This is a genomic window from Burkholderia sp. BCC1988, assembly GCF_905339895.1.
GTDB lineage: Bacteria > Pseudomonadota > Gammaproteobacteria > Burkholderiales > Burkholderiaceae > Burkholderia.
The window spans coordinates 56,260-113,930 of record NZ_CAJPHA010000024.1 but is presented as its reverse complement, the minus strand read 5'-3'; the positions used below and the strand labels follow the sequence as shown (position 1 = coordinate 113,930).

Annotated in this window: 50 protein-coding genes and 1 tRNA gene (2 of these 51 only partly in view); 27 read left to right on the top strand and 24 right to left on the bottom strand. The window is 66.9% G+C overall.

The window, feature by feature from the left end; genetic code table 11:
* From U4012_RS29265 to hslU, 4 genes are all read left to right on the top strand, one after another.
* On the top strand, positions 1 to 826 hold the 3' portion of the coding sequence (locus tag U4012_RS29265; protein WP_321802763.1) for a GTP-binding protein. Its footprint begins 248 nt before the window's first position; only the last 826 of its 1,074 coding nucleotides appear in the window; its start codon lies beyond the left edge, outside the window; it ends in the stop codon at positions 824 to 826.
* 492 nt (positions 827 to 1,318) lie between these two features.
* Positions 1,319 to 1,735, top strand: a complete 417-nt coding sequence (dksA, locus tag U4012_RS29260) for an RNA polymerase-binding protein DksA (RefSeq protein ID WP_006477498.1) — start codon at positions 1,319 to 1,321, stop codon at positions 1,733 to 1,735.
* Positions 1,736 to 1,973: 238 nt separating this feature from the next.
* Positions 1,974 to 2,510 carry an ATP-dependent protease subunit HslV gene (hslV, locus tag U4012_RS29255; protein ID WP_006760749.1) on the top strand — a complete coding sequence of 179 codons (537 nt, stop codon included), beginning with the start codon at positions 1,974 to 1,976 and terminating at the stop codon, positions 2,508 to 2,510.
* Between the two features lie 10 nt (positions 2,511 to 2,520).
* Positions 2,521 to 3,864, top strand: a complete 1,344-nt coding sequence (gene hslU / locus U4012_RS29250) for an ATP-dependent protease ATPase subunit HslU (RefSeq protein WP_044847842.1) — start codon at positions 2,521 to 2,523, stop codon at positions 3,862 to 3,864.
* A gap of 86 nt (positions 3,865 to 3,950) precedes the next feature.
* Here hslU and U4012_RS29245 read toward each other — a convergent pair whose 3' ends face one another.
* The 3 genes from U4012_RS29245 to U4012_RS29235 form a co-directional block, all read right to left on the bottom strand.
* Positions 3,951 to 4,493 (bottom strand): response regulator transcription factor, encoded by a 543-nt coding sequence (locus tag U4012_RS29245; RefSeq protein ID WP_044847841.1) that lies wholly within the window; start codon positions 4,491 to 4,493, stop codon positions 3,951 to 3,953.
* Positions 4,494 to 4,506: 13 nt separating this feature from the next.
* On the bottom strand, positions 4,507 to 5,913 hold the full coding sequence (locus U4012_RS29240) for an ATP-binding protein (protein ID WP_321802757.1): 1,407 nt from the start codon (positions 5,911 to 5,913) through the stop codon (positions 4,507 to 4,509).
* Positions 5,914 to 6,026: 113 nt separating this feature from the next.
* Complete coding sequence (locus tag U4012_RS29235; RefSeq protein ID WP_321802755.1) at positions 6,027 to 6,251, bottom strand: cysteine-rich CWC family protein; 225 nt, start codon at positions 6,249 to 6,251, stop codon at positions 6,027 to 6,029.
* A gap of 355 nt (positions 6,252 to 6,606) precedes the next feature.
* Between U4012_RS29235 and argB the strand changes: the two genes are divergently transcribed.
* The 13 genes from argB (at position 6,607) to U4012_RS29170 (ending at position 23,663) form a co-directional block, all read left to right on the top strand.
* Positions 6,607 to 7,506: an acetylglutamate kinase gene (gene argB / locus U4012_RS29230; RefSeq protein ID WP_006490510.1), complete on the top strand. Its 900-nt coding sequence runs from the start codon at positions 6,607 to 6,609 to the stop codon at positions 7,504 to 7,506.
* Positions 7,503 to 8,294, top strand: a complete 792-nt coding sequence (locus U4012_RS29225) for an HAD-IA family hydrolase (protein ID WP_321802752.1) — start codon at positions 7,503 to 7,505, stop codon at positions 8,292 to 8,294. Before argB ends, U4012_RS29225 begins: the two co-directional genes overlap by 4 nt.
* A complete protein-coding gene (slmA, locus tag U4012_RS29220) occupies positions 8,261 to 8,923 on the top strand; it encodes a nucleoid occlusion factor SlmA (protein WP_321802750.1) in 663 nt (220 codons plus the stop codon). The genes U4012_RS29225 and slmA overlap by 34 nt, the downstream gene beginning before the upstream one ends.
* Before the next feature lie 602 nt (positions 8,924 to 9,525).
* The gene (locus U4012_RS29215; RefSeq protein ID WP_321802748.1) at positions 9,526 to 10,068 is read left to right on the top strand and encodes a fimbrial protein; all 543 of its coding nucleotides are present in this window, start codon (positions 9,526 to 9,528) and stop codon (positions 10,066 to 10,068) included.
* 100 nt (positions 10,069 to 10,168) lie between these two features.
* Positions 10,169 to 10,933 (top strand): molecular chaperone, encoded by a 765-nt coding sequence (locus tag U4012_RS29210; protein ID WP_321802746.1) that lies wholly within the window; start codon positions 10,169 to 10,171, stop codon positions 10,931 to 10,933.
* A gap of 115 nt (positions 10,934 to 11,048) precedes the next feature.
* Positions 11,049 to 13,778, top strand: a complete 2,730-nt coding sequence (locus tag U4012_RS29205) for a fimbria/pilus outer membrane usher protein (protein ID WP_321802744.1) — start codon at positions 11,049 to 11,051, stop codon at positions 13,776 to 13,778.
* Positions 13,775 to 14,821, top strand: coding sequence for a fimbrial protein (locus U4012_RS29200; RefSeq protein WP_321802742.1), 1,047 nt, complete (start codon positions 13,775 to 13,777; stop codon positions 14,819 to 14,821). The genes U4012_RS29205 and U4012_RS29200 overlap by 4 nt, the downstream gene beginning before the upstream one ends.
* 250 nt (positions 14,822 to 15,071) lie before the next feature.
* On the top strand, positions 15,072 to 15,614 hold the full coding sequence (locus U4012_RS29195) for a fimbrial protein (RefSeq protein WP_321802739.1): 543 nt from the start codon (positions 15,072 to 15,074) through the stop codon (positions 15,612 to 15,614).
* Positions 15,615 to 16,095: 481 nt separating this feature from the next.
* Entirely contained in the window at positions 16,096 to 18,993 is a 2,898-nt protein-coding gene (locus U4012_RS29190) for an autotransporter outer membrane beta-barrel domain-containing protein (RefSeq protein ID WP_321802737.1), read from the top strand.
* Positions 18,994 to 19,338: 345 nt separating this feature from the next.
* A complete protein-coding gene (metX, locus tag U4012_RS29185) occupies positions 19,339 to 20,484 on the top strand; it encodes a homoserine O-succinyltransferase MetX (RefSeq protein ID WP_321802735.1) in 1,146 nt (381 codons plus the stop codon).
* Positions 20,481 to 21,089, top strand: coding sequence for a methionine biosynthesis protein MetW (gene metW, locus U4012_RS29180; RefSeq protein WP_044847830.1), 609 nt, complete (start codon positions 20,481 to 20,483; stop codon positions 21,087 to 21,089). Before metX ends, metW begins: the two co-directional genes overlap by 4 nt.
* A gap of 119 nt (positions 21,090 to 21,208) precedes the next feature.
* The gene (locus tag U4012_RS29175) at positions 21,209 to 22,630 is read left to right on the top strand and encodes an AmpG family muropeptide MFS transporter (protein ID WP_124486695.1); all 1,422 of its coding nucleotides are present in this window, start codon (positions 21,209 to 21,211) and stop codon (positions 22,628 to 22,630) included.
* A complete protein-coding gene (locus U4012_RS29170) occupies positions 22,620 to 23,663 on the top strand; it encodes a M48 family metallopeptidase (RefSeq protein ID WP_321802732.1) in 1,044 nt (347 codons plus the stop codon). Before U4012_RS29175 ends, U4012_RS29170 begins: the two co-directional genes overlap by 11 nt.
* 67 nt (positions 23,664 to 23,730) lie before the next feature.
* Here the strand turns inward: U4012_RS29170 and U4012_RS29165 are convergent, their stop codons facing one another.
* Positions 23,731 to 24,675 carry an AraC family transcriptional regulator gene (locus U4012_RS29165; RefSeq protein WP_044847827.1) on the bottom strand — a complete coding sequence of 315 codons (945 nt, stop codon included), beginning with the start codon at positions 24,673 to 24,675 and terminating at the stop codon, positions 23,731 to 23,733.
* Between the two features lie 228 nt (positions 24,676 to 24,903).
* Between U4012_RS29165 and U4012_RS29160 the strand changes: the two genes are divergently transcribed.
* Entirely contained in the window at positions 24,904 to 25,956 is a 1,053-nt protein-coding gene (locus U4012_RS29160) for an NAD(P)-dependent alcohol dehydrogenase (protein ID WP_124520555.1), read from the top strand.
* Between the two features lie 106 nt (positions 25,957 to 26,062).
* On the opposite strand, the gene U4012_RS29155 is transcribed toward U4012_RS29160, so the two are convergent.
* The 5 genes from U4012_RS29155 to gatC all read right to left on the bottom strand — a co-directional run bounded on the left by U4012_RS29155 (position 26,063) and on the right by gatC (position 31,190).
* The gene (locus U4012_RS29155; protein ID WP_044847825.1) at positions 26,063 to 26,836 is read right to left on the bottom strand and encodes an exodeoxyribonuclease III; all 774 of its coding nucleotides are present in this window, start codon (positions 26,834 to 26,836) and stop codon (positions 26,063 to 26,065) included.
* A 49-nt stretch (positions 26,837 to 26,885) separates the two neighbouring features.
* Positions 26,886 to 27,725: a polyphosphate kinase 2 family protein gene (locus U4012_RS29150; protein ID WP_321802729.1), complete on the bottom strand. Its 840-nt coding sequence runs from the start codon at positions 27,723 to 27,725 to the stop codon at positions 26,886 to 26,888.
* A gap of 126 nt (positions 27,726 to 27,851) precedes the next feature.
* Positions 27,852 to 29,327 (bottom strand): Asp-tRNA(Asn)/Glu-tRNA(Gln) amidotransferase subunit GatB, encoded by a 1,476-nt coding sequence (gene gatB / locus U4012_RS29145; protein WP_321802727.1) that lies wholly within the window; start codon positions 29,325 to 29,327, stop codon positions 27,852 to 27,854.
* Positions 29,328 to 29,330: 3 nt separating this feature from the next.
* Entirely contained in the window at positions 29,331 to 30,821 is a 1,491-nt protein-coding gene (gatA, locus tag U4012_RS29140) for an Asp-tRNA(Asn)/Glu-tRNA(Gln) amidotransferase subunit GatA (protein WP_321802725.1), read from the bottom strand.
* A gap of 69 nt (positions 30,822 to 30,890) precedes the next feature.
* Complete coding sequence (gene gatC, locus U4012_RS29135) at positions 30,891 to 31,190, bottom strand: Asp-tRNA(Asn)/Glu-tRNA(Gln) amidotransferase subunit GatC (protein ID WP_006407213.1); 300 nt, start codon at positions 31,188 to 31,190, stop codon at positions 30,891 to 30,893.
* A gap of 368 nt (positions 31,191 to 31,558) precedes the next feature.
* Between gatC and U4012_RS29130 the strand changes: the two genes are divergently transcribed.
* The 5 genes from U4012_RS29130 (at position 31,559) to rodA (ending at position 37,879) form a co-directional block, all read left to right on the top strand.
* On the top strand, positions 31,559 to 32,602 hold the full coding sequence (locus U4012_RS29130) for a rod shape-determining protein (protein ID WP_004189550.1): 1,044 nt from the start codon (positions 31,559 to 31,561) through the stop codon (positions 32,600 to 32,602).
* 139 nt (positions 32,603 to 32,741) lie between these two features.
* Positions 32,742 to 33,815, top strand: a complete 1,074-nt coding sequence (mreC, locus tag U4012_RS29125; RefSeq protein WP_321802723.1) for a rod shape-determining protein MreC — start codon at positions 32,742 to 32,744, stop codon at positions 33,813 to 33,815.
* The gene (gene mreD, locus U4012_RS29120; protein WP_009687274.1) at positions 33,812 to 34,324 is read left to right on the top strand and encodes a rod shape-determining protein MreD; all 513 of its coding nucleotides are present in this window, start codon (positions 33,812 to 33,814) and stop codon (positions 34,322 to 34,324) included. Before mreC ends, mreD begins: the two co-directional genes overlap by 4 nt.
* Before the next feature lie 109 nt (positions 34,325 to 34,433).
* Positions 34,434 to 36,719, top strand: coding sequence for a penicillin-binding protein 2 (gene mrdA / locus U4012_RS29115; RefSeq protein WP_321802721.1), 2,286 nt, complete (start codon positions 34,434 to 34,436; stop codon positions 36,717 to 36,719).
* Positions 36,720 to 36,730: 11 nt separating this feature from the next.
* Positions 36,731 to 37,879 carry a rod shape-determining protein RodA gene (gene rodA / locus U4012_RS29110; RefSeq protein WP_044847360.1) on the top strand — a complete coding sequence of 383 codons (1,149 nt, stop codon included), beginning with the start codon at positions 36,731 to 36,733 and terminating at the stop codon, positions 37,877 to 37,879.
* A 110-nt stretch (positions 37,880 to 37,989) separates the two neighbouring features.
* Here rodA and U4012_RS29105 read toward each other — a convergent pair whose 3' ends face one another.
* The 14 genes from U4012_RS29105 to def form a co-directional block, all read right to left on the bottom strand.
* Positions 37,990 to 38,766, bottom strand: coding sequence for a tetratricopeptide repeat protein (locus U4012_RS29105; protein WP_321802718.1), 777 nt, complete (start codon positions 38,764 to 38,766; stop codon positions 37,990 to 37,992).
* Positions 38,763 to 39,548: an HpcH/HpaI aldolase family protein gene (locus U4012_RS29100; protein ID WP_044847358.1), complete on the bottom strand. Its 786-nt coding sequence runs from the start codon at positions 39,546 to 39,548 to the stop codon at positions 38,763 to 38,765. Before U4012_RS29100 ends, U4012_RS29105 begins: the two co-directional genes overlap by 4 nt.
* A gap of 306 nt (positions 39,549 to 39,854) precedes the next feature.
* Positions 39,855 to 40,307, bottom strand: a complete 453-nt coding sequence (gene queD / locus U4012_RS29095; protein WP_044847357.1) for a 6-carboxytetrahydropterin synthase QueD — start codon at positions 40,305 to 40,307, stop codon at positions 39,855 to 39,857.
* Positions 40,308 to 40,325: 18 nt separating this feature from the next.
* On the bottom strand, positions 40,326 to 40,958 hold the full coding sequence (gene queE / locus U4012_RS29090) for a 7-carboxy-7-deazaguanine synthase (protein ID WP_321802715.1): 633 nt from the start codon (positions 40,956 to 40,958) through the stop codon (positions 40,326 to 40,328).
* A 75-nt stretch (positions 40,959 to 41,033) separates the two neighbouring features.
* Positions 41,034 to 41,768, bottom strand: a complete 735-nt coding sequence (queC, locus tag U4012_RS29085; protein ID WP_321802712.1) for a 7-cyano-7-deazaguanine synthase QueC — start codon at positions 41,766 to 41,768, stop codon at positions 41,034 to 41,036.
* Between the two features lie 350 nt (positions 41,769 to 42,118).
* A tRNA-Phe gene (locus U4012_RS29080) sits at positions 42,119 to 42,194 on the bottom strand.
* A 60-nt stretch (positions 42,195 to 42,254) separates the two neighbouring features.
* Positions 42,255 to 42,956: a response regulator transcription factor EsaR gene (esaR, locus tag U4012_RS29075; RefSeq protein WP_321802710.1), complete on the bottom strand. Its 702-nt coding sequence runs from the start codon at positions 42,954 to 42,956 to the stop codon at positions 42,255 to 42,257.
* Positions 42,957 to 45,371, bottom strand: coding sequence for a sensor histidine kinase EsaS (esaS, locus tag U4012_RS29070; RefSeq protein WP_044847353.1), 2,415 nt, complete (start codon positions 45,369 to 45,371; stop codon positions 42,957 to 42,959).
* Positions 45,361 to 45,951 (bottom strand): DUF4390 domain-containing protein, encoded by a 591-nt coding sequence (locus U4012_RS29065; RefSeq protein WP_257773952.1) that lies wholly within the window; start codon positions 45,949 to 45,951, stop codon positions 45,361 to 45,363. The genes esaS and U4012_RS29065 overlap by 11 nt, the downstream gene beginning before the upstream one ends.
* Positions 45,948 to 47,336, bottom strand: a complete 1,389-nt coding sequence (rsmB, locus tag U4012_RS29060; RefSeq protein WP_124486705.1) for a 16S rRNA (cytosine(967)-C(5))-methyltransferase RsmB — start codon at positions 47,334 to 47,336, stop codon at positions 45,948 to 45,950. Before rsmB ends, U4012_RS29065 begins: the two co-directional genes overlap by 4 nt.
* 232 nt (positions 47,337 to 47,568) lie before the next feature.
* The gene (gene htpX, locus U4012_RS29055; RefSeq protein WP_006485774.1) at positions 47,569 to 48,426 is read right to left on the bottom strand and encodes a zinc metalloprotease HtpX; all 858 of its coding nucleotides are present in this window, start codon (positions 48,424 to 48,426) and stop codon (positions 47,569 to 47,571) included.
* Between the two features lie 99 nt (positions 48,427 to 48,525).
* Entirely contained in the window at positions 48,526 to 49,167 is a 642-nt protein-coding gene (locus tag U4012_RS29050; protein WP_321802705.1) for a LysE family translocator, read from the bottom strand.
* A 112-nt stretch (positions 49,168 to 49,279) separates the two neighbouring features.
* A complete protein-coding gene (gene fmt / locus U4012_RS29045; protein ID WP_044847350.1) occupies positions 49,280 to 50,272 on the bottom strand; it encodes a methionyl-tRNA formyltransferase in 993 nt (330 codons plus the stop codon).
* Between the two features lie 34 nt (positions 50,273 to 50,306).
* Positions 50,307 to 50,810 carry a peptide deformylase gene (gene def, locus U4012_RS29040; RefSeq protein WP_057924826.1) on the bottom strand — a complete coding sequence of 168 codons (504 nt, stop codon included), beginning with the start codon at positions 50,808 to 50,810 and terminating at the stop codon, positions 50,307 to 50,309.
* Between the two features lie 185 nt (positions 50,811 to 50,995).
* Here def and dprA point away from each other — a divergent pair, with 185 nt between their 5' ends.
* The 3 genes from dprA to U4012_RS29025 all read left to right on the top strand — a co-directional run bounded on the left by dprA (position 50,996) and on the right by U4012_RS29025 (position 55,536).
* Entirely contained in the window at positions 50,996 to 52,318 is a 1,323-nt protein-coding gene (gene dprA, locus U4012_RS29035) for a DNA-processing protein DprA (RefSeq protein ID WP_321802701.1), read from the top strand.
* A 36-nt stretch (positions 52,319 to 52,354) separates the two neighbouring features.
* Complete coding sequence (locus tag U4012_RS29030) at positions 52,355 to 52,735, top strand: thioredoxin family protein (RefSeq protein WP_044847347.1); 381 nt, start codon at positions 52,355 to 52,357, stop codon at positions 52,733 to 52,735.
* A gap of 203 nt (positions 52,736 to 52,938) precedes the next feature.
* Positions 52,939 to 55,536: a DNA topoisomerase III gene (locus tag U4012_RS29025; protein WP_044847346.1), complete on the top strand. Its 2,598-nt coding sequence runs from the start codon at positions 52,939 to 52,941 to the stop codon at positions 55,534 to 55,536.
* Between the two features lie 134 nt (positions 55,537 to 55,670).
* On the opposite strand, the gene U4012_RS29020 is transcribed toward U4012_RS29025, so the two are convergent.
* A complete protein-coding gene (locus U4012_RS29020) occupies positions 55,671 to 56,720 on the bottom strand; it encodes a LysR family transcriptional regulator (RefSeq protein ID WP_044847345.1) in 1,050 nt (349 codons plus the stop codon).
* 428 nt (positions 56,721 to 57,148) lie between these two features.
* On the opposite strand from U4012_RS29020, the gene U4012_RS29015 reads away from it, so the two are divergent.
* A protein-coding gene (locus tag U4012_RS29015; protein WP_044847344.1) for a D-2-hydroxyacid dehydrogenase family protein crosses the window boundary here: on the top strand, positions 57,149 to 57,671 show its 5' portion. 491 nt of this gene lie beyond the right edge of the window; only the first 523 of its 1,014 coding nucleotides appear in the window; its start codon is at positions 57,149 to 57,151; the stop codon falls past the right edge of the window.

Genomic DNA, 57,671 nt, shown 5'->3' with positions numbered 1-57,671 from the left:
GAAGCGCGAAGGCAAGCTCGACTTCGACCGCATCGTGATCGAGACGACCGGCCTCGCGAACCCGGGCCCCGTCGCACAGACCTTCTTCATCGACAGCGAGATCGCCGACGATTTCCTGCTCGACGCCGTCATCACGCTGGTCGACGCGAAGCATGCGAACGCGCAGCTCGACGAACACGAAGTGGTGCAGCGCCAGGTCGGCTTCGCCGATCGCCTGTTCATCACGAAGTCGGACCTCGTCGACGACCAGGCCGTCGCGGCGCTCAAGCACCGCCTGATGCACATGAACCCGAAGGCGACGATCAGGGTCGTGAATTTTGGCGAAGCCGACATCAAGGAAATCTTCGACCTGCGCGGCTTCAACCTGAACGCGAAGCTCGAGATCGACCCGGACTTCCTCGCCGAGGACGACCACGCGCACCATCACCACGATCACGACCATGATCACGATCACGCGGATTGCGACCACGATCACGGTCAATGCGCGCACGATCACGACCACGGCCATCACCATCACGCGCACCACGACGACAAGATCAAGTCGTTCGTGTACCGCAACGACCGTCCGTTCGACCCGAACAAGCTGGAAGACTTCCTCGGCGGCATCCTGCAGATCTACGGGGAACGGATGTTGCGCTACAAGGGCGTGCTGTACATGAAGGGCGTCGACCGCAAGGTCGTGTTCCAGGGCGTGCACCAGATGATGGGCAGCGACCTCGCCGCGAAGTGGCTGCCGGTCGAGAAGAAGACCAACAAGATGGTGTTCATCGGCGTCGACCTGCCGCAGGATCTGATCACCGACGGCCTCGACGCCTGCCTCGCCTGAGCGGTCGGCCCGGCGTCGCAGGCCTTTCGTGCGGCCGCCTTCGCGGGCGGCCGCGGGGCTTGCGGGGTGCCGTTTCCGGGCAGGGTTTCGCCGTCATCGCTTTTTCGCGATTTGCGCGTTATATTTTCTAGATATTGGCGCAGCCGACGGGGATCGACCCGATACGGCGCCCGCTTGCGATTCAGTTACAATACGTGCCCGCTGGAGTACGGCAATAACAGGCCCGGTTCTTGCAGAACCATTACCCGGGCATCGCAACCGCGCCGGATCGCCCATCCGCCACCCGGCCGCGGCCGATGCGATCTGCCGCGCAGTACCGGTTCGCCGCGCGCGCAAATCCGCGCCAGGCCTGTCCTGGTATTTGAGAACCGGTTTTCCAGAGGCTTTCGGCCCCGCGACGGCAAATCGCAAATGATTGCAAGCGGCAGTTGCGGGTAATCCCAAAGTGCAGGCACTATCTCCTGATTTGCCGCACATTGAAGAAGCAAGCAGATGACGAAGAAACTCTTGACCGAAGCCGAAATCCTGAAGATGAGCGACAAGGATTACATGAATGAGGATCAGCTCGCCTTCTTCAAAAATCGGCTCGAACAGTTGCAGGCGGACATCCTCAAGAACGCAGGCCAGACGACCGAGAACCTGCGCGAGACGGTGATCGTCCCCGATCCCGCCGACCGCGCGACGATCGAGGAAGAGCACGCGCTCGAGCTGCGCACGCGCGATCGCGAGCGCAAGCTCCTCAAGAAGGTTCAGCAGTCGCTCGCCCGCATCGATTCCGGCGACTACGGCTGGTGCGAGGAAACCGGCGAACCGATCGGCATCCCGCGCCTGCTCGCGCGTCCGACGGCCACGCTGTCGCTCGAGGCGCAAGAGCGCCGCGAGCTGCGCCAGAAGCTGTTCGGCGACTGATCGAGCGGCGTTCCGCTCCGACACGCTGCTTCCCGAAAGCGCGCGGCCTGCCGCGCGCTTTTTGTTTTTCCGGCACCGGTTCCCGGGCCGCCGGCCGATTTGCGTCCCCCTCTTGATATCCCGGCGCCCGCCCTAAAATGAAACGGACGCGCGCCGGGCCGCTCCCCGGCGCACTGCGGATTCACGCGGCGGCGCGTCGCGCCGCCCGACTCTTCCCCGTTTTTCTCAAGGAACGCAGATGGAGCAATTTCACGGCACGACCATCGTTTCGGTCCGGCGCGGCGACAAGGTCGCGCTCGGCGGCGACGGCCAGGTAACCCTCGGCAACATCGTCATGAAGGGTGGCGCGCGGAAAGTGCGGCGGATCTACAACAACCAGGTACTGGTCGGATTCGCGGGCGGCACCGCCGATGCGTTCTCGCTGCTCGATCGCTTCGAGGCGAAGCTCGAGAAGCACCAGGGCAACCTGACCCGCGCGGCCGTCGAGCTCGCGAAGGACTGGCGCACCGACCGGATGCTGCGCCGCCTCGAGGCGATGCTGATCACGGCCGACGCGACCACCACGCTCGTGATCACCGGCAACGGCGACGTGCTCGACCCGGAAGGCGGCATCTGCGCGATCGGTTCGGGCGGCGCCTATGCGCAGGCCGCGGCCCGCGCGCTCGCGGAGAACACCGAGCTGTCGCCGCGCGAGATCGTCGAGAAGTCGCTCGAGATCGCCGGCGACATGTGCATCTACACGAACCACAACCGCATCATCGAAACGATCGAGTAAGGACCGCCCCATGAGCACCATGACCCCTGCCGAGATCGTCTCGGAACTCGACAAGCACATCATCGGCCAGGCCAAGGCGAAGAAGGCCGTCGCGGTCGCGCTGCGCAACCGCTGGCGCCGCCAGCAGGTCGCCGACCCGCTGCGCCAGGAAATCACGCCGAAGAACATCCTGATGATCGGGCCGACGGGCGTCGGCAAGACCGAAATCGCACGACGCCTCGCGAAGCTCGCCGACGCGCCGTTCATCAAGATCGAAGCGACCAAGTTCACCGAAGTCGGCTACGTCGGCCGCGACGTCGACAGCATCGTGCGCGACCTGATCGAGATCTCGGTGAAGCAGACGCGCGAATCCGAGATGCGCAAGGTGCGCAGCAAGGCCACCGACCAGGCGGAAGACCGCATCCTCGACATCCTGCTGCCGCAGCCGCGCGCGGTGGGCTTCGGCGGCAATGCCGACCACGCGAACGACGACAACAACGCGACGCGCCAGACCTTCCGCAAGCGCCTGCGCGAAGGCCAGCTCGACGACAAGGAAGTCGAGCTCGACCTCGAGCAGCCGTCGGCCGGCATGGACATCATGGCGCCGCCGGGGATGGAAGAGATGACCGAGCAGATCCGCTCGATGTTCTCGAACCTCGGCAGCGGCAAGAAGCAGCGCCGCAAGGTGAAGATCAAGGAAGCGCTGAAGCTGCTGACCGACGAGGAAGCGGCGAAGATGCTCAACGACGAGGAAGTGAAGACGAAGGCCGTGCAGAACGTCGAGCAGAACGGCATCGTGTTCCTCGACGAGATCGACAAGATCACGTCGCGCAACAACGAAGGCAGCGGCGGCGAAGTGTCGCGCCAGGGCGTGCAGCGCGACCTGCTGCCGCTCGTCGAGGGCACGACGGTCAACACGAAGTACGGGATGGTGAAGACCGATCACATCCTGTTCATCGCGAGCGGCGCATTCCACCTCGCGAAGCCGAGCGACCTGATTCCCGAACTGCAGGGCCGCTTCCCGATCCGCGTCGAGCTCGATTCGCTGTCGGTGAAGGATTTCGAGGCAATCCTCGTCGCGACCGATGCCAGCCTCGTCAAACAGTACCAGGCGCTGCTCGCCACTGAAGACGTGCAGCTCGAGTTCGCCGAAGACGGCATTCGCCGCCTGGCCGAGATCGCGTACGCGGTCAACGAGAAGACCGAGAACATCGGTGCGCGCCGGCTCTACACGGTGATCGAGAAGCTGCTCGAGGAAGTGTCGTTCTCGGCCGGCAACCACGCCGGCGAGCGCGTGACGATCGACGCGCAGTATGTCGACCGTGCGCTCGGCGAAGTGTCGCAGGACGAAGACCTGTCGCGCTACGTGCTGTAACGCGCGCGGCGGCGAATGCGAAACGGGCGGCTCCTTCGGGGCCGCCCGTTTTCGTTGGGGGCGGCCGGCCGCTGCCGCCGCGCCGCTTACTGCCGCACCGGCTTCTTCGCGAGCTTGCGCTGCAGCGTGCGACGGTGCATGTTCAGCGCGCGCGCGGTTGCCGAAATGTTGTTGTTGTTCTCCGCGAGCACGCGCTGGATGTGCTCCCATTCGAGCCGGTCGACCGACAGCACGACCGGATTCTCGAGCGCCTCGTCGGCCTGCACTTCGCTCGCGTTGGTCTGCAGCGCGGCCAGGATCGACTCGATGTTCGCCGGCTTCGCGAGATAGTTGTCGGCGCCTTCCTTCACGGCCTGCACGGCGGTCGCGATGCTCGCGTAGCCGGTCAGCACGAGAATCCGCGCGTCGGGCTGCAGGTCGCACAGCGGCGCGATCAGGCTCAGCCCCGAATCGTCGCCGAGGTGCAGGTCGACGGTGATGAACTGGAACTTGCCGCCGGCCGCGAGCCGCAGCGCCGCCTCCTTGTCGTGCGCCTGCTGGACCGCGTAGCCGCGGCGCTCGAGGCCGCGCGCGAGCGTGCCCGCGAACACCTCGTTGTCGTCGATCACCAGGAAATTGTTCTCGCTCATGTGGTTTCTCCGTCTACGTGTTGGTTGAGGCGGCCGGCGCCGTGACGCGCGCCACCGGCAGGCGCAGCACCGCGCGGGTGCCGCGGCCGGGGACGCCAGCCGGGCGGCCGTCCGGCGCGGCTGCCGCTCGTTCGCTCGCGCGCTGGCCCGACGCAGCAGCGGCGTGACCGTTCGCACCGCCACCCGCGCGCCCGTTGCCGCCCGCCGCGCGCGGCGTGACATCGGACAGCTCGACCTCGCCGCCGAGGCGCGCAGCCGCGCTGAACGCAAGATACAGGCCGACCCCGTGCCCGCCCTGCGTGCTGTCGACCGGCATCGCGCCGAGCGATTCGCGCAATGCGGCCGGAATGCCGGGGCCGTCGTCGCATACTTCGAATTCGATCTGGTCGCCCGCCCGGTCGTTGTGCGCGAGCTTCGCGGCCAGCGTCACGCGGTGCGGGCTCGCCCGCGCGGCATTGTCGAGCAGGATCGTCAGGATCTGGCCGGCCGCGACCGTGTCGTCGAGCGCGACGCCAGACGGGCGCGCACCCAGCAGCTCGAACTGCACGTGCGGATGCCGCAGGCGCCAGTGCTCGACGAACGTGTCGAGCCAGTCATCCACCGGCTGGCGGCTCGCCGGCGCGCTCGCGCGACTGCGCAGCCGCGCGAGCGCCGACGTGCAGAGCGTCATCTGTTCTTCCAGCACCTTCAGGTCGCCCTCGTAGCGCGCGAGCCCCGGATCGGCGCGTGCCGCGTCGCGCAGTTCCTCCGCGAGCATCGCGATGGTCGACAGCGGCGTGCCCATCTCGTGCGCGACGGTGGCCGCCTGCACGCCGAGCGCGACCGCCCGCTCGTCGCGCAGCAGGTGCGCCTGCGCCTCGCCGAGCGCCGCATCGCGCTGGCGCAGCGCGTTCGACATGCGCGCGACGAACCATGCGATCAGCCCGACGCTGACCATGAAGTTCGCCCACATCCCGGTGCGGTAGTAGTCGAACAGGTTCGCCGGGTTATCCATGTTGAGCGGCACCGAATCGAAGCCGAGCGCCGCATAGCACGCGACCGCGAACGCCGCGAGCCAGATCATCAGGTGCCACGGCAGCACGGCCGCCGCGATCGCGAGCGACGGCAGGTACAGCGACACGAACGGGTTGGTCGTGCCGCCCGACAGGAACAGCAGCGCCGACAATGCGCCGAGGTCGACCCACAGCTGGCCGAGCAGCTCGAAATTGGTCTCGGGCCGCGCGCGCAGCACGCGCACCCAGGTCAGCGCGTTGAAAACGATTTCGAGCGCGATGACCATCAGCATCGCCGGCAGCGGCAGATGCACGCCGAAATAGGTCTGCACGACGCCGATCGTCACGAGCTGGCCGATGATCGCGAGATTGCGCAGCCAGAACAGGTGACTGAGGTTGACGCGCCCGGTGGTGGTGATTCGTTGCATCCGAGCAGTTTACCCGTTTAGCGCCCGGCGCCTCTACCGGGGGCCGGATCGGTGAGGACGAACGGAGCACCGGGCGAGCCGGCGTTGCATCGGGTTGCACGGGCCGGCAACCGTCAGCCGGCCGCACCGGCCATGCGTTGCGCGATCTCGTCGGCGAGGCACTCCGGACAGCGGCAACGCGTACCGGCTGCCGGCGGCGCGCCGCCGGGCAGGGCCGGCATCGACGCACACCAGCACTCGAACGGCTGCGTGCCGGCGCCGCAGTCGAAGCCGCGCCCGCAGTGCGGGCAACGCGCTCGGCGCGGGGTCGAACGGGTGGCGGCGGCGGAATCGGTCATGGCTCAAGCGTGAAAGCGGGCATGCACGTCGCCCTACGCGACAAGCATAGCGCGGCACACGGATTTTGCACGTCTGCCGTCCGGCCGATGCGTGCCGCCGACACCGCCGCACGCGCCGGGCGTCGCCCGGCTCGCGCCGCTGGCGCGGAGCCCGCCGCGGGGGCCGGCTCAGAGCCCGGCTCAGAGCCCGGCGCAGGGTTCGGCCGCAGGGTCCGGCGCCATGGCCGGCGGGCCGCCGCGCGTGGCGCCGGGCCCGCGCGATCGGCCGTCCGGCCAGCCCAAAAACCCGATGCTGCGCTGCGCCACTCCTGTACAATTCGCCCTGTTTCAACCGTTCCCAGCCAGAGCCGCCGCCATGTCCGAGCCCATCGACCTCTCGCAGATCGCCCCCACGCTGAAAGCAGAAATCCTCGCCGAGGCGCTGCCGTACATCCGCCGCTACCACGGCAAGACCGTGGTGATCAAATACGGCGGCAACGCGATGACGGAAGAGCGGCTCAAGCAGGGTTTCGCGCGCGACGTGATCCTGCTGAAACTGGTCGGCATCAATCCGGTGATCGTCCACGGCGGCGGTCCGCAGATCGATCATGCGCTGAAGAAGATCGGCAAGGCCGGCACCTTCATCCAGGGCATGCGCGTCACCGACGAAGAAACGATGGAAGTCGTCGAATGGGTGCTGGGCGGCGAAGTCCAGCAGGACATCGTGATGCTGATCAACCACTTCGGCGGCCATGCGGTGGGCCTGACGGGCAAGGACGGCGGCCTGATCCATGCTCGCAAGCTGCTGATGCCGGACCGCGACAATCCGGGCCAGTACATCGACATCGGCCAGGTCGGCGAAGTCGAGGCGATCAACCCGGCGGTCGTGAAGGCGCTGCAGGACGACGCGTTCATCCCGGTGATCTCGCCGATCGGCTTCGGCGAGGACGGCCTCTCGTACAACATCAACGCCGATCTGGTCGCGGGCAAGCTCGCCACGGTGCTGAACGCCGAGAAGCTGCTGATGATGACCAACATCCCTGGCGTGATGGACAAGGACGGCAACCTGCTGACCGACCTGTCGGCGCGCGAGATCGACGCGCTGTTCGAGGACGGCACGATCTCGGGCGGCATGCTGCCGAAGATCTCGTCGGCGCTCGACGCGGCGAAGAGCGGCGTGAAGTCGGTGCACATCGTCGACGGCCGCATCGAGCACTCGGTGCTGCTGGAAATCCTGACCGAGCAGCCGTTCGGCACGATGATCCGCTCGCATTGAGCGCGCGCCGCAAAACCACCTGTCCCGACCTGCCGGCGTCGCTGCGACGCCGGCGCATCTCCCGCAGCCGGCCGCGCGCCGGCTCGCCTGTCTGGCTGTTCGATCTCGACAACACGCTTCATCACGCATCGCACGCGATCTTCCCGGAGATCAACCGCGCGATGACGCAATACATCATCGACGCGCTCCACGTCGGGCGCGTCGAAGCCGATCGCCTGCGCACCGGCTACACGCAGCGCTACGGCGCCGCGCTCCTCGGCCTTGCGCGCCATCATCCGATCGATCCGAACGACTTCCTGCGGGTCGTGCACACGTTTTCCGACCTGCCCGCGATGCTGCGCGCCGAGCGCGGCCTCGCGCGCATCATCGCCGCGCTGCCGGGCCGCAAGTTCGTGCTGACCAACGCGCCCGAGAACTACGCGCGCGCGGTGCTGCGCGAGCTGCGCATCGAACGGCTGTTCGAGCGCGTGATCGCGATCGAGCACATGCGAGACCGGCGTGCGTGGCGCGCAAAGCCCGATCACACGATGCTGCGCCGCACGCTGCGCGCCGCGCACGCGCGGCTCGCCGACGCGATCCTCGTCGAGGATACCCGCAGCCACCTGAAGCGCTACAAGCGCCTCGGCATCGGCACCGTATGGATCACGGGCCACCTGCCGGGTCATCTGCCGAACATCGGCCGGCCGCATTATGTCGATCAGCGCATTCGTTCGTTAAAATCGCTGCGACTGGGCACACGATCGGGGCGACAAAAATGCAGCCGACTTACCCGCAGGACCAAGCCGTAACGGAGGACCAGGCCACGCCGTCCCGCCCGCGCCCGAAGCCGGGCGAGCGGCGCGTGATGATCCTGCAGACGCTCGCCGCGATGCTGGAGGCGCCGAAGCCCGAAAAAATCACGACGGCCTCGCTCGCGGCCCGGCTCGACGTGTCGGAAGCCGCGCTGTACCGGCACTTCTCCAGCAAGGCGAAGATGTACGAAGGGCTGATCGAGTTCATCGAGCAGGCGCTGTTCGGCCTCGTCAACCAGATCGTCGCGAGGGAGCCGAACGGCGTGCTGCAGGCACGCACGATCGCGCTGACGATGCTCAATTTCGCCGCGAAGAACCCCGGCATGACGCGCGTGCTGACCGGCGAGGCGCTGGTCGGCGAGGACGAGCGGCTCACCGAGCGCGTGAACCAGCTCGTCGACCGAATCGAGGCGACCGTCAAGCAGTGCCTGCGGGTCGCGCGCACCGAATCCCAGGCGCCCGACGGCGCGGCGCCGTTCGTGCTGCCGGCCGATTACGATCCCGCCGCGCGCGCAAGCCTGCTCGTCAGCTATGTGATCGGCCGGTGGCATCGCTTTGCAAAAGGCGGGTTCCAGAAGCCGCCCGGGGAACAGGCCGATGCGCATTTGCGGTTGATTCTGCAGTGATGCCCGGCGCGCACGCGCAAATCGACGCACGATCCGGCACATCCACGTAACGGCCGCCCACCACTGAATCAAGCGCCATTTCCGGTTTGAGCGGCCCGATGCAGGCCACGCCCATCCATGCGCACTTTGCCCGGGCGTCGTCAGCCTTTGTGACGATCGACACGGCTGACGAACGAACCGATGCAGCCACGCACTTGAATGGGCGCCATTAATTATCAGGATTCCTCTTTATTAACCTGCATCTGTGGCGCCCGCTCAAGGCCACATCCCGCCAGCATTCGCCGCCAACTCGCCCGGGCGTTCGCAACGCCCCCCCTCAACCCCACTGAATGCCCCCTGCCCCGCTCCGACTGCACCCGCGCCCAGCGACGATGTGCACCGAGCCCGTATGTCTGACGATTTTTAAAAGAACTTAGTACTTGACCTAATAAATCCACAAGCAGATTAGTAATCGTCCAATTCTTTCAACTCCCTTAAAAATCAACAATATTCCCGTTTCCTGTCGCCGCTTCAGTTCCGTTTCAACGACGTCGACAGGCAGCGTTCAGGAAACGTCGGTGCGTCGTCCTACGACGCAGGACTCCTTACTAATGGGTACTTTCATGTCCAAAAAAGCACTTCCCATCCTGATGGCGACAGCGGGCCTCCTGGCTGTTGCTTCGTCGGCCCAGGCAGCCGACGGCACGATCACGATCACCGGCGAGATCACCGCTCAGACCTGCAACATCTCCGGCGACGGCGGTGGCAAGGACTTCACGGTCACGCTGCCCAACGTGTCGACTTCGGCACTGTCCGCGCCAGGCTCGACGGCCGGCCGCAAGCCGTTCCGCATCGCACTGTCGAACTGCTCGCCGAACTCGGGCAATGCATCGGTGTACTTCGAGCCGGGCACGACCGTCAACGCGCAGACGGGCCAGCTGTTCAACGCAACGGGTGATGCGAAGAACGTCGAGGTCGGCCTGCTGAACAAGGACGGCTCGAACATCAAGCTCGGTGCGGCGCAAGCGCAGCAAAACTCGCAGGTCGTTCCGATCTCCGGCGGCGCGGCAACCCTCGACTACTACGCGCAGTACGTCGCAACCGGCGGTTCCGCCACGGCCGGCTCGGTCGGCACGTCGGTCATGTACTCGGTCTCGTATCAGTAATCCGGTCTCGCGACCGGCGGCCCGTGCGCATCCATGGCAGCGCACGGGCCGCGCCCGACCGACGGGACGCGATCTGTCTATCTACAAGGAGAATTCGGTGATGGTGATGCCAATCAACTGGCGCTCGAGCGTCGGTGCCGCAGCGCTGGTCGCATCGATGTCCGGCATGGGCGCGGCGGACGCGAGCGTGGTCATCAGCGGGACACGCGTGGTCTATCTGGAGAACGAGCGCGAAGTCACGGTCAAGTTGACCAACAATGGCGACAGACCGTCACTCGTGCAGGCCTGGGTGGACGACGGCAACGCGAATGCGCTGCCTGACGATTCGAAAGTGCCGTTCACGCTCACCCCGCCGTTGTTCCGCCTCGATCCGAACAAAGGCCAGAGCCTGCGGCTGATCTACACGAAGGAACCGCTCGCGCAGGACAAGGAAACGCTGTACTGGCTCAACGTCCTCGACGTTCCGCCACAGGCCACCGACGATCCGGACGCCCCCAACTTGCTGCAGCTCGCGTTCCGTTCGCGCATCAAGCTGTTCTTCCGTCCTGCCGCACTGCAAGGCGTGGCCGACGAGTCCGCGGAGAAGGTGACCTGGAACTTCGCGCCGAAGGCCGACGGTGGCTATGCATTGCAGGCGAAGAACCCGACGCCCTACCACGTGACGTTCACCAGGCTGACCGTCAAGTCCGGCGGCGCAACGTGGAGCAACGACAAGGGCGGCATGGTCAAGCCAGGCGCCACCGAGCAGTTCGACGTCGGCAACGTGCCGTCGCTGCCTGGCGGAGCGATCGAGGTCGACTACACGTTCCTCAACGACTACGGCGGCGGCGTCGAAGGCAACTACGCGCCAAGGAAAGCACACTGACGCCCCTCGCCCGTCCCTGACTCAACCCGTCGCTGGCACGCCGACGCAGCAATCGCATCGGCGCAGGTAATCCGTCGTTCGCATCATGCAGATGCGGCATTAATACATCTCATTCATGCGAACAAATTATCGGCACCGAACACTCGACGCGCCACCGCGTTTCCCGCTCAAACCGGGCTATCTGCTCGTCACGGCGGCGCTCAGCAGCTGGGCTGCCGACACGCTCGCCGCACCGGCGGACGGTCTCGAAGTTGCGCAGGTTCAGTTCAACGACACGCTGATGATGAAGCCGCGCGGGCAGCGGCTCGACCTCGATCGTTTCTCGAAGGGCAATCCGGTGCCGGCGGGCGACTATCTGGTCGATCTCTACGTCAACGGCACGTGGAACGGCCGTTCGACGGTACGCTTCAGCGCGGCCCAAGGCGCGGACAACGCGACGCCATGCTTCGATCGCGCGCTCGTGACCCGGCTGGGCCTGGACGATCAGGCGCTGACCGACACCGGACGCGCCGAACTGGCCCGCGTGCTGGCAGGAGCATGCACGGACGTCGACAAGCTGGTCGCCGACGCGACGGTCGAATTCGACATGTCGGAACTGCGCCTGAACGTGAGCGTTCCGCAGGCGGCGCTGCTGCGCAATCCGCGCGGCTACGTGAGCCCGGAGCTGTGGGACGACGGCGTACCGAGTGCGACGCTCAAGTACAACGCGAACGCGTACCGCAACGCGTCGTCGGGTTACGCAACCACGCAGGCGTACTTGGGGCTGAATGCGGGCGTGAACGTCGGGAACTGGCATTTCCGGCACAACGGCTCCTATACGTCGCAATCGCAGGGCGAGAACCGCTATCAAGCGCTGAACACGTACGTTCAGCGCGACCTGCCGGCCTGGCGCAGCCAGTTGAAGATCGGCGAGACGTACACCGACGGCACGCTGTTCAACAGCGTGGGCATGCGAGGCGTCACGCTCGAGACCGACGATCGCATGCTGCCCGATTCGATGCGCGGCTATGCACCGGTGATTCGCGGCGTCGCGACCAGCAACGCGCACGTCACCGTCGCGCAGAACGGCGCCGTGCTGTACGAAACGAACGTCGCGCCGGGGCCGTTCGAAATCAACGACCTGTACGCGACGGGCTACGGCGGCAACCTGCTCGTCACCGTCACCGAGGCCGACGGCAAGAAACGCAGCTTCACGGTGCCCTATTCGGCCGTCGTGCAATCGCTGCGCCCTGGCGTCTCCCGCTTCGGCATCGCACTCGGCCAATTGCGCGAGCCGCAACTCGATCGTCATCCGAATTTTGCTCAGGCCACCTATCAGCGCGGCATCAGCAACCTGATGACGGGTTACGTCGGCGCGATCGTCGCTGAAAACTATCTGGCCGGGCTGGTCGGCGCGGCGTTCAACACGCCGGTCGGCGCGCTCGCCGTCGACGTCACGCACGCCAGTGCGCGCATCGCGAGCGTGTCGGCGACGAGTGGGCAAAGCGTGCGCGTGAGCTACAGCAAGTCCGTCGAGGCGACCGGCACGAACATCGCAGTCGCCGCGTATCGCTACTCGTCCCGCGGCTACTGGGAGCTGCGCGACGCGATGTACGCTCGCGAACAGGCGGCAGCAGGCGCAGATCCGAACAACGCCTACCGGCAACGCAACCAGGTTCAATTGACGCTGAACCAGACGCTCGGCGAAGGGCGCGGCAGCCTGTTCGCCGTGGGCTCGACTTCCAGTTACTGGAATCGCAAGGGCACGACGACGCAGTTCCAGCTCGGCTACAACAACAGCCTGCGGATCGGCGGCGTCAACCTGAGTTACAACCTATCCGTTTCGCGGCAGCGCGACGGCTACACGGGCCGCCTGAACAACCAGGTGTACGCCAACGTGACGGTTCCGCTCGGCCGGCGGTCGTACGCGCCGACACTGTCCTCGAGCATCGCGCACGACAGCAATGGCGGTGCGACCGGGCAAATGTCGCTGACCGGTTCCGTCGGGCAGTCCAATGCGTTCTCGTATGGGGTCAACGTCAACACCGGTGGGCGCACGACTTCGGGCGGCGGCAACGCGCAGTATCGCAGCCCGTTTGCGACGCTCTCGGGCAGCGCGAGCGGTGGCAACGGCTACTCGAGCGTGTCCGTCGGCGTGTCGGGTGCTGTCGTCGGCCATGCGGGCGGCCTCACGCTCGCCAACGACCTCGGAGAAACGGCTGCGATCGTCGAGGCGAAGGATGCCGTCGGCGCGCGCGTCACGAACGGCACGGACATCCGGATCAACCGGCGCGGCTATGCGGTGCTCCCGTACCTGACGCCGTACCAGATGAACACCATCGAGCTCGATCCCAAAGGCATTCCTCTCGATGTCGAAATGATCTCGACCAGCGAACGGATCGCGCCGCGCGCGAATTCGGTCGTGAAGGTTCGCTTCGCGACGGTCAGCGGGCGAGCGGCGTTGTTGACAGTGCGCCAGCCGAACGGGGCGCCGCTGCCATTCGGGACCAGCGTTACTGACAGCGAAGGCAAGCATGTCGGGACCGTGGGGCAAGGCGGACACCTGTTCGTCCGAGGCGCGGAAGAAACCGGCATGCTCACGGCGAAATGGGGCAATCGATCCACGGACAGCTGCGCATTCACCTATCAGTTACCGATCAAGGACGTGAAGGGTGTCGCTTATGCGCGTACCGATGCGGTCTGTGACTACAGCGTGCCGAAGGCCCACACGCCCGTCGATACGATCGAGCCGAGTGCGTTGCCGCATACCGGTGCAGAGACTCGCCTGATCGAACGCAAGGGCGTCGCGAGCAGCGTCCGCAGCAACGCAAGCGCCGATGCTCTGAATGGAGAGAAATTTAAATGAAATTCCATGTTAACAATCGAGCGATCGACGCACTTAAATTCATTATCTTTATATTTATTTCATGGATAGGCGTCAATCATCATGCGCACGGACAAATATGCAACTTTCCGGGCAACAATAATGCATCCAGCTTTCCGCATTTCACTTTCAATAATCCGTCACTTCCATTCGACGCACCGGACGGAGCAGTGCTTGCAACAGCGATAATCGAACAGCCATTCGAATGCCAGGCTGCGCCGGGCGACATTGGAGGTTACAGCCTCGAATACACTCCCATGCTGCATGCAACACAGTTCCCCGACGTTGGCAGATATGGCGGATCGGGCAATATGCACTGGTACGTTGGTTATCGGGTAACCAATATGACCACCGGAAAGGTATTCAATACATCTGGTCTTCAGGAGTGGGCCCCGCCAATTACGTCCACCAAACCAGTTACGGGTTCGTTCCGAGCAAAGATAGAACTGGTAAAAATAAGTGACAACCTATACAACGTAAAAGAATGGCCCTATGGACCACTACAAATTGGCCATTTCAGGATCAAAAAACGAGCGCAGCCCGACGTATACAACTACCGATATTTAACGCTTGGATCAAAACGCGAAAATATTAAACCCATGCCAGAGAGTTGCACCATCGTGAATTCTTCGGTGGACGTGCGATTGCCGCCGGTCAGTTCGGGCAAGCTGAGTTATGTGGGCGCTTCCGCAGGTGAGACGGGTTTCAACATCGGACTGAATTGCAGGTCCGGCTCGAATGTATACGTGACCTTGACGGATCTGACCGACCCAGGCAACACAGGTGACCAGTTGACGCTGACCCAGGATTCGACGGCGAAAGGCGTGAAGTTGCGCATATCGCGAAATGGGCAGCCGGTTCGCTATGGTCCCGATTCGCGTCTTCCCGGCAATCCGAACCAGTGGTATGTCGGCCCGTCGGTTTCAACGTCGAATATTCCGCTGACCGCGCAATACATCGCCGACGGTCCGGTATCCGGTGGAACCGTGAAGGGAGTCGCCACGTTCACCATGAGCTATCAGTGATCGCGCGGGTCCCTTGTTATCCCGAATTCCAGGGTAGCGATGCGTGTTCGAGACGAAGTCGCGCAACGCAAGATTTCCCCGGCAAGCCGCCGACAGGCGGCTGAAACAGGCTTCTGGTTAGCAATCCGAAGGGGCTGAATCAGGAGGCCATCGAAGGAAGAAGTCGCGAGTCACGGAAGGTACCGCGAAGTCGGCGGCAGGGACTCGACGACGGAATCCGCTTTTCTACTCACGTACTAAAGGAATTGACATGAAACTCGCATTCTCCAGCATCGCCGTTCTCACCGTCGCTGCCGCGGCAGCAATGCCTGCCGTATCGCACGCCGCGGACGGCACGATCACGATCAACGGCAAGATCGGCACGCAGACCTGCACGATCGACGGCAATGGAACCAGCGGCAAGGACCTCACTGTCGCGCTGCCGAAGGTGTCCACGTCGTCGCTCGCGTCAGGTGGTGCGACGGCCGGGCGCACGCCGTTCAAGATCGGCCTGAAGAACTGCTCGCCGTCGACGGGGAACGTCTACACGCACTTCGAGCCGGGCACCACGGTCAACTCGACGACTGGCCAGCTGCTCAATGCATCGGGCACCGCAAAGAACGTCGAAGTCGGTCTGCTCAACGGCGATGCCACCAACATCGGCGTCGGCAAGGCCGATGAAAACTCGAAGGCGGTCGCGCTGGCGAACGGCTCCGCGGAACTCCCGTACTATGCACAGTACGTCGCAACCGGTGGCCCCGCAGGTCAGGGGACGGTGAATACGTCTGTGATGTACTCGATCATGTACCAGTAAGAAACGGCGATCCGGCGCGCGTCCCGCGTGCGCCGGTTCGTTCCCGGGGCGCGACAGGATGCGCGCCCCCGCCTTCCGATGGCTGTCGTATACACACAGTCGCTCGGCGGCCGTCCATTCGCGCCCGGACAACTTCGGCACTCGCGCGGCCAGCACAGCACACCATTCGTTTCGCATCGCCCCCGCCAATCGGCTGGAAACATGCACGCCCGATCGCGTGCATCCGTCCAGTACGCCATCCGCTCTCGTCGAATACCCCGCAGGCAATCACGACCGATCGAATAGCGCGCGTCGAAAGATCCGCACATTTCGCGCGTGCTCCGTGCCGCCGCCCGCCAGGCAGGCAACCGCAAAAATTCGAACTCGTCCAATTTCAAAATAGCCTTAACAAGATCATCTTCATCTACTTGAGATAAATTAAGGTGATCAGGTGAACCGCAGTCATTTCACTTTTTTTCACGCGCGCATCGGCCGGCGTGTCTTGCATTCCGCGCTGCTTGCCGGCGCGGCAATGCCGTGGGCGTCGACGGCGCAGGTCGTCGGCGGCGGCCCGCAACGCGCGGACGGCATCACGCTCGAAGTCGCACCGGGTGACTATTCGACGACCGAATCCGCCAAGGCAGTGCTTTCCGCCGTCAACGGCGGGACGCTGACGACCCTCGGCAAGACTCGCCTGTTCACGACCGGCTACGGCTCGGCCGGCGCTGCCGCAGAGGGCACCGGGTCGCGCGTCGTGCTGCGCGATACGGAAATCCGTACGCGCGGCGGATCGAGCTCAGGCATCGAGCTTCGTTACGGCGGCAGCGCATCCGCCGAGCGCATCTCCATCGATACCGACGGCGACTACGCGCACGGCACATTCATCGACGGCACCAACGGCCGGCTGTCGCTCTCCGACAGCGTGATCGTGACGCGCGGCAAGGACGCATCGGGCATCGCGACGATCCTGGTTCCGGGTGGCACGATCGACGTGGCCGACACGCTGATCCGCACCCTGTTCGGGACCGGCCTGTCCCTCAGCTACGGCGGCGTCCGGGCCACGCTGAAGCGCACCGATATCCGCACCGATGGCGACTATGGGTCGGTGCTGTACATGCCGGGCGCATCCACCGTCGCCTTCAGCGACTCGCATCTCGAAACGAGCGGATACGCGGCGCTCGGCGTGGATACCCGCGAGGGTAGCGTCGAGCTCGAACGCACGGGCGTCGTCACGCACGGCATCAGTTCGCACGGCCTTTACGCGTCGAAGGAGTACACCGACACACCCTTCATCGACGCCACCGATACGGACGTGACGACCACCGGCAAAGGCTCCATCGGCGTGGTCGCCCGGCTCGGCGGCAAGGTCGCGATGACACGCGGCGACATCGTGACGAGCGGTGAACGCTCGCTCGGCGCGCTGTCGGCCGGCGCGGGCTCCGTCGCCTCGCTCGCCGATACGAGCGTCGAGACGCACGGCACCGCAGCCTCCGCGTTGTATGCGAGTGTCGGCGGCGCCGTCGATCTGCTGCGCAGCGACGCCCGCACGACCGGCGCCGGCGCCTATGGGGCGGCCGTCTACGGCGGCACGCTAACGATCGACGACGGCACGCTCGTCAGCGAGCGCCATGGTGCGATCGACGCAGCCGATGCAACGGTCACGCTGAAAAACGGCACACGCGCGATCGGCGGCAACGGCAAGCTGCTGTCCGTCCATGCCGAGTCGGGTGAGCCCGTGCGCCTGACGCTCGACACGAACGCCGTAGCGGACGGCGACATCGTCAACCATCCGGCCGACGACGGCAGCCCGACGCCCGCCGTCACCGACGTCGCGCTGTCGAACGCGTCCGCATGGACCGGCGCGACCGACGCCGTCCGCACACTGGCGCTCGAGGCGGACAGCCTCTGGACCATCACCGGCGACTCGTCGGCCGGCACCGTCGCGCTGAACGATTCGACGATCGCATTCGACGCGCCGCTGGCCGGTGTGCCGCCGACGCCGCGCACGCTCGTGGTGACGGGCGACTATGCGGCGCGCAACGGCAAGCTGGTCCTCCATACGACGCTGCAGGACGATGCGTCGCCCACCGACCGCCTCGTGATCGACGGCGGCCACGCATCGGGCGACACCGGTATCGTCGTGAAGCGCGCGGGCGGCGACGGCGCGGCGACGACCATCGGCATCCCGCTCGTCGAAACGCGCAATGGCGGCACGACAGATGCGACTGCGTTCACGCTCGATGCAGCGTCGGACGGCTACCGGACCGGCTTCGGCACGTTGTCGGCAGGCGGCTACGATTACATGCTCAAACGTGGCGGCGATGGCGGACAGGCGGAAGACTGGTATCTCGTCTCCGCGGCAAAGCCACAGCCGCCGGAACCGCCCGATCCGCCGGCTCCACCGATCGAGCCGGAAGTCATCCCCCCGCCTCCGCGCGCCGCCGCCCCGGAACCCGACGCGTATCTGGCAAACGCGGATGCCGCAGCGACGATGGCGATTCATTCGCTGCATCAGCGCAACGATCGCTCGCTACGCACCGAAGCCACAGGCCCGCTCGACGGCGCCATCTGGCTGCGTGCCGAAGGCCAGACGACATCGATGTCCGGCGGCAACCGCAGCGTGTCGGGCAACGGTCGCCTGATTCACGCGGGCGCAGACCTGCTCCGCTTCGACGACGGCCGTGGCGGCAGCGTGCGCATCGGCGCAATGGGCATGTACGGCAGCCAGACCAACTGGTCGACACGCCCGCTGTGGAATGCGATCGAGGGGCGTGTCACGAACGCCACCGCGCGCGGCAGCGTGGCCGGCTACAACGTCGGTGTGTACGGCACGTGGTACGGCAGCCGCGACATCCTGACCGGCCCTTATGTCGATGCCTGGTTCATGTACGGCGCCTACGCGAACAGCGTCGGCGGCAGCCTTGCGGCCGATTCGTACCGGTCGCGCACCGTGACCGGCTCGATCGAGACCGGCTATTCACTCGGGTTCTACGAGCGCGGCGACACGCGGTTCTTCGTCGAGCCCGAAGCGCAACTCGTCGTGACCGACTATCGCGCGGACGCGCACGGCACCGCCGGTGGCCGCCTCGACGGCCAGGGCGCCACCGACGTGCTCACCCGCCTCGGCGTACGCGTGCACGGCGTGACCGCGATGTCGCCCGGCCGCGAGCTGCGCCCGTTCATCGAGGCGAACTGGTGGCACGGCCCCGGCTCGCGCACGCTGACGCTCGACCGCAATGCGTTCTCGTTCAGCGTGCCGCGCGACCGCGCGGCGTTCCGGGTCGGCGCGACGGGCCAGGTGTCGAAGCGCTTCGCGATATCGGCGAGCCTCGGCGTGGAGGCAAACCTGTCCGACTATGCGGTGGTCAAGGGCGAGCTGGCCGCGAAGTATCGCTGGTGACGGGGCGCGCCTGGCGCCGTCTGTTCCCCACGCAGGCGGTTCCGGGCGGCCCGGCGGGTCCACAGGGCCGGGCCGCCGGCCGCCCAGCAAACCTCCCGAATCCGCGCCCCGCAATTTCCGCTATACTTTGCCGACTTGCCGCCCCCTTGGCGGCAGGCCGGAAGCGCGCCGATTTGCTGACTCGATTGCGGGCGCGCGAACCGGCCGGGGCCTTGACGCGTCGATGCGTCGTTCCCCGGCGGTTCACTACAAATGCGGCTAAAGAGGTCGTCAGCCGCGCACCTTCGACTCCGCGCCTCGCCGACACCATTTAGCCGCCCAGTCATATGGCATAAGGCGGAACGAATGGAATCGATCGGCATCGTCGCTCCACAGACCATGCACTTCGCCGAACCGCTGCGCTTGCAAAGCGGCAGCGTGATCGGCAACTATCAGCTCGTCGTCGAGACGTACGGCGAGCTCAACGCCGCGCGCTCGAACGCGGTGCTCGTCTGCCACGCGCTCAACGCGTCGCACCACGTCGCCGGCGTCTACGCGGACGATCCGCGCAGCACCGGCTGGTGGGACAACATGGTCGGCCCCGGCAAGCCGCTCGACACCAACCGCTTCTTCGTGATCGGCGTGAACAACCTCGGGTCGTGTTTCGGCTCGACCGGCCCGATGAGCATCGATCCGTCGACCGGCAAACCGTACGGCGCGCGCTTCCCCGTCGTCACCGTCGAGGACTGGGTGCACGCGCAGGCGCGCGTCGCCGACGCGTTCGGCATCGAGCGCTTCGCCGCCGTGATGGGCGGCAGCCTCGGCGGGATGCAGGCGCTCGCGTGGAGCCTGATGTATCCGGAGCGCGTCGCGCACTGCATCGACATCGCGTCGACACCGAAGCTGTCCGCGCAGAACATCGCGTTCAACGAGGTCGCGCGCTCGGCGATCCTGTCCGATCCCGACTTCCACGGCGGCGACTACTACGCGCACGGCGTGAAGCCGAAGCGCGGCCTGCGCGTCGCGCGGATGATCGGCCACATCACGTACCTGTCCGACGACGACATGGCCGAGAAATTCGGCCGTGCGCTGCGCCGCGCGGACGGCGCGCTCGACGCGTACAACTTCAGCTTCGACGTGGAGTTCGAGGTCGAGTCGTACCTGCGCTATCAGGGCGACAAGTTCGCCGACTACTTCGACGCGAACACCTACCTGCTGATCACGCGCGCGCTCGACTACTTCGATCCGGCGAAGGCGTTCGACGGCAACCTGACGGCCGCGCTCGCGCACACGCAGGCGAAATACCTGATCGCGAGCTTCTCGACCGACTGGCGCTTCGCGCCGGCGCGTTCGCGCGAGATCGTGAAGGCGCTGCTCGACAACAAGCGCACGGTCAGCTACGCGGAAATCGACGCGCCGCACGGCCACGACGCGTTCCTGCTCGACGACGCGCGCTATCACAACCTGCTCCGCGCGTATTACGGACGAATCGCCATCGAGGTGGGGGCATGAACCAGCAAGCACTGAATTCCCTGTCCGCCCGCGCGGACTTCCGCGCGATCGCCCGCTGGGTCGAACCGCGCGCGACCGTGCTCGACCTCGGCTGCGGCGACGGCTCGCTGCTGTCGCTGCTGTCGGAAGAACTCGACGTGTCCGGCTACGGGATCGAACTGAACGACGCGGGCGTGCTCGCCAGCGCGAAGAACGGGATCAACGTGATCCAGCAGAACCTCGAGGACGGCCTGCGACTGTTCGAGGATCACAGCTTCGATTTCGCGATCCTGTCGCAAACCCTTCAGACGATCCATCAGACGGCCGCGATCCTGCGCGAAACCGCGCGCGTCGGACGCGAATGCATCGTGTCGTTCCCGAACTTCGGCTACTGGGCGCACCGGTTGTCGGTGCTGCGCGGCCGGATGCCGGTGTCGAAGTCGCTGCCTTACCAGTGGCACAACACGCCGAACGTCCGGGTGCTGACGATCAAGGATTTCGAGGCGCTCGCGCCCGAAGTCGGCGTCACGATCCTCGACCGCATCGTGCTGCACGAAGGCCAGCCGATTCGATGGGGAGCGAACTGGCGTGGTAGTCTTGCTGTCTATCGCGTCAAGCGCAGCTGAGCCGGGGGGCCGTTGACGGACGCCGACGGCCCGCACGCACGTACGGCCGCGCTCCTGTGCTACCCGCGCCGCCGCCTGCGCTGCCGCCGCCATCAGTCAACGCTACCCAGTTTCCGTCCATGTCCAAAACGCCACACGAGGCGCCCGCACTCACCGCTCACGAGGATCACCCCGGCTGGCGCGCCTATCTGAACACGCACATGCTGATCTGCGTGTTCCTGGGCTTCACGTCGGGGCTGCCCCTGTTCACGCTCGTCTACCTCGTGCAGGCATGGCTGCGCTCCGAGGGCGTGAACCTGAAGGAAATCGGCCTGTTCGCGCTGATCCAGTTCCCGTATACGTGGAAGTTCCTGTGGGCGCCGCTGATGGACCGCTACATCCCGCGCCTGCCCGGCTGGCGGCCGGGCCGCCGGCGCGGCTGGATGCTGCTCACGCAGGTGCTGGTCGCCGGCGCGATCGCCGCGCTCGGCTTCGTGTCGCCGCGCGACTCGATCTGGACGGTCGCCGCGCTCACGACGCTCGTCGCGTTCTTCGGCGCAAGCTCCGACATCGTGATCGACGCCTATCGCCGCGAACTGCTGCGCGACACCGAGCAAGGCCTCGGCAACGCGGTGCACGTGAACGCATACAAGCTCGCCGCGCTGATCCCCGGCTCGCTGGCGCTGATCCTGTCCGACCACATGCCGTGGGACGCCGTGTTCGCGCTCACCGGCGCGTTCATGCTGCCGGGCATCCTGATGACGCTGCTCGTGCGCGAACCAGAAGTCGTCGGCGCGCCGCCGCGCAACCTGCGCGACGCGATCGTGCTGCCGTTCCGCGAATTCATCCAGCGCGACGGCTGGAGCGGTGCGCTGCTCGTCATCGCGTTCATCTTCCTGTTCAAGATCGGCGACACGATGGCCACCACGCTGTCGACGTCGTTCTTCCTCGACATCGGCTTCACGCGCACCGAGATCGGCATCGTCGCGAAGACCACCGCGCTCGTCGCGAGCGTCGCCGGCGGCATCATCGGCGGCGTCTGGCTCGTGAAGATCGGGATCGGCCGCGGGCTGTGGATCTTCGGCGCGCTGCAGATGGTGTCGACGCTCGGCTTCGCGTGGCTCGCGCAACTCGGCCCCGGCTCGCCTGTGCTCGCGATGCTGTACGACTTCACGGTATCGACGAGCCACGCGATCGCGGCGGCGCTGTCCGTGTTCGGCGTCGCGGTCACGCCGCAATTCAGCCCGATGACGGTCGCGCTCGCGATCGTCTACGGCGTCGAAACCTTCACGACCGGCCTGACGATGGCCGCGTTCGTCGCGTATATCGCGAGCACGACCGATCCGCGCTACACGGCCACGCAGTTCGCGCTGTTCACGAGCCTCGCGTCCGTGCCGCGCACCCTCGCATCGGCCGCGAGCGGCTTCATCGTCGCGAAGATCGGCTGGTTCGACTACTTCATCGTGTGCACCGCGCTCGCGATCCCCGGCATGCTGCTGCTGTTCAAGATCGCGCCGTGGAACGGCACCGCGCGCAACGGCGAGGCCAGCCGTGCGCAATGACCGACTGCATCGCGTGGCGCGCGTCGCCGCCGCGCTGGGCGTCGGCTTCGCGACGCTCGGCGCGGCGGGAAGCGCTCATGCGTCCGACACCGTTGCGGCCATGGCCGGCTCCGCGCCCGCTGCCCCGGCATCGCCGTCCACACCGGCTGCAGCCGCTCCCCCGCCCGCAGCCGAAGCCGCGCAGCCGACCGGCGCCGCGGTGCCCGCGAAAGCCTATACGCCGACGCCGCAGCAGGTTCGCTACGGCAATGCGATCGCGTTCCGCACGCTGATCCCGTCGCCGCTGCTCGAACAACTCACCGCGAACGAATACGCGCAGATCGTCCAGGCCGCCGCCGACAGCGACCGCCTGCTGCCCGCGAACCAGCCGCGCGTGAAGCGGCTGCGCGCGATCGTCATGAAGCTCGCGCCGTATTCGGTGAAGTGGAACGATCGTGTGAAGAGCTGGGCGTGGGACGTCAACGTGATCCGCTCGCGCGACATCCGCATCACCTGCCTGCCGGGCGGCAAGGTGCTCGTGTACGGCGGGCTGCTCGATCGCGTCCGCCTGAACGACGACGAGTTCGGCGTGCTGATCGCACACGGCATCGCGCATGCGCTGCGCGAACACGCGCGCAGCAATTTCAGCGCGACGTCGCAAACGTCGCTGCGCGCGGCCACGCTGCCGCCGCTGTTCGGCGTCGGCGATCCGCTGCCGCAGGCGCTGAACCTCGGCGAACGCCTGCAGACGCTGCGCTACGACCCGACCGACGAAACCGAAGCCGACGTGATCGGCGGCGACATCGCCGCCCGCGCGGGCTTCGATCCGCGCGCGGCGATCACGCTGTGGGACAAGCTCGCGGCGGCAACGCGCACGAACAAGACGTCGGGCTTCATCTACATGCATCCGTACAGCGCCGCGCGGCGGCAGGATCTGCTGAACCGCCTGCCGGACCTGATGCCGCTGTATGCGAAGGCGACGGCCAAACGCGTCGACACGCTGCCCGACTACGCGGGCATCAGCGCGCAGCGGCGCAAGGTCGTGCGGCGCTGAGCGCCGCCCCCGGCGGCTTCCCCGCCGGGAATCGCCGGCACGCATCACCGGCGCACGAGGCCAGGCGCTACGCGCCGACTTCCGACTCGACCGGCCGGCTGCCGATTTCGCGCATCCAGCGTACTTCGTCTCCCGGGCTGCGGCCGAACAGCCGCTTGAACTCGCGGCTGAACTGCGACGCGCTCGCATAACCGACCCGTGCCGACGCCGCACCCGCGCCGAGACCGTCCTGCACCATCATCAACCGGGCCTGGTGCAGGCGCGCGGCCTTCACATACTGCATCGGCGACGTCGCCGTCACGTGCTTGAACTGCGCGTGGAACACCGCAACGCTCATCCCGGCCTCGCGCGCGAGCGTCTCCACGTCGAGATCGGCCTTCAGGTCCGCATGGATGCGCCGCAGCGCCTTCGCGATGCGGCCGAAATGATGCTGCTGGACGAGCGCCGCCCGAATCGCGTCGCCCTGCGCCCCCGTCAGCACGCGGTATGCGATCTCGCGCATGATCGCCGGCCCGAGCACGCACGTGTCGTGCGGCGACGCGAGCGCTTCGAGCAGCCGCACCACCGCGTCGGCGAGCGGCGCATCGAGCGGCGTCGAATAGACGCCGTGCGGCTCGCTGACTGAAGCACCCAGCGTCTCGTCGAGCAGGATCGCGAGCTCGGCGATCACCGCGAGATCGACGCGGATCGAGATCGCGAGAAACGGCTCGTCCATGCTCGCGAAGGTCTCGCATTCGAACGGCAGCGGCACCGACAGCACGAGATACTGCTGCGCGTCGTAGACGAACGAGCGGTCGCCGAGATAGCCGAGCTTGCGGCCCTGGCACACGACGATGATGCTCGGTTCGTACAGCACCGGCATGCGCGGCACGGGGCGGTTCACGCGGAAGAAGCGCACGCCGTCGAGCGCCGCCGGCGTATCGCCCTCGTTCGGCGCGAGACGCGCATGCAGCTCGATCATGCGGCGCCGCACACGGTCGCCCGTGTCGTCGAAAAGGGGTTGGAAGCTCACGGCGTCGTCCTGTCCGGCAAGAGAATCAGGCTCGCAATGTAGCACCTTGAAAGCGTTTTGACGGCCGTTCGCGCGCAATTCGAGAGGAATAGGCAAATCTTCGAGACCTTCGTGTATTTCGCCGACGCGGCTCGCTCCTTACGATGGGCACCTGTCTCGCCGCGTCGCCACATGATGCGGTGGCAGTCTGATTCGCCGGACGTTTTTGCCGGACAAGGAGCCCCCTGCATGAGCACAACCTACGCTTACGCGGCGACCGACGCGCGCTCGCCGCTCGCCCCGTTCGAATTCCAGCGCCGCGCGCTGCGCGACCTCGACGTCCAGATCGAGGTGCTCTACTGCGGCGTCTGCCACTCGGACCTGCACCAGGCCCGCAACGAATGGCGCAACACGATCTACCCGGTCGTGCCGGGCCATGAAATCGTCGGCCGCGTGACCGCGACCGGCCCGCAAGTGTCGCGCTTCAAGGTCGGCGAGCTGGTCGGCGTCGGCTGTCTCGTCGATTCGTGCCGCACCTGCCCGAGCTGCGCGGAAGGCCTCGAGCAGTATTGCGAGAACGGCTTCGTCGGCACCTACAACGGCCAGGACCGCGTGACCGGCGACGTCACGTACGGCGGCTATTCGACGCAGCTCGTCGTCGACGAGGCATTCGTGCTGCGCGTGCCCGAGACACTCGACCCGGCCGGCGCCGCGCCGCTCTTGTGCGCGGGGATCACGACTTATTCGCCGCTGCGCCAGTGGAACGTCGGGCCCGGCAAGAAGGTCGGGATCGTCGGCCTGGGCGGCCTCGGTCACATGGGCGTGAAGCTCGCGCGCGCGATGGGCGCGCACGTCGTGCTGTTCACGACGTCGCCGTCGAAGATCGAGGACGGCAAGCGTCTCGGCGCGCATGAGGTGGTGATCTCGAAGGACGAAGCGCAGATGAACGCGCACCTGAACAGCTTCGATTTCATCCTGAACACGGTCGCCGCGCAGCACGACCTGAATCCGTTCCTGCACCTGCTGAAGCGCGACGGCACGATGACGCTCGTCGGCGCGCCGGAGCACGACCATCCGTCGCCGCAGGTGTTCAACCTGATCTTCAAGCGCCGCCGCCTCGCGGGCTCGCTGATCGGCGGGATCGCGGAAACGCAGGAAATGCTCGACTTCTGCGCGGAGCACGGCATTACGTCGGATATCGAAACGATTCCGATGCAGCAGATCAATGCCGCTTACGAGCGGATGCTGAAGAGCGACGTGAAGTACCGGTTCGTGATCGACATGGCGTCGATCAAGCAGTAAGCGACGCACCAAACGAAACGGGGCCGCATGTTCGACATGCGGCCCCGTTTTGCGTCCGGCGACCGGACGACAATCGACAGCGACGCGCACCGCGTCGCGCCGACGCTCACTTCTTGTAGTCGTAATCGACCGTCAGCGGCGCGTGATCGCTGAACTTGATGTCCTTGAAGATCGACGTGCGCTTCGCGGTGCCGGCCACGCCCGGCGTCGCGATCTGGTAATCGATCCGCCACCCGACGTTCTTCGCGTACGCCTGGCCGCGATTGCTCCACCACGTGTACTGCTCGGGGCGCGGATCGAGCGTGCGGAACACGTCGACGTAGCCGACATCGTCGAACAGCTGCGTGAGCCACGCGCGCTCTTCCGGCAGGCAGCCCGAATTCTTCTGGTTGCTCTTCCAGTTCTTGATGTCGATTTCCTTGTGCACGATGTTCACGTCGCCGCACAGGATCACCTCGCGCTTCTTCTTCAGCTCGGCGAGGTGCGGCATGAACTCGTCCATGAAGCGGTACTTCGCCTGCTGGCGCTCTTCGCCGCTCGAGCCGGACGGCACGTACACCGACACGACCGACAGCTTGCCGTAGCGCGCCTCGACGTAGCGCCCCTCGGAGTCGAATTCGCTGCTGCCGAAGCCGATGATCACGTCATCGGGCTCGTGGCGGCTGTACACGCCCGCGCCGCTGTAGCCCTTCTTCTCGGCGTGATGGAAGTAGCTCCTGAAGCCGTGCGGCTCGACGAATTCGGCCGGCAGGTCGTCGGCCGATACCTTGATTTCCTGCACGCACACGCAGTCGGCATTCTGTTCGCCGAGCCATTCGAAGAAGCCCTTCTTCGCGGCGGAGCGGATGCCGTTCAGGTTGGCGGTAATCACTCGCATCATGTCGGGTTCCGTTGTTCAGTTCAGTTCGATGTGGTTGCAGGTTCGCAGCCTAGCGGATCTTCACGCCTTCGAGTTCCGGCTTCGGCGGCGGGAATTCGAGCTTCATGTCGGTCATCGTGCGCAGCAGCAGCTCGGCGATCATCACGTTGCGGTGCGTCTTCGAGTTCGCCGGGATCACGTACCACGGCGCATGCTCGGCCGACGTCGCGGCGAGCGCATCGCGGTACGCCGACTGGTACGCCTCCCAGTGCTTGCGCGCGTCGAGATCGGCGATGTCGAACTTCCAGTGCTTGGTCGGATCGTCGATGCGCGCCTGCAGCCGCTCGCGCTGCTCGTCCTTCGAGATGTGCAGGAAGCACTTGACGATCGTCGTGCCGTTCTCGAACAGCATCGTCTCGAAATCGCGGATCTGCCGGTAGCGGCGCTCGCATTCCTTGTCGTCGATCGCGCCGATCACGCGCGGCACGAGCACGTCTTCGTAGTGGCTGCGGTTGAAGATCGCGAGCTCGCCCGCGGCCGGTACCTGCAGATGCACGCGCCAGAGGAAGTCGTGCGCGGCCTCGATCGGCGTCGGCGCCTTGAACGACACGACGCGCAGGCCGAGCGGATCGACCTCGCGGAACACGGCGCGCACGGTGCCGTCCTTGCCGCTGGTATCCATCCCCTGCAGCACGAGCAGCACGCGCTTCTTCTGCTGCGTGTGCAGGCGCTCCTGCTGGACGTCGAGCTCGGTCGACACGGCGGACAGCCGTTCGCGGTCGGCGTCCTTCGACCCCGACGAAAACGGCTTCGCGGCCGGATCGAACGCATCGAGCCTGAATGCGGCAGCTTCCTTCTCGCGCGTGCTGTACGGCACGCGGAAATCGTCAAGCGACGGTTGTTTCGCCATTCGTTCCTCCGTTGGACGGTGCGATGCACACGCGCACACGATAACGCATGCACCAAAACGACGGGCCGCCCCGAACAGGTTCGGCGGCGGCCCGTCGTCAGGCGCGGTTCAGGCGCGCGGCCATGCTCAGCCGAGTTTCTTCTTCAGCAGCTCGTTGACCTGCTGCGGATTGGCCTTGCCCTTGGTCGCCTTCATCGCCTGGCCGATCAGCGCGTTGAACGCCTTTTCCTTGCCGGCGCGGAACTCCTCGACCGACTTCGCGTTCGCCGCCAGCACCTCGTCGATGATCGCTTCCAGCGCGCCGGTGTCGGAAATCTGCTTCAGGCCCTTCACGTCGATGATGCGGTCGGCCGCGCCTTCGTCTGTCGCCTTCTCGTCCCAGATCGTCGCGAAGATTTCCTTCGCGATCTTGTTCGAGATCGTGCCGTCGGCGATGCGCTGCAGCACCAGCGCGAGCTGCGCGGCCGACACGGGAATCGCGTCGATCTCGATGCCGTCGCGGTTCAGCTGCGACGACACGTCGCCCATCAGCCAGTTCGCGGCGATCTTCGCGTTCGCGGCGCCGGCCTTCGCGACCACCGCCTCGAAGTAGGCGGCCATCGCCTTGCTCGACGTCAGCACGCCCGCGTCGTACGCGGACACGCCGTACTGCTCGACGAAGCGCTGCTGCATCGCGGCCGGCAGTTCGGGCATGCCGGCCTGCACGCGCTCGACCCAGTCACGGCCGATCACGAGCGGCATCAGGTCGGGGTCGGGGAAGTAGCGGTAGTCGTGCGCGTCTTCCTTGCTGCGCATCGAACGCGTCTCGCGCTTGTCCGGATCGTAGAGGCGCGTTTCCTGCACGACTTCGCCGCCGTCCTCGATCAGCTCGATCTGGCGGCGCACTTCGTAGTTGATCGCCTCTTCAAGGAACCGGAACGAGTTCAGGTTCTTGATCTCGGCACGCGTGCCGAACTTTTCCTGGCCGACCGGGCGCACCGACACGTTCGCGTCGCAGCGGAACGAGCCTTCCTGCATGTTGCCGTCGCAGATGCCGAGCCACACGACGAGCGCGTGCAGCGCCTTCGCATACGCGACGGCCTCGGCCGCGCTGCGCATTTCCGGCTCGGTGACGATCTCGAGCAGCGGCGTGCCCGCGCGGTTCAGGTCGATCCCGGTCATCCCGGCGAAGTCTTCATGCAGCGACTTGCCCGCATCTTCCTCGAGGTGCGCGCGGGTCAGGTTGACGGTCTTTTCGTACGCTTCCTTGCCGGCCTTTTCGTTGGCGGGCACCTGGATCGTGATCTGGCCGCCCTGCACGACCGGAATCTCGTACTGGCTGATCTGATAGCCCTTCGGCAGATCGGGGTAGAAGTAATTCTTGCGCGCGAAGATGCTGCGCGGCGCGATGGTCGAGCCGATCGCGAGGCCGAAGCGGATCGCGCGCTCGACCGCGCCGCGGTTCAGCACCGGCAGCACGCCCGGCAGCGCCAGGTCGACCGGGCAAGCCTGCGTGTTCGGCTCGGCGCCGAACTGCGTCGACGCGCCCGAGAAAATCTTCGAGACGGTCGACAGTTGCGCGTGCGTCTCGAGACCGATGACGACTTCCCATTGCGTAGTCATTGCTTACACCCCTGCCGGAACTTGCTTGTGCCAGTCGGTCGCGCGCTGGAACGCGTCGGCGACCTGCAGCATCCGGGCTTCGTTGAAATAGTTGCCGATGATCTGCAGACCGACCGGGCGCTTCGCGTTCGCGCCGGCGCCGAAGCCGCACGGCACGCTCATGCCGGGAAGACCCGCGAGGCTCACCGACAGCGTGTAGATATCCGCGAGATACATCTGCACCGGATCGTCGCCCTTCGCGCCGAGATCCCATGCGACCGTCGGCGACGCCGGGCCCATGATCACGTCGCAGGACTTGAACGCTTCCTGGAAATCGTTCGCGATGATGCGGCGGATCTTCTGCGCCTGCAGGTAGTACGCGTCGTAGTAGCCGTGCGACAGCACGTAGGTGCCGACCAGGATCCGGCGCTTCACCTCAGGGCCGAAGCCTTCGGCGCGCGACTTCTTGTACATGTCGAGCAGGTCGCCGTACTGCGCGGCGCGGTGGCCGAAGCGCACGCCGTCGAAACGCGACAGGTTCGACGATGCTTCCGCCGGCGCGATCACGTAGTACACGGGAATCGACAGTTCCGTCTTCGGCAGCGACACCGGCACGAGCGTCGCGCCGAGCGCCTCATATTGCTTGAGCGCCGCGTCGATCGACGCGCGCACGTCGTCGGCCAGACCATCACCGAAATACTCGTTCGGCAGGCCGATACGCAGCCCCGCGAGCGGCTTGCCCGCATCGTTGCCGGCCGTCCACGGCTGGCCGAGATGACGCGTGAAATCCTCGTCGTCGCGCTCGAGGCTCGTCGAGTCGCGCTCGTCGAAGCCGGCCATCGCGTTCAGCAGCAGCGCGCAGTCGGACGCGCTCTGCGCCATCGGGCCGCCCTGGTCGAGCGACGACGCGAACGCGATCATCCCGTAGCGCGACACGCGGCCGTAAGTCGGCTTGATGCCCGTCACGCCCGCGAACGACGCGGGCTGGCGGATCGAGCCGCCGGTGTCGGTGCCGGTCGCGGCCGGCGCGAGGCGCGCGGCGACGGCCGCCGAGCTGCCGCCCGAGCTGCCGCCCGGCACGGCGTTCGTGTCCCACGGGTTCTTCACCGCGCCGAACGCCGAGTTCTCGTTGGACGATCCCATCGCGAACTCGTCCATGTTGGTCTTGCCGAGCGTGACCATGCCGGCCGCCTGCAGGCGGGCGACGACGGTCGCGTCGAACGGGCTTTCGTAGTTCGCGAGCATCTTCGAGCCGGCGGTCGAGCGCCAGCCGCGCGTGACGAACACGTCCTTGTGCGCGATCGGCAGGCCGGTCAGCGCGCCGCCCGCGCCGCGCGCGAGTTCGGCGTCGGCGGCCTTCGCCTGCGCAAGGGTGAGGTCGGCATCGACATGGACGAACGCGTTCAGGTCGCGTGCCGCGTCGATCCGTTTCAGGTAGAGCTGCGCGAGCTCGACGGCCGAGCATTCCTTGGCGGCGAGCGCGGCGCGCAGTTCGGTCAGGCTTTTTGCGTGCATTGAGTGGTTTTCCTGGGAATTCTGGGTGGCGCGCGGCGCAAGCCGGCCGGCGCGCTTCTCGTCGAATGCTTACTCGATCACCTTCGGCACGAGATAGAGGCCGTCCTGGACGGCCGGCGCCGGACGCTGGTTATCGTCGCGATTGACGACTTCCGTCACGGCGTCGTCGCGCAGGCGCTGCGCGACTTCCTGGATCTGTTCGATCGGGTGGGCGAGCGGCGCGATGCCGGCGGTGTCGACCGCTTGCATCTGCTCGACGAGGCCGAAGAATTCATTGAGCTGGCCGAGCGTATGCTCGGCGTCGGCGTCGGCCATTTCGAGTCGCGCGAGGTGCGCGATGCGTTTCACATCGGTCAGGGTCAGGGCCATGCGATCACCGGAAAAACAAGGCTGCGCAGCGCATCGAAAACCGCGCTGCGGCGGGGGGTTGGAGGGTACGATCCCACCCTCAAAAATCGGGGCCGAAGCGGCAAAAATACCGTCCGTTTCGATTCAAATACCGCGAAATTATAAGGTATCATTACGCGTTCGACCCAAACCCGGCAGCCTTTTCCCGCACCGTTTCGCCCCGCTTCGGCAAGCCGTGCGTGCTTCGTGCGATTCCCGGTAGACATCACTCGCAGCTTCGTGCGCCGCGGCGGCCGCTTCCGCCACGCTTCCCGAGGCTGTTATTTTTTCCGCTGCCCGCCCTCAGCGTTCGCTATGCAGGGCCGGCCCAGAGCGAAACAGGATTCTGAATGTTCGGTTTTTTGCGCAGCTACTTCTCCAACGATCTGGCGATCGACCTCGGCACCGCAAACACCCTGATCTACATGCGCGGCAAGGGCATCGTGCTCGATGAGCCGTCGGTCGTGTCGATCCGCCAGGAAGGCGGCCCCAACGGCAAGAAGACGATCCAGGCAGTCGGCAAGGAAGCCAAGCAGATGCTCGGCAAGGTGCCGGGCAACATCGAGGCGATCCGCCCGATGAAGGACGGCGTGATCGCCGACTTCACCGTCACCGAGCAGATGATCAAGCAGTTCATCAAGACGGCGCACGAGTCGCGCATGTTCTCGCCGTCGCCGCGCATCATCATCTGCGTGCCGTGCGGCTCGACCCAGGTCGAGCGCCGCGCGATCAAGGAAGCCGCGCACGGCGCCGGCGCATCGCAGGTCTACCTGATCGAGGAGCCGATGGCGGCCGCGATCGGCGCCGGCCTGCCGGTGTCGGAAGCCACCGGCTCGATGGTCGTCGACATCGGCGGCGGCACCACGGAAGTCGGCGTGATCTCGCTCGGCGGCATCGTCTACAAAGGCTCGGTGCGCGTCGGCGGCGACAAGTTCGACGAAGCGATCGTCAACTACATCCGCCGCAACTACGGGATGCTGATCGGCGAACAAACCGCCGAAGCGATCAAGAAGGAAATCGGCTCCGCGTTCCCGGGCTCCGAAGTCAAGGAAATGGAAGTGAAGGGCCGCAACCTGTCGGAAGGCATTCCGCGCAGCTTCACGATCTCCAGCAACGAAATCCTCGAAGCGCTGACCGATCCGCTGAACCAGATCGTGTCGTCGGTGAAGATCGCCCTCGAGCAGACGCCGCCGGAACTCGGCGCCGACATCGCCGAGCGCGGGATGATGCTGACGGGCGGCGGCGCACTGCTGCGCGACCTCGACCGCCTGCTCGCGGAAGAAACCGGCCTGCCGGTGCTCGTCGCCGAAGATCCGCTCACCTGCGTCGTACGCGGTTCGGGCATGGCGCTCGAACGCATGGACAAGCTGGGCAGCATCTTCTCGTACGAGTGATCGACGAGTGATCGCCTAAGCAGTCCCGTTTGATATGGCGCACCCGCGGCGTGGCCGGATCGCTCGTTCAGAACGAACCGCCACGCCGTTCGCGCGTCTGAGCATTATTTAACCGATCGCCACGCGCCCGGCGCCGACCATGGAATACAGTCCGCCGCCCCTCTTCAAGCAAGGTCCGCCCGCGCTCGCGCGGCTCATCTTCTTCGTCGCCCTCGCCATCGCGCTTCTCGTATCGGACGCGCGCTTCAGCACGCTCGAAATCGTCCGCGGCGTGCTCGGCACCGTGCTGTACCCGCTGCAGCGCGCGGCGCTCGTGCCGCGCGACCTGTTCATGGGCGCGGCCGACATCGCCGTCACCGGTGCGTCGCTGCGCCACGAGAACGACGCGTTGCGCAAGCGCAACCTGCAGCTGTCCACGCAGGCCAACCAGGCCGCGGTGCTCGCGCAGGAGAACACGCATCTGCGCGCGGTGCTCGAGCTGCGCCAGCACATCGCGACGCATTCGACGCCGGTCGAGATCCAGTACGACACCAGCGACCCGTTCACGCAGAAGATCGTGATCGGGCAGGGTTCGCAGCAGGGCATCCAGAACGGTGCGCCGGTCGTCAGCGAGGACGGCGTGATCGGCCAGGTCACGCGCGTGTTCCCGCTGCAGGCCGAAGTCACGCTGATCACCGACCGCGATCTCGCGATTCCCGTGCAGGTGCTGCGCACCGGCCTGCGCAGCGTGATCTACGGCACGCCGAAGGGCGATTCGCTCGACCTGCGCTTCGTGCCGACGAGCTCGGACCTCGTCGCGGGCGACGAACTCGTCACGAGCGGCCTCGATGGCGTCTATCCGCCGGGCCTGCCGGTCGCGAAGGTCGCGAAGGTCGACAAGCTCGCCGATACCGCGTTCGCGCGCGTGACCTGCGCGCCGGTCGCCGCCGTGCGCGGCGCGCGCCAGATGCTCGTGCTGCATTACCAGAACGATGTCCCGCCGCGCCCGGCCGAGCCCGAGCCGGCCGACAAGAACGCGAAGGGCAAGAAGGGCGCCAAGGCCGCCGCGAAGGGCGACAAGGCCGACAAGGCCGACGCGAACGCGAAGCCGGCCGCCGCGGCCGCACCCGGCGCGAAACCGGCGCCGGCTGCACCTGCCGCCCCCGCCGCTCCGGCCAAGCCCGCCGCCGCGCCCGCGAAGCCCGCGGCCGGGCAACCAGGAGCCCAGCGATGAACCGCCCGCAATACATCCTGCAGCCGGTCAACCCGTACTTCATCGTCTTCAGCCTCGCCGCCGCGTTCCTGCTGAACCTGATGCCGTGGGGCCGCCTGCCCGGCGTGCCCGACTTCGTCGCGCTCGTGCTGCTGTTCTGGAACATCCACCAGCCGCGCAAGGTCGGAATGGGCGTCGCGTTCGCGCTCGGCATCCTGATGGACGTGCATGACGCGGGGCTGCTCGGCGAGCATGCGCTCGCCTATACGCTGCTGTCGTACGGCGCGATCACGATCCACCGCCGCGTGCTGTGGATGCCGATCGGCGTGCAGGTGCTGTACGTCACGCCGCTGCTCGTCGTCGCGCAACTGGTGCCGTTCGTGATCCGCCTCGTGATGGGTGCCGCGTTTCCCGGCTGGCGCTATCTGGTGGACGGCTTCGTCGAGGCCGCGCTGTGGCCGATCGCGAGCCACCTGCTGCTGATGCCGCAACGCCGCCCGGTCGACCCGGACGATACGCGCCCCATCTGAGCCGGACCGACCTTGAATACCCGCCGCCCCCACGCCCGCGCGCCGCGCTCCGGGGCCGCTCCTCGCCCGCGCGCGCTCGCCGCGCACGGGCCAGATCGATCGTAACCGCATGACCGAATTCAACGACACCCAACAGCAGCTCTCGAAGTTCCGCCTGCGCGTCGCGGCGGCGGGCGTGTTCGTGTTCGTCTGCTTCGGGCTGCTCGCGAGCCGCTTCTTCTACCTGCAGCTGATGCAGCACGGCAAATACGCGCTGCAGGCCGAGGAAAACCGCATCTCGGTCGCGCCGATCGTGCCGAACCGCGGGATCATCACCGACCGCAACGGCGTGGTCCTCGCGAAGAACTATTCGGCCTACACGCTCGAGATCACGCCGTCGAAGCTCGACGACACGCTCGACAACACGATCGACAAGCTGTCCGAGATCATCCCGATCGACGCGCGCGACCGCCGCCGCTTCAAGAAGCTGCAGGAAGACTCGAAGAACTTCGAGAGCCTGCCGATCCGCACGCGCCTCACCGACGCGGAAGTCGCGCGCTTCACCGCGCAGCGCTTCCGCTTTCCCGGCGTCGACGTGCGCGCGCGGCTGTTCCGCCAGTACCCGCTCGGCATGACGGCCGCGCACGTGATCGGCTACATCGGCCGGATCTCGAAGCGCGACCAGGATCGCATCGACGCGATGAGCGACGACAACGACAGCGACCAGGAACACTACGATCCGCGCCGCGACGCGAACAACTACAAGGGCACCGACTACATCGGCAAGATCGGCGTCGAGCAGAGCTACGAAACCGAGCTGCACGGCCTCACGGGCTTCGAGGAAGTCGAGGTGACGGCCGGCGGCCGGCCCGTGCGCACGCTGTCGCGCACGCAGGCGACGCCCGGCAACAACCTCGTGCTGTCGCTCGACATCGCGCTGCAGCAGGTCGCCGAGCAGGCGTTCGCCGGCAAGCGCGGCGCGCTCGTCGCGATCGAGCCGAAGACGGGCGACGTGCTCGCGTTCGTGTCGTCGCCGAGCTTCGACCCGAACTCGTTCGTCGACGGCATCGACCAGCAGACCTGGGACGAACTGAACAACTCGCCCGACAAGCCGCTCCTGAACCGCCCGCTGCACGGCACCTACCCGCCCGGCTCGACGTACAAGCCGTTCATGGCGCTGGCCGGCCTGACGCTCGGCAAGCGCACGCCGGGCTGGGGCTTCCAGGATCCCGGCTACTTCACGTTCGGCGGGCACACGTTCCGCAACGACGTGCGCTCGGGCCAGGGCTGGGTCGACATGAACAAGGCGATCATGGTGTCGAACGACACCTACTTCTACATGCTCGCGCGCGATCTCGGCGTGAACGCGATCGCGAACTTCATGAAGCCGTTCGGCTTCGGCCAGATCACCGGCATCGACATCCAGGGCGAGGCGCGCGGGATCCTGCCGTCGACCGACTGGAAGAAGAAGGCGTTCAAGAAGGCCGCGCAGCAGAAGTGGTTCGACGGCGAGACGATCAGCCTCGGGATCGGCCAGGGCTACAACTCGTACACGATCCTGCAGCTCGCGCATGCCACCGCGACGCTCGCGAACAACGGCGTCGTGATGAAGCCCCACCTCGTGAAGGAAGTCGAGGATCCGATCACGCGCGGGCGCCACCTGACCGTGCCGAAGGAAAGCGAAACGATCCCGCTCAAGCAGGCCGATATCGACGTCGTGAAGCGCGGGATGGAGAACGTGATCGAGAACCCGTCCGGCACCGCGTACAAGGTGTTCCGCGGCGCGTCGTACCTCGCGGCCGGCAAGACCGGTACCGCGCAGGTGTTCTCGCTGCAGGGCTCGAACTACAAGGGCCACCTGCTCGCCGAGCACCTGCGCGACCACGCGCTGTTCATCGCGTACGCGCCGGTCGACCATCCGCAGATCGCGCTCGCGCTGGTCGTCGAGAACGGCGGCTGGGGCGCGCAGGCCGCGGGCCCGATCGCGCGCCGCGTGCTCGACTTCTACCTCGTCGAGCGCCAGAAACCGGAGAACGAGGCGGCTGCCGTCGCCGCCGCCGCGTCGGCGACCGAGCCGATCAGCGCACCGGTGATCGGCGATGCCTCGAAGGCCGTGTCCGTCGCGGCCGGCTTCAAGGCGCTGCCGCAGCCTGTCGTGCCGGCCGCGGCCAGCGCGGCGGATGCGGCATCGGCCGCGTCGGCGCCCGATGCGTCGGGTGCGGCCGCGGCAAGCGCGGCGCAGCCCGCCGACGCGAGCGCCGCGGCGCCGAGGGCCGCGAGCCTGCCGCCGATCCGGCGCCCGCACCGGCCGCACCGGCCCGCCAGCGACGCGCAACCGCTCGCCGCCGCGCCGCGCGACGACAACTTCCGTGTCACGGCCGCCGCGAAAGCGGTGAACGCCGGCACCGCTCATTAACGGAGAAAGGCATGCAATTCGACAAGCGCGCCTGGCTCGACAAGATCAAGCAGATGTTCGCGGGCTTCGACCGCCCGCTCGCCCTCATCGTGTTCCTGCTGCTGTGCGTCGGCATCGTCACGCTGTACAGCGCGTCGATCGACATGCCGGGCCGCGTCGAGGATCAGCTGCGCAACATCCTGCTGACGTTCGTGCTGATGTGGGTGATCGCCAACATCCCGCCGACGACACTGATGCGCTTCGCGGTCCCGCTCTATACGTTCGGGGTCACGCTGCTGGTCGCCGTCGCGCTGTTCGGGATGACCAAGAAGGGCGCGAAGCGCTGGCTGAACGTCGGCGTCGTGATCCAGCCGTCGGAAATCCTCAAGATCGCGACACCGCTGATGCTCGCGTGGTACTACCAGCGCCGCGAAGGCGGGCTGCGCTGGTACGACTTCATCGCCGCGTTCGCGATCCTGCTGGTGCCGGTCGGCCTGATCGCGAAGCAGCCCGACCTCGGCACGGGCCTGCTCGTGTTCGCGGCCGGCTTCTTCGTGATCTACCTCGCGGGCCTGTCGTTCAAGCTGATCGTGCCGGTGCTCGTCGCGGGCGTGATCGCGGTCGGCTCGATCGCCGTGTTCGAAGAGCGCATCTGCCAGCCCGAAGTGCAGTGGCCGCTGATGCACGACTACCAGAAGCACCGCGTGTGCACGCTGCTCGACCCGACCTCCGACCCGCTCGGCAAGGGCTTCCACACGATCCAGGCCGTGATCGCGATCGGCTCGGGCGGCGCGCTCGGCAAGGGCTACCTGAAGGGCACCCAGGCCCACCTCGAATTCATTCCGGAGAAGCACACCGACTTCATCTTCGCGGTGTTCTCGGAAGAATGGGGGCTCGCCGGCGGCCTCGTGCTGCTGACGCTGTACATGGCGCTGATCGCACGCGGGCTCTATATCGCCGCGCAGGGCGCGACGCTGTTCGGCCGGCTGCTCGCGGGCTCGCTCACACTCGCGTTCTTCGTCTACGCGTTCGTCAACATCGGGATGGTGAGCGGCGTGCTGCCCGTCGTCGGCGTGCCGTTGCCGTTCATGAGTTACGGCGGCACCGCACTCGCGACGCTCGGTGTCGCGATCGGCATGATCATGAGCGTCGGGCGACAGCGGCGGCTGATGAAGAGCTGACGGCGCGGCACGACACGCTGCCGCAGCGGCCGCACACAGTCGCAGCAACGAAAAACGGCGCCACGGGCGCCGTTTTCGTCAGGCAGGTCGAATGCAGCGGGGCGGCCCGCTCATTGCGGCGTCGCGCGCGGGCTCCCATGATCCGTACCGGCGCCCGAAGCAGGCTCCTGCGCTCTCAGCCGCGCGCTCAGTTCCTTGAATTTCAGCCCGGCCGTCTCGTCGCCCTGCGCGGCCGCGGCCGCGTAATACGCGCGCGCGATGTTCAGGTTCTGCGTGACGCCGTCGCCACCGCGCTCGTAGAACGACGCGGTCACGTACTGCGCGGTCGGCTCGCCCGCGTCGGCCGCCTGCTTGTACCACTCGAACGCCCGCCGGTTGTCGCGCGGCGTGCCGCGCCCGTCGAGGAACTGGTTCGCGAGCGACAGCTCGGCCTGCACGTGCCCCTGCTTCGCCGCGCGCAGGAACCAGCGGTGCGCTTCGGCCGGGTTGCGCGCAACGAACTCGCCGTCGTCGAACATGCGCCCATACACGTACTGCGCATGCGACATGTTCGCGTCGGCCGCCCGCTTCAGCCAGCGCAGCCCTTCGTCGACGTTCGCGCTCACGCCGACACCCGTGAGCAGCATCATCGCGTAGTTGAACTGCGCGAGCCGGTCGCCGCGTTCGGCCGCGTCGTGGAACTGCACCAGCGCTGCGCGATAGTCGCCCGCGTTGTAGTCGGCCACCGCGGATTGCGTCTCGCGCGCCGGGTCCGGCTTCGCGTGCGGCGCATTCTGCGCAACCGCCGCGACGCATACGGCCCAGAGCCCGAGCAGCGCGCCGATCCGCCCGCGTACACCGGCCGTAAGCCGCACACCTTCGTGCCCCGCGCCGTCGCCATCGTTCATGACCGCACCTCCTGCAATGCCTGGCGCGTCGCACGCAGCAGCCAGCTTACGTCGGCCGACAGCGTGATCATCCGGAAGCCGGCCTCGCGATACTGGCGCGCTGTTGCGGTATCGCTCGCAAAGATGCCGACCGCGACGCCGGCCTGCTTGCCGGCCGCGAGCACGCGCGCGATCGCGGTCTCGACGTCCGGATGGCGGCTGTCGCCGAGGTGCCCGAGGCTCGCCGCCAGATCGGCCGGGCCGACGAACAGGCAGTCGACGCCCGGCGTCGCGGCGATCCGCTCGACTTCGTCGATGCCGCGCGCCGATTCGATCTGCACGATCACCGCGACCTGCGCGTTCGCCGTCTGCAGGTAATCGCGGCGCATGCCGAACGCCGCCGCACGCACCATGCCGGCCACGCCACGCAGCCCGTCGGGGGAATCCGGCGACGGGAAGCGCGTGAGCCGCACCGCGTGCGCGGCCTCGTCGGGCGTCTCGATGCACGGGAACATCAGCGTGCGCGCGCCGGCGTCGAGCGCGCGCTTCACGAGCCACGGCTCGCGCCCCGGCACACGCACGACGGGCTCGCTCGGCAGATGCGCGGCGGCCAGCGCGCGCAGTTGCGACGCGACGTCGCGGCTGTCGTTCGGCGCATGCTCCATGTCGATGCAGAGCCAGTCGTAGCCGGCGTGGGCGAGCGCTTCCGCGGCCGAATCGCAGCCGAGCGACAGCCACAGGCCGTACAGCGGCTCGTCGCCGTCGTGCAGGCGTTGTTTGAGGGAATTGGTGAGCGTGCTCATCGATACGGGCTCCTGGACGGAACGGCAATCGAACGGGACAAGCAACGGGCGAAGCGGGCGCAATGCGCCGGGCCGCCATGCCCGGCGGCGCCGGACCGGGCCCTGGAACGTCAGTCGGTCGTGAGCAGCCGATCTGACAGCGCGGGCCGCGCGATGTCGCACGGATGCGTTTTCCGGTGCCACGCAACGATCATAGCGCGGCGTCACGCGGAATGTGGGACCAGGCGGGGAACGGCGCCGGGCGAGGCCGCGCGGCGCGGCGGCAGGCAGCCCGCGCCGGCTGGCGGGGCTGCCGGGAAGGCAGGATCAGCGGCCGGGCTGGCGCTCGACGTCGGCCCAGCAGTTCGGCGTTTCGTACAGGCGCACGCGCTCCAGGCGCAGGTTCACGCCGTAGTGCGCGTCGTACACGTTCGCGAGGATGTCGAACGCGATCGCCGCGAGGTTCTCGACGGTCGGGATCCGGTCGAGCACGACGGTCTTGTGGTCGGCCATCTGCTCGAGGAACGAGCGCACGACTTCGTCGCGCGCGTAGACCAGGAACGCGTGATCCCACTTGTTGACGAGGTGCTCGACCGCGAGCGCCTTCACGTCGGCGAAGTCCATCACCATGCCGCGGTCGGGCGCCCCCTCGGTATCGACGAGATCGCCGCGCAGCGTGACTTCGAGCACGTAGCGATGGCCGTGCAGGTTGCGGCACTGGCTGCGGTGATCGGGAATGCGGTGGCCCGCGTCGAATTCGAGTTTTCGGGTAATCAGCACGATGTCAAAAGCCGTGGCTCAGGGAATGTTCAGATATTTGTGGGTCTGCATCGACAGCCGCCACTGCGGATGCCGCTTGCACCAGTCGATCGCGAGCTTCGTATTGAGGTCGCGCGACGGGCCGTCCATCGGCTGCACGAGAAAATACTCGAAATCGAGCTTCGCGTAATCGGCCAGCCGCTGGTTGTCCTGCGGGATCACGACCTTCAGTTCGTTGCCCTTCGTGACGACGAGCGGCGCGTCGGCCTTCGGGCTCACGCAGATCCAGTCGATCGTCTCGAGCACCGGCAGCGAGCCGTTGGTCTCGATCGCGATCTCGAAGCCCGCCGCGTGCAGCGCGTCGACGAGCGGCTGGTCGAGCTGCAGCATCGGCTCGCCGCCCGTGCAGACGACGAAGCGGTGCGCCTCGCCGTCCGGCCACAGGCCGGCGATCGTCGCGACGAGCGCGTCGGCCTCCTTGAACTTGCCGCCGTTCTCGCCGTCGGTGCCGACGAAGTCGGTATCGCAGAAGCGGCACACGGCGTCCGCCCGATCCTCTTCGCGACCCGACCACAGATTGCAGCCGGCGAACCGGCAGAACACGGCCGGACGGCCCGCGTTCGCGCCCTCGCCCTGCAACGTGTAGAAAATTTCCTTGACCGCGTAAGTCATCGTGCTTCGTCCGGCTCGCGCCGCTCGTTGTCGATCAGAATCCGTTATCCATCCAGCGCTGCCGGCGCACCCGCGTCACAGCGGTGCTTCGGTCACGCGCTCGCCCTTCAGGTAGGCCTCGTAGCCGCGCTTGCGCAGCTTGCAGGCCGGGCATTCGCCGCAGCCGAAGCCCCAGTCGTGCAGTTCCGCGCGCTCGCCCACGTAGCACGTGTGCGTCTCGACGCGGATCAGTTCGACGAGCGCCTCGCCGCCGAGCTGCTCGGCCAGTTGCCAGGTCTGCGCCTTGTCGAGCCACATCAGCGGCGTCTCGAGCACCATGCGCGTGTCCATGCCGAGGTTCAGCGCGACCTGCAGCGCCTTCATCGTATCGTCGCGGCAGTCCGGGTAGCCCGAGAAATCGGTCTCGCACATCCCGCCGACCAGCACGCGCAAGCCGCGGCGATAGGCGATCGCGGCCGCGATCGTCATGAACAGCAGGTTGCGGCCCGGCACGAACGTGTTCGGCAAGCCGTTCGCCGCGGTCTCGATCTCGATCGTGCGGGTCATCGCGGTATCGCTGATCGCGCCGAGCACCGACAGGTCGACCATGTGATCGTCGCCGAGGCGGTCGCCCCACGCGGGAAACTGACGCTTCAGCGCGTCGCGCACGCCTTCGCGACATTCGAGTTCGACGCGGTGGCGCTGGCCGTAATCGAAGCCGAGCGTCTCGACCGTCTGGTAGCGTTCGAGGGCCCAGGCCACGCACGTGGCCGAGTCCTGCCCGCCGGAAAACAACACGAGCGCGCCGTCTTTAGCGTCTGTCCGAATCACCGTGATACTCCGTGAATGTGTAGGCTCGCGTCGCGCTGCGCCCCGGGGCCGGCTGCCGCCGGGCGGCCCGACGCGTGCCGGCCTGCGCCGGCTCGACCAGTATAGGCAGCGCGGTCGGCCGCGAACGCGGCGGAGCGCTTATACCGCCCATCGCGCGGCATCGTTGCCGCACATCACGGCAGCGCCTGCGGGCAGCCTTGCCGTGCGCATGAAGCGATGCGCTAAGTCATTGAGCGGGCACGGATTTTATCACGCCCCGACGAATGCTGCCGGGCGCGCCGCCAATGCCGCGCAAACCCACCACAAACGAAAAACCCCAAGAACCTTCCGATTCTTGGGGTTGGAACTGCTGGTGGCCTGGGACGGAATCGAACCATCGACACGCGGATTTTCAATCCGCTGCTCTACCAACTGAGCTACCGGGCCAACGAAGAAGCAAAGTATATCGAGCTTTATTGAGTCGCACAAGGGGTTTCGTGAAATTTCTTATACGGCCCCTTCCGACGGCTTCTTGCCGAGCTCGACGCCGAGCTGCTTGAGCTTGCGATACAGGTGCGTGCGCTCGAGGCCCGTCTTCTCCGCGACGCGCGTCATGCTGCCGTTCTCGCGCGCGAGGTGATATTCGAAGTACGCGCGTTCGAACGCGTCGCGCGCTTCGCGCAACGGGATGTCGAACGGAATCGCGGCCGTCTGGCCCGCGAGGCCGAGCGCCGCGGCCATGTCGTCGCCGAGCGTCGGCAGCGCGGCCGCGGACGCGACCGCCGCCGGGCCCGCTGCCTGGCCGCCGCCCGCCTTCGCCGCCGCATTGGCAGACACCGGTGCCGCGCCGCGCGCGAGACCGTGCTCGACGGACTTCAGCAGCTTCTGCAGCGCGATCGGCTTCTCGAGGAAATCGAGTGCGCCGATCTTCGTCGCCTCGACGGCGGTATCGATCGTCGCGTGCCCGGACATCATGATCACGGGCATCGTCAACAGGCCCTGCGCCGCCCATTCCTTGAGCAGCGTGACGCCGTCGGTATCGGGCATCCAGATATCGAGCAGCACGAGATCGGGCGCCTGATTCAGGCGGTATTCCCGCGCGGCCTGCGCGTTCTCCGCCGCCTCGACGACATGTCCTTCATCGCTGAGGATCTCCGAGAGCAATTCCCGGATGCCCATTTCATCATCTACCACCAGGATGGTTGCCATTTACGCTGCCTTTGTCTGCACACTTGCTTTTGTCTTGGCGGGAGCCGCCCCGCCCTGCGCGCCGGATTCGACGCCTGGCGTATCGCTCGCCATCTGCAGGAACAGGATCGACACCTGCGCACCCTCGACGGTCTCGCCGTGCATGCGATTGCGCAGATCGATCCGCGCGCCGTGCTCATCGACGATTTTCTTGACCGTGGCCAATCCGAGCCCCGTGCCCTTCGCCTTCGTCGTCACGTAAGGCTCAAACGCACGGGTCAGGATGCGTGCCGGAAAACCGGGCCCGTTGTCGGACACGGTAAGACGTACCGCGACGCGCGTTTTGCCCTCGGCGTCGGGGTCGCCATATTCTACTGTCTTGGTTTCGATCAACACACGCGGATGCGCGACTTCCGCGACCGAATCCTGCGCGTTCTGCAGCAGGTTGTGAATCACCTGGCGCAGTTGCGTCGCGTCGCCGCGGATCACCGGCAGCGACGGCGCGAGTTCGGCGACGATCGCGCTCTTGCCTTCGCCGACACCATACAGCCCGAGCACCTCGCTCGCCAGTTCGTTCAGCTGCAGGTTGGCGAGCACCGCCGGCGGCGTGCGCGCATATTCGCGGAAGTCGTCGACCATCCGCTTCATCGCGGCCACCTGGTTGACGATCATCGTCGCGCCGCGCTTGAGCACGTCGGCATCGGGTGGCGCGAGCTTGTCGGACAGCTTCATCTGCAGCCGCTCGGCCGACAGCTGGATCGGCGTCAGCGGGTTCTTGATCTCGTGCGCGAGCCGCCGCGCGACCTCGCCCCATGCGACCGAACGCTGCGCGGAAATCACGTCGGAGATGTCGTCGAACACGACGACGTAGCCGGACGTCTGCGGATCGTCGGCCTCGCCCTCGACGGTCGATACGAGGCGCGTGCCGCGTACGAGCAAGGTCAGCGGATCGGCTTCGCCCGGCACTTCGATCGCGAACTGCTGCTGCCAGTGGCCGCGGTCGCCGCCGCCGTCGTCGGACGCCGCTTCGCGATCGGCGAACGCCTTGCGCACCATCGCGCCGAATTCCGCGACGACGCCGATCCGGTCGAGCGCCGTGCCGATCATCGCGCCGAACGGTTGCCGGAAAATGCGCTCGGCGCCGCGGTTGGCCGTCGTCAGCCGGAACTGGCGATCGAGCACGAACACGCCGGCGGTCAGGTTCGCGAGGATGCTCTCGAGATAGGTCTTCGAATGCTCGAGCGCGACGCGGTTCTTCTCGACCGCGAGCCGCGCCTCGGACAGCTGGCGCGTCATCGCATTGAACGACTGCGTGAGGAAGCCCAGCTCGTCGCGCGACTTGATCTCGCGCTTCGGCGTGTAGTCGCCTTCCGTGATCTCCTTCGTGCCCTGCGCGAGCAGGAACAGCGGCCGCGCGAGCTGCTGGCCGAGCGCGAGCGCGAGCATCATCGCGATGAAGGTCGCGAGGAACAGCGCGAGCGTCAGCGTGCCGATGTACATCTTGCGCAAGCCCGTGCGGCCGAGCGATTTTTCCTGGTACTCGCGATACGCGCGCTGCACCGCGTCGGCATTGTGCGCGAGCGTGGGCGGCACCGGCTGCGTGAGCTGCAGGAACCGCTCCGCCGGCTGCAGCAGCGACGTCGTCGCGTCGGGAATCGGCCGCACGACACGCAGCCGCAGCGCGCCCTTCGCGCCGTGTGCGCGCGGGTCGCCGTCGACCTCGCCCTCGATCGCCGCATACGCGCCGTGTTCGCGCGCCTGGCTCAGCATCAGCGGCGTCGGCAGGTCGTCCGGAATCAGCGCGGCGAAATTGCCCGATGCCTGCGCGACGATGTGCAGGTCGGGCGCCGCGCCGGAGCCGCCGCGGCTCGGCTCGACGATCGTCGCATCCTGCACGCCGAACTGGTCGCGCAGGCGCAAGAGCGTGAGCGTCGTGCCGTTCGTGTTCGCATCGACGCTCGCGAGCTGGTCGGACATCAGCCGCGCCTTCGTCTGCAGGTCGGACAGCGACGCGTCGAGCATCCCGCGGCCGAGGTTCAGGCCGGCCGTCAGCGCGGTCTCGACGTTCACGTCGAACCACGACTCGATACTGCGCGACACGAACTGGTACGACACGATGTAGATGATCCCGCCCGGCACCACGCCGACGAGCGCGAAGAACACCGCGAGCTTCGCGAGCAGCCGCGTGCCGAACTTGCCCTTCCTCAGGCGCACGACGATCATCCCGATCAGCCCGAGCACCACGAGCAGGAACACGAGCGCGACGACGATGTTCGTCGCGTACAGCCACGAGTAGTAGCGGTCGAAGAATTCGGTGTTCGCGCTCGCGGCCGCGAGCAGCACGAGCAGCAGCAATGCGGTGATCGCGACGGTCGAGACGATCACGCGAACGAGGAGGCTCTTCCCGCTGGCCGCGCGGCGCACTTTATTTAGCACGTTCGGTCACCGTGAAGGTAAAGCGCTTCCAGTCCGACCCGAGCGTCCAGTCGCGGTTGTTCACCGCGTCGACCTGGAACGGTTTCGGCATCAGCGCCGTATCGAGCTGCATCCGCACCGAGGCCGTGTAGGTTTCGCCGGCACGCACCTGGTTGCGGTCGATCACGTGCCACGACGTGATGTGCCGGACGACCGCGAGCGCGTCCTTCAGCGACGGGAAGCCGAGTTGCAGGCCGCCCGTCGACACGCGGTACTCGCGCGTGAGCGGCTGGAACGACAGCCGGATCGTCTGCGACACCGACACCGGCTGCTCGTCGAACCAGTACCAGCGCGCGCGGCCCAGTTCGAAGTCGGTCGTGAAGTAAAGCGGGATGCCCTTGTTGACGGCATCCTCGAGGTTCGGATTCAGCTCGAAATCGAAGCGGGCATCGAGGCTCCAGCCGCTTCCGTCAGCCTGCAGCGATGCGCGCTGCACGGCGATCGACTCGGCGCGCGCCGGCCGAACGACCGTCACGCACAGCGTCAACGCGACCAGCAGGACGGCCGCAAGCCGAAGTGGAAAAAGGTGTTTGATCGTCACCGTTTCTGAAACCGCGCGTAGAAGAATCCGTCGTGATCGGTGTTCTGGTCGCGTGCGCCGGCCGCCCCGCCGTGCACGCCGCCCGGCAGCAGTTGGCCGGGCGCGTCCAATCGTACCGCATCTTCACAGGCCGCTTCAAACCAGCGCGCCTGCAATTCACCTTCCTCGGGGAAGATCGAACAGGTCACGTAGAGCAGTTCGCCGCCCGGTTTCACCAACGGCCACAACGCGCTCAGGATGCGGCGCTGTTCCGCGACGAGCGCGGCGATGTCGGCTTCGCGGCGCAGCCAGCGGATGTCGGGATGACGGCGCACGATGCCGGACGCCGAGCACGGCACGTCGGCCAGGATGCGATCGAACGGACGGCCGTCGTACCACGCGTCCGGTGCGCCCGCGTCGCCGACGCGCACGTCCGCCGCGAGCGACAGGCGCGCGAGGTTCTCGCCGATACGCGCCGCGCGCGTCGCGTCGCTTTCGAGCGCAACGACTTCCGCGTCGGCCAGTTCGAGGATATGCCCGGTCTTGCCGCCCGGTGCCGCGCACGCGTCGAGCACGCGCATGCCGTCGCGCGCACCGAGCCATTCGGCCGCGAGCTGCGCGCCGGCGTCCTGCACCGACACGACGCCATCGGCGAAGCCCGGAATGCGATCGACCGGCAGCGCCGACGCGAGCCGCACCGCGTGACGGCCGATCGCGGTCGCGTCGATCCCGCTCGCACGCAGCGTGTCGAGGTACGCGTCGACGCTCGCGCGGCGCGCGTTCACGCGCAGCGTCAGCGGCCCCTGGCGCTCGCCGGCCGCGAGGATCGCCTGCCATGCGTCGGGCCATGCGCGCTTCACCGCGTCGACCCACCAGGTGCGGTAATTCCAGCGCGCGACCGGATCGTCCTGCAGCGCCGCGACGAGCACGTCGCGCTCGCGCAGGAAACGCCGCAGCACCGCGTTGACCAGCCCCTTCGCGAACGCGTATTCGCGTCGCGCGCCGATTACAGTCACGGCCTGGTCGACGATCGTGAACGCCGGATATGCAGCCGTTTCTTCCGGATCGAGCAACAGCGCGAATGCGCCGGCGAGCACCGCATGCACATGCGCGGGCGGCGCTTTGCTGACGAGCCGGCCGATCAGCCAATCGGCGCTCCCGAGACGACGCATCGTCCGGTACGCGACGTCCTGCGTCGCGCCGCGCGCGAGCGCCTGCGTGCCGGCCGGCATCTGCGCGAACACCGCGGCCAGTGCCGCCGGCAGCGCGGTGCCGCGCCGCACCGCATCGACTGCCTGCGCGGCCGCGTCGAGCGCGAAGCCCAGCGAATCGGGCGCGAGATGCAGCGCGGACGGGCGCGCCGGGCGGCCGGAGGAAGACGGGGCGGAGGAACGGGTTCGTGTCATCGGAACGGAATCGGCAATCAAGCGCGGCAAGCAGGCACGGCAAACACAGGCGGCAAACGGCGGGATCGCAACGGCCCCGAGGCCGCGCGATTCCAAACCGCGCATTGTAGCGTGCGACCGCGCGAACCCTTTGGCCCCTTTACGGCGCGCAGAAATGAAAAACCCCGCAGCGCGAAGCGTGCGGGGTGGCATCGCGCCCCCGCGCGGCAATGGCCGCGCGATGCGCCTGGGATCAATCGAAGCGGCCGGTACGGGCCATCTCCATCAGGCGCGCGATGCGTTCCTCGGTCGCCGGGTGCGTGGAGAACAGGTTCTGCAGGCCGCCGCCGTGCAGCGGGTTCATGATCATCATCTGCGCGGTGGCCGGATGCGCTTCGGCCGCCTGGAACGGGATGCCGGCCGCATAGCGATGGATCTTGTCGAGCGCGGTGGCGAGCGACTGCGGATCGCCGGAGATCTGCGCGCCGCCGCGGTCGGCCTCGAACTCGCGCGCCCGCGAGATCGCCATCTGGATCAGCGCACCGGCGATCGGCGCGAGCAGCGCGACCGCAATCCCCGCGATCGGATTGGCCGGACGGCCGTTTTCGTCGCGGCCGCCGAAGAACATCGCGAAGTTGGCCAGCGCCGAAATCGCGCCCGCCATCGTCGCGGTGATCGTCGAGATCAGGATGTCGCGGTGCTTCACGTGCGCGAGCTCGTGCGCCATCACGCCGCGCATCTCGCGCTCGGACAGCACGCGCAGGATGCCCGTCGTCGCGGCGACTGCCGCGTGCTCGGGGTTGCGGCCCGTGGCGAACGCGTTCGGCGCGTCCTCGTTGATCAGGTAGACGCGCGGCATCGGCAGGTTCGCGCGCGTGGCGAGTTCGCGCACCATCCGGTAGAACTGCGGCGCCGTGTTCTCGTCGACTTCCTGCGCGTTATACATGCGCAGCACCATCTTGTCCGAGAACCAGTATGAGAAGAAATTCATGCCGAGCGCGAACAGCAGCGCGATCGTCATGCCGCGCGAGCCACCGATCATGCCGCCGATCACGATGAACAGGGCCGTGATCGCGGCCATCAGCATCGCCGTTTTGACCCAATTGAACATACCCACTCCTTATCCGTCAGGGGACCCGCCGACATCACAGTGCGCGGCGGAAAATTGTAAGCGATTTGTTAGATAAGGTCTTGCCGGAAAAATTCAATTTCAGCGTTGCGTCGCCGCGAGCCGCAGCCCGAGGCCGACGAAGGCGCTGCCCACCGTGCGATCCAGCCATTTCCTGACGCCCGGCTTGCCGGAAAAGCGCTGCGTGACGCTACCCGCGACCCACGCGACGATGCAGCTCCAGACGGTGCTCATCACGAGGAACACCGACCCGAGGGCCAGGAACGCCAGCGCCTTGTGCGGGCTGTCGGCCGACACGAACTGCGGGAAGAACGACACGAAGAACAGCACGACCTTCGGATTCAGCACGTTGGTCCAGAAACCCTGCATGAACAACTGGCGCAGCGGCTTCGCGGCCGTGGCCCGCGCCGCCTCGGCGCCTGCCGGCGCGGCGGCCTGCTTCGTGACGATCATGCGCACGCCGAGGTAGATCAGGTAAGCGGCACCGACCAGCTTGATCGCCGTGAACGCGGCCGCCGACGCCGCGAGCAGCGCGGTCAGGCCGAATGCGCACGCAAGCGTGTGCACGCAGCAGCCGGCCGAGATGCCGAGCGCCGACATCAGCCCCGCGCCACGGCCCCGCGCGACGCTGCGGCCGACGATGTACGCCGTATCGGGGCCGGGCGTGACGTTCAGCAGGAAGACCGCGAGCACGAAGAAGCCGAAATGGGTGATGCCAAGCATGAGAACCTCGAAACCGGGATGCGCAGGGAAATTCTACGCGCGCCTGCCGCGCTGCGCGACTCGCGGCCATCCGGCCGATTGCGCGCGGGCGCGATGCCGTGTCGAATGACGCTCAGGCCGCGTCAGGCAACGCGAAGCGCTGGCCCGCGGCGAGCGGCGAGCCGGCCAGGAATTCGCGCGCGGGCAGCCGCTTGCCGCCCGGTTTCTGCAGTTGCGTGACGCGCAGCGCGCCGCTGCCGCAGGCGACGACCACGCCCTCCGGCGCAGCCTCGACGATCGTGCCGGGCGCCACGTCGACCGTCGTGCCGCGCGCCGCCACCGGTTCGGCCGCCCACAGCTTGATGGCCGCGCCGTCGAGCGTGGCGACGCCGCCCGGGAACGGGTCGAACGCGCGCACCTGGCGCGCGAGCACGTCGGCCGGCTTGCGCCAGTCGAGCGCCGCTTCGTGCTTGCCGATCTTTTCCGCATAGGTCACGCCGTCGGCCGGCTGCGGCGTGGCGGGCAGCGTGCCGTCGCGCTCGAGCCGCACCAGCGCGTCGACGATCAGCCGCGCGCCGTCGGCGGCGAGCCGGTCGTGCAGCGTGGCGGTCGTGTCGTCGGACGCGATCGCGACGCGCGCTTCCTCGATCATCGCGCCGGTGTCGAGGCCGACGTCCATCTGCATCAGCGTGACGCCCGTCTCGGCGTCACCGGCCTCGATCGCGCGGTGGATCGGCGCGGCGCCGCGCCAGCGCGGCAGCAGCGACGCGTGGATGTTGATGCAGCCGGCACGCGGAATGTCGAGCACTTCCTGCGGCAACAGCAGGCCGTATGCGGCGACCACCATCACGTCGTGCGGCGTCGCGCGCAGCAGCTCGATCGCGTCGGCCGCCTCCGCCGGGTACTTGCCCGCGCGGCGCAGCGACGGCGGCTGCGCGACGGGCATCCCGTGCTCGACGGCATAGCGCTTCACGGCGCTCGCCTGCAGTTTCATCCCGCGCCCGGCCGGGCGATCGGGCTGGGTGAGCACGAGCGGCACCGGAAAACCGGCCTCGTGGATCGCGGCGAGTGCGGCCGCGGCGAATTCCGGCGTGCCGGCAAAAATCACGCGCAACGTATGGGTCATGACAGCGTTCGGGATCGGGCTGGGCACACGCGCGTCACATCGCGCGTTCGAGTTTCTTCATCTTCGTCTTGATGCGGGTCTGCTTCAGCGGCGAAAGATATTCGACGAACACGCGCCCCATCAGGTGATCCATCTCGTGCTGCACGCACACGGCCAGGAGGCCCTCGCAGTCGAGCTCGAAGGTCTCGCCGTGCTCGTTGAGCGCACGTACACGGACGTGGTCGGGACGCTCGACTTCGTCGTAGATCCCGGGCACCGACAGGCAGCCCTCCTCGTAGACCTGTTTCACGTCGCTCGACCAGATGATCTCGGGGTTGATGAACGCGCGCAGTTCGTTCTTCTCCTCGGAGACGTCGATCACGATCACGCGCTCGTGCACGTCGACCTGCGTCGCCGCGAGGCCGATGCCCGGCGCGGCGTACATGGTTTCGGCCATGTCGGCGACGAGCTTGCGGATCCGGTCGTCGACCTTGTCGACGGGCTTCGCGACCTTGTGCAGCCGCTTGTCGGGGTAATGAAGAATGTTCAGCAAAGCCATGGTGTTCGGTATTCGGTGGAGCGGCGCGCCGCATCGGCCATCCGGCCGGCTGGCGCCGCCGCCGGGATGCAATGAAGATGAGGCAGACGCACGGCATATCAACGCCGCGGGTCATGCCTCCTGCAATTGGCCGGGCGCTCGTGCGCGCGGCCCTGTCGAGTATTTCGGATGATGAAAATTTTATCATGGCGCCACGCGCTCCGCTGGCCGCCGCGTTCGAGGGGAACCTCATGTCGCCGCAAGCGCTGACGACTTCCGCGTTGCGCGCGTGGCTGCAGCTCGCGCATGCGCCGGGCATCTCCCCCGCCGTGCTGCACGCGCTGCTCGACGCATTCGGCTCGCCGGCGGCGCTGCTCGCCGCGTCCGACCAGGCCATCGGCGCGGCGAGCAGCGCTGCCGCCGCGCGGGCGGTGCGCGCCAGCGAGCGGGACGACCTCGACGCATGCACCGACGCCGCACTGGCATGGCTCGATACACCGGGCAACGCGATCGTCACGCTCAACGATCCCGTCTATCCGCCACGGCTGCGCGACCTGCACGATCCGCCGCCGCTGCTATATGTAAAGGGCAGGCTCGACCTGTTGCACGCACGCGGGCTCGCCGTGGTCGGCAGCCGCCATGCGACGCCGCAAGGGCTCGCCGACGCCACCCGCTTCGCCCATGCGCTGTCCGACGCGGGGCTCGCGATCGTCTCCGGCCTCGCGCTCGGCATCGACGGCGCCGCGCATCGCGGCGGGCTCGACGGCCGCGCCGGCACGGTCGCGGTGATCGCGACGGGCGCCGATCTCGTCTATCCGGCGCGGCACCGCACGCTTGCGCACGACATTGCCGCGCGCGGCGCGATCCTGTCCGAATGGCCGCTCGGCACACCCGCGCGGGCGTCGCATTTCCCTCAGCGCAACCGGCTGATCGCCGCGCTCGCGCTCGGCGTGCTCGTCATCGAAGCCGCGCCGCGCTCCGGCTCGCTGATCACCGCACGCCTCGCGAACGAGCTGGGCCGCGACGTGTTCGCGATGCCGGGCTCGATCCACGCGCCGCTCGCGCAGGGCTGCCACGCGCTGATCCGCGACGGCGCGAAGCTCACCGCGACACCGCTCGACGTGCTCGAGGAGTACGGGCTGGACGAACCGGCAACGCACACCGCCCACGCCGCGGCGAATTCGCGTACGCGCCCCGATAACGGCGAAACAGCCGGCACGCTGGGGCGACGCGCGCGTGAGCATGTCGGGAAACCGGATTGCGCCGTTCCATCCACCGCATCGACCGGAACCGAAGGCGTGCCGCCCGACGACCCGGCCGAGCGATCCGTGCTCGCCGCACTGGGATACGGCCCCGTTACTTACGAGTGGCTCGCCGAGCACAGCGGCCTATCGGATGACGCGCTGCATCGCGCGCTGCTCGCGCTCGAACTGGCCGGCCGCGTCGCGAGCGTGCCCGGCGGACGCTTCGCGCAGCTTGACGTGGCGCCCACTCCGCCCGCGTCCGGCGTGCTACAGTCCCCCGCATAGGGCGGCCCGTGCCGCCGACGCTACCCAAGGAATTCCATGCCCGCGCTGAATCTCGACACCGATGCCGATCGGATCGCCGAGCGCCTCGCCGATCCCGACACGCTGCTGGTCGCCTGCCTGTGCGCCGAGTGGTGCGGCACCTGCCGCGACTACCGGACGGCCTTCGACCAGCTCGCCGATACCCATCCCGACGCCTGCTTCGCGTGGATCGACATCGAAACCCATGCCGACCGGCTCGACGATCTCGACGTCGAGAATTTCCCGACGATCCTGATCGAGGACGCGAACACCGCGCGCTTCTTCGGCACGGTGCTGCCGCACGCGACGATCGTCGAACGAATGCTGTCCGACCTGAGCGCCGTGCCCGGCGCGCCGCACGCACCGAAATTGCGCAATATCCTGAACGTCGAGGCGTGAACCGCGCACCGGCCGGGCGGCTTTTCCGGGCTTTTCGCGCCGTTGCGCGTGCCGCCGCGCCGGGTGCGCTTGCCGCCGTTGCGCCCCCCCTCTATGATGAGCCGCTTTTTGCACGCCGAGCCGCCGTCGCTGCGGCGTGTGCTATAAAGCCGTCGTAAAAGGGACCCACGCCGGCGAACCCGGTCTACCAACACACATCTGTCATGTCCAAAGCTCTGATCATTGCGGAAAAGCCTTCTGTCGCGAACGACATCGCGCGCGCTTTGGGCGGCTTTACCAAGCATGACGAATACTTCGAGAGCGACGAATTCGTCCTGTCGTCCGCGGTCGGCCACCTGCTGGAAATCGCCGCCCCGGAAGAGTACGAGGTCAAGCGCGGGAAATGGAGCTTCGCTCATCTGCCCGTCATCCCCCCGCATTTCGACCTGAACCCGATCGCAAAAAGCGAGTCGCGCCTGAAAGTCCTGACCAAGCTGATGAAGCGCAAGGACGTCGACCGCCTGATCAACGCATGTGACGCGGGGCGCGAGGGCGAGCTGATTTTCCGCCTGATCGTGCAGCACGCGAAGGCGAAGCAGCCGGTCCAGCGTCTGTGGCTGCAGTCGATGACGCCGCAGGCGATTCGCGACGGTTTCGCGCACCTGCGCACCGACTCGGACATGCAGCCGCTCGCCGACGCCGCACGCTGCCGCTCGGAAGCTGACTGGCTCGTCGGGATCAACGGCACGCGCGCGATGACCGCGTTCAACAGCAAGGGCGGCGGCTTCTTCCTGACGACCGTCGGCCGCGTTCAGACGCCAACCTTGTCGATCGTCGTCGAACGTGAAGAGAAAATCCGCCGCTTCATCCCGCGCGACTACTGGGAAGTGAAGGCCGAGTTCGCATGCGCGGGCGGCTTCTACGAAGGCAAGTGGTTCGACCCGAAATTCAAGCGCGACGAATTCGATCCGGAAAAGCGCGACTCGCGCCTCTGGAGCCTGCCGGCCGCCGAAACGATCGTCGCCGCGTGCCGCGACCAAGTCGGCACGGTGTCCGAGGAATCGAAGCCGTCGACCCAGCTGTCGCCGCTGCTGTTCGACCTGACGAGCCTGCAGCGCGAAGCGAACAGCCGCTTCGGCTTCTCCGCGAAGAACACGCTCGGTCTCGCGCAGGCGCTGTATGAAAAGCACAAGGTACTGACGTACCCGCGTACCGACGCGCGCGCGCTGCCGGAAGACTACATTTCGACGGTGCAGTCCACGCTCGAGATGCTCAAGGAGAGCCACAACTATCTGCCGCACGCGAAGCAGGTGCTCGACAAGGGCTGGGTGAAGCCGAACAAGCGGATCTTCGACAACTCGAAGATCAGCGACCACTTCGCCATCATCCCGACGCTGCAGGCGCCGAAGTCGCTGTCCGAGCCGGAGCAGAAGCTGTACGACATGGTCGTGAAGCGCTTCCTCGCGGTGTTCTTCCCGGCGGCCGAGTTCCGCGTCACGACGCGGATCACCGAAGTCGCCGGCCATCACTTCAAGACCGAAGGCAAGGTGCTCGTCGAGCCGGGCTGGCTGCAGGTGTACGGCCGCGACGCCGAAGGCGCGGACGCGAACCTCGTGCCGGTGCAGAAGGACGAGAAGGTGAAGACGGACGAGATCGCCGCGGTCGCGCTCGTGACGAAACCGCCTGCACGCTACTCGGAAGCGACGCTGCTGTCCGCGATGGAAGGCGCGGGCAAGCTCGTCGAGGACGACGAGCTGCGCGAGGCGATGGCCGCGAAGGGCCTCGGCACGCCGGCGACGCGCGCGGCGATCATCGAAGGCCTGCTCGGCGAGAAGTATCTCGTGCGCGAAGGCCGCGAGCTGATCCCGACCGCGAAGGCATTCCAGCTGATGACGCTGCTGCGCGGGCTCGGCGTGAAGGAACTGACCGCGCCCGAGCTCACCGGCGAATGGGAATACAAGCTGTCGCAGATGGAGCGCGGCAACCTCGGGCGCGACGCGTTCATGCAGGAAATCGCCCGCATGACGCAGCAGATCGTCAAGCGCGCGAAGGAATACGATTCCGACACGATCCCCGGCGATTACGCGACGCTCGAGACGCCGTGCCCGAACTGTGGCGGCCAGGTGAAGGAAAACTACCGCCGCTTCGCATGCACGAAGTGCGAGTTCTCGATCTCGAAGATTCCGGGCAGCCGGCAGTTCGAGATCGCGGAAGTCGAGGAGCTGCTGCGGGAGAAGACCATCGGTCCGCTGTCCGGCTTCCGCAGCAAGATGGGCCGTCCGTTCTCGGCGATCCTGAAGCTCTCGTTCGACGACGAAACGAAGAACTACAAGCTCGAGTTCGACTTCGGTCAGGACCAGGGCGGCGAGGAAGGCGAAGCGCCCGACTTCTCCGCGCAGGAACCGGTCGGCGCATGCCCGAAATGCAAGGGCCGCGTGTTCGAGCACGGGATGAGCTATGTGTGCGAGCACTCGGTCGCGAATCCGAAGACCTGCGACTTCCGTTCGGGCAAGGTGATCCTGCAGCAGGAAATCACGCGCGAGCAGATGGCGAAACTGCTGGCCGACGGCCGCACGGATCTGCTGCCGAACTTCAAGTCGTCGCGCACGGGCCGCAACTTCAAGGCATTCCTCGTGAAGCAGCCGGACGGCAAGATCGGTTTCGAGTTCGAGAAGAAGGAACCGAAGGCCGCTGCCGCGAAGAAGACGGCAAAATCGGCGACGAAGGATGCCGAAACCGTGACGGAAGGCGCCGACGAGAAACCGGCACCGGCGCGCAAGACCGCCGCCCGCAAGACGACGGCGCGCAAGACGGGCTCCTGACGCACCGGGCACCGGGGTTTCCCGGCCCGTAGTAAGCCGGTGAACCGGCGATAAAAAAACGCGGATCGATCGCTCGATCCGCGTTTTTTCTTGGTGCCTGCTGCCGGCCGTGCCGGTGCGCGGCCGCCGCGCCGTTACAGCGGCGACGGCACCGCGACGCGCGCGCGCGGCGAACGCGCGAGCCGCGGCTGCAGGTTCGGGTCGGTCGACTCGGGCGGCTCGGCGCGCATCTCGACGCCGATCGGCGCAGGCGCCGCACTCTGTGCGGCCCACTGTTCGCCCATCATCGCGTCGGTCGAGTGGCTGAAATATTCGACGAGGTGATCGATGAACGTGCGCACCTTCGCGGGCAGGTGGCGCCGGCTCGGATACGCGATGTTGATCTCGACCTGCGGCAGCCGGAAATCCGGCAGCAGCCGGACCAGCGCGCCGCGCGCGATGTCGCTGCCGATCAGGTAGCTGGGCAGGATCGCGACGCCCATCCCGAGCAGCGCGAACTGGCGCAGCATCGCGGTATTGTTCGCGACGATCACGTTGGTCGGGCGCACGCGCACTTCGCCGTCCGGCCCGGTGAACACGCGCTCGTCGCCCCAGTATTCGGTCGGCAGGCTCAGCGCCGGGTGTTCGGCGAGATGCTCCGGATGGGTCGGCACGCCGTGCTTTTCCAGGTAGCTCGGCGTCGCGCACACGGTCATGCAGCCCGTGGTCAGCCGACGCGTGACGATGCTCGCGCTGCGCATCTGGCGCGTGACGACGATGCCGACATCGAAACCTTCCTCGACGAGATCGACCTGGCGGTCGACCAGCGTCAGATCCGGCACCACTTTCGGGAAATTCTCGGTGTACGACTGCAGGACGGGCGCAAGGTTGTGCAGGCCGAACACGACCGGCGCGACGATGCGCAACGTGCCGACCGGCTCGTGATTGCGCGCGACGACCATCTGCTCGACATCCTCGAGCTCATCGAGAATCTGGCGCGCCCGCTCCAGATAGACCTGGCCCGACTCCGTCAGCGAAAGGCTGCGCGTGGTGCGGTTCAGCAGGCGCGTGCCGAGCCGGCCTTCCAGATCGGCGACGTGACGCGTCGCGACCGCGTTGGAAATATCCATTGCACTCGCGGCCCGCGCGAAACTGCCGAGATCCGCAACCTTGACGAACACGCGCATCGACTGCAAATGATCCATAACGACTCCTGCCGCTGTTACAACTTCAAAAAGTTGAAGCAAATGCGTAATTCTCCTACGACAGCGGAAATGATGCAGAGTTGCTCAACAAGGGCCGCCTTGACGATAAAAATAGTCAAAAATCCTCACTCATCGCGAATGGATGATCCAATTATTCTGATTGAAGCAACAATTGGGTGAACCTCGTCGAGGAAACGTCCGAATCAGGAAGGACGTATTTGACGCGACACGGCAGCGGACCCCGCCGCACCCGACGGGAGCGGCGCCGGCTCAGGCCGGCGCCGATTGCGGCGGAGCGTAACAACCTGTTAAAAAGACACCACGACGTGCGCCGACGTAGCATCATGTCGGCCCCGGCCGGGCGGGACGGGTGCGCGACCTGCGCCGCCGCCGCCGCCGCCGCTTCCAACGCGCGACTCCCGCTGATCATGAAAATTGCCATCCTCGACGACTACCAGGACGCCGTCCGCAAGCTGAACTGCTTCGAGATGCTCGCCGAGCACGACGTGAAGGTCTTCAACAACACGGTACGCGGCCTGGGGCAACTCGCGAGCCGCCTGGCGGAAGTCGAGGCGCTCGTGCTGATTCGCGAGCGCACGCCGATTTCGTCGCAACTGCTCGCCAAGCTGCCGAACCTGCGCATGATCAGCCAGACCGGCCGCATCTCGAGCCACATCGACCTCGAAGCGTGTACCGACCGCGGCATCGCGGTGCTCGAAGGCACGGGTTCGCCGGTCGCGCCCGCCGAGCTGACCTGGGCGCTCGTGATGGCCGCCCAGCGCCGCATTCCGCAATACGTCGCGAACCTGAAGCAGGGCGCGTGGCAGCAGTCGGGCCTGAAGACGTCGGCGCTGCCGCCGAACTTCGGCCTCGGCCAGGTGCTGCGCGGCCAGACGCTCGGCATCTGGGGCTACGGCAAGATCGGCCGGCTGGTGGCCGGCTACGGCAAGG

Coding starts and splice junctions, on each gene's coding strand:
- metX (WP_321802735.1), top strand. CDS start 19,339: ATGGAATCGATCGGCATCGTCGCTCCACAGACCATGCACTTCGCCGAA.
- esaR (WP_321802710.1), bottom strand. CDS start 42,956: ATGGCAACCATCCTGGTGGTAGATGATGAAATGGGCATCCGGGAATTG.
- hslU (WP_044847842.1), top strand. CDS start 2,521: ATGAGCACCATGACCCCTGCCGAGATCGTCTCGGAACTCGACAAGCAC.
- def (WP_057924826.1), bottom strand. CDS start 50,810: ATGGCTTTGCTGAACATTCTTCATTACCCCGACAAGCGGCTGCACAAG.
- argB (WP_006490510.1), top strand. CDS start 6,607: ATGTCCGAGCCCATCGACCTCTCGCAGATCGCCCCCACGCTGAAAGCA.
- U4012_RS29195 (WP_321802739.1), top strand. CDS start 15,072: ATGAAACTCGCATTCTCCAGCATCGCCGTTCTCACCGTCGCTGCCGCG.
- U4012_RS29105 (WP_321802718.1), bottom strand. CDS start 38,766: ATGAACGATGGCGACGGCGCGGGGCACGAAGGTGTGCGGCTTACGGCC.
- hslV (WP_006760749.1), top strand. CDS start 1,974: ATGGAGCAATTTCACGGCACGACCATCGTTTCGGTCCGGCGCGGCGAC.
- U4012_RS29210 (WP_321802746.1), top strand. CDS start 10,169: ATGGTGATGCCAATCAACTGGCGCTCGAGCGTCGGTGCCGCAGCGCTG.
- U4012_RS29100 (WP_044847358.1), bottom strand. CDS start 39,548: ATGAGCACGCTCACCAATTCCCTCAAACAACGCCTGCACGACGGCGAC.
- mreD (WP_009687274.1), top strand. CDS start 33,812: ATGAACCGCCCGCAATACATCCTGCAGCCGGTCAACCCGTACTTCATC.
- U4012_RS29240 (WP_321802757.1), bottom strand. CDS start 5,913: ATGCAACGAATCACCACCACCGGGCGCGTCAACCTCAGTCACCTGTTC.
- U4012_RS29130 (WP_004189550.1), top strand. CDS start 31,559: ATGTTCGGTTTTTTGCGCAGCTACTTCTCCAACGATCTGGCGATCGAC.
- slmA (WP_321802750.1), top strand. CDS start 8,261: ATGCAGCCGACTTACCCGCAGGACCAAGCCGTAACGGAGGACCAGGCC.
- U4012_RS29205 (WP_321802744.1), top strand. CDS start 11,049: ATGCGAACAAATTATCGGCACCGAACACTCGACGCGCCACCGCGTTTC.
- U4012_RS29235 (WP_321802755.1), bottom strand. CDS start 6,251: ATGACCGATTCCGCCGCCGCCACCCGTTCGACCCCGCGCCGAGCGCGT.
- metW (WP_044847830.1), top strand. CDS start 20,481: ATGAACCAGCAAGCACTGAATTCCCTGTCCGCCCGCGCGGACTTCCGC.
- mreC (WP_321802723.1), top strand. CDS start 32,742: ATGGAATACAGTCCGCCGCCCCTCTTCAAGCAAGGTCCGCCCGCGCTC.
- queE (WP_321802715.1), bottom strand. CDS start 40,958: ATGACTTACGCGGTCAAGGAAATTTTCTACACGTTGCAGGGCGAGGGC.
- htpX (WP_006485774.1), bottom strand. CDS start 48,426: ATGTTCAATTGGGTCAAAACGGCGATGCTGATGGCCGCGATCACGGCC.
- U4012_RS29215 (WP_321802748.1), top strand. CDS start 9,526: ATGTCCAAAAAAGCACTTCCCATCCTGATGGCGACAGCGGGCCTCCTG.
- U4012_RS29025 (WP_044847346.1), top strand. CDS start 52,939: ATGTCCAAAGCTCTGATCATTGCGGAAAAGCCTTCTGTCGCGAACGAC.
- rodA (WP_044847360.1), top strand. CDS start 36,731: ATGCAATTCGACAAGCGCGCCTGGCTCGACAAGATCAAGCAGATGTTC.
- mrdA (WP_321802721.1), top strand. CDS start 34,434: ATGACCGAATTCAACGACACCCAACAGCAGCTCTCGAAGTTCCGCCTG.
- U4012_RS29030 (WP_044847347.1), top strand. CDS start 52,355: ATGCCCGCGCTGAATCTCGACACCGATGCCGATCGGATCGCCGAGCGC.
- U4012_RS29160 (WP_124520555.1), top strand. CDS start 24,904: ATGAGCACAACCTACGCTTACGCGGCGACCGACGCGCGCTCGCCGCTC.
- U4012_RS29050 (WP_321802705.1), bottom strand. CDS start 49,167: ATGCTTGGCATCACCCATTTCGGCTTCTTCGTGCTCGCGGTCTTCCTG.
- dprA (WP_321802701.1), top strand. CDS start 50,996: ATGGCGCCACGCGCTCCGCTGGCCGCCGCGTTCGAGGGGAACCTCATG.
- U4012_RS29150 (WP_321802729.1), bottom strand. CDS start 27,725: ATGGCGAAACAACCGTCGCTTGACGATTTCCGCGTGCCGTACAGCACG.
- gatA (WP_321802725.1), bottom strand. CDS start 30,821: ATGCACGCAAAAAGCCTGACCGAACTGCGCGCCGCGCTCGCCGCCAAG.
- gatB (WP_321802727.1), bottom strand. CDS start 29,327: ATGACTACGCAATGGGAAGTCGTCATCGGTCTCGAGACGCACGCGCAA.
- gatC (WP_006407213.1), bottom strand. CDS start 31,190: ATGGCCCTGACCCTGACCGATGTGAAACGCATCGCGCACCTCGCGCGA.
- U4012_RS29020 (WP_044847345.1), bottom strand. CDS start 56,720: ATGGATCATTTGCAGTCGATGCGCGTGTTCGTCAAGGTTGCGGATCTC.
- fmt (WP_044847350.1), bottom strand. CDS start 50,272: ATGACCCATACGTTGCGCGTGATTTTTGCCGGCACGCCGGAATTCGCC.
- U4012_RS29175 (WP_124486695.1), top strand. CDS start 21,209: ATGTCCAAAACGCCACACGAGGCGCCCGCACTCACCGCTCACGAGGAT.
- U4012_RS29200 (WP_321802742.1), top strand. CDS start 13,775: ATGAAATTCCATGTTAACAATCGAGCGATCGACGCACTTAAATTCATT.
- dksA (WP_006477498.1), top strand. CDS start 1,319: ATGACGAAGAAACTCTTGACCGAAGCCGAAATCCTGAAGATGAGCGAC.
- rsmB (WP_124486705.1), bottom strand. CDS start 47,336: ATGACACGAACCCGTTCCTCCGCCCCGTCTTCCTCCGGCCGCCCGGCG.
- U4012_RS29155 (WP_044847825.1), bottom strand. CDS start 26,836: ATGATGCGAGTGATTACCGCCAACCTGAACGGCATCCGCTCCGCCGCG.
- U4012_RS29245 (WP_044847841.1), bottom strand. CDS start 4,493: ATGAGCGAGAACAATTTCCTGGTGATCGACGACAACGAGGTGTTCGCG.